The 56,655-nt window shown below is 61.7% G+C and carries 50 protein-coding genes and 4 pseudogenes (2 of these 54 running past the window's edge); 29 read left to right on the forward strand and 25 right to left on the reverse strand.

The window, feature by feature from the left end:
• Positions 1-1,018, forward strand: the 3' end of a protein-coding gene (locus DK870_RS19455) for a non-ribosomal peptide synthase/polyketide synthase (RefSeq protein ID WP_161549434.1). It extends 10,820 nt beyond the left edge of the window; the window shows 1,018 of its 11,838 coding nt (coding positions 10,821-11,838); its start codon lies off the left edge, out of view; it ends in the stop codon at positions 1,016-1,018.
• Between the two features lie 293 nt (positions 1,019-1,311).
• On the opposite strand, the gene DK870_RS19460 is transcribed toward DK870_RS19455, so the two are convergent.
• Positions 1,312-3,753 (reverse strand): TonB-dependent siderophore receptor, encoded by a 2,442-nt coding sequence (locus DK870_RS19460; RefSeq protein WP_090371669.1) that lies wholly within the window; start codon positions 3,751-3,753, stop codon positions 1,312-1,314.
• A 110-nt stretch (positions 3,754-3,863) separates the two neighbouring features.
• Positions 3,864-5,516: a cyclic peptide export ABC transporter gene (locus tag DK870_RS19465; protein ID WP_060755324.1), complete on the reverse strand. Its 1,653-nt coding sequence runs from the start codon at positions 5,514-5,516 to the stop codon at positions 3,864-3,866.
• Positions 5,517-5,715: 199 nt separating this feature from the next.
• Here DK870_RS19465 and DK870_RS19470 point away from each other — a divergent pair, with 199 nt between their 5' ends.
• Complete coding sequence (locus DK870_RS19470) at positions 5,716-6,543, forward strand: N(5)-hydroxyornithine transformylase PvdF (RefSeq protein ID WP_161549435.1); 828 nt, start codon at positions 5,716-5,718, stop codon at positions 6,541-6,543.
• Between the two features lie 185 nt (positions 6,544-6,728).
• Here DK870_RS19470 and DK870_RS19475 read toward each other — a convergent pair whose 3' ends face one another.
• The 3 genes from DK870_RS19475 to pvdM are packed head-to-tail and all read right to left on the reverse strand — an operon-like array spanning position 6,729 to position 10,270.
• A complete protein-coding gene (locus tag DK870_RS19475) occupies positions 6,729-7,601 on the reverse strand; it encodes a formylglycine-generating enzyme family protein (protein WP_161549436.1) in 873 nt (290 codons plus the stop codon).
• Positions 7,602-7,632: 31 nt separating this feature from the next.
• Positions 7,633-8,901 (reverse strand): aminotransferase class V-fold PLP-dependent enzyme, encoded by a 1,269-nt coding sequence (locus DK870_RS19480; RefSeq protein WP_161549437.1) that lies wholly within the window; start codon positions 8,899-8,901, stop codon positions 7,633-7,635.
• A gap of 19 nt (positions 8,902-8,920) precedes the next feature.
• A complete protein-coding gene (pvdM, locus tag DK870_RS19485) occupies positions 8,921-10,270 on the reverse strand; it encodes a pyoverdine-tailoring dipeptidase-like protein PvdM (protein ID WP_161549438.1) in 1,350 nt (449 codons plus the stop codon).
• A gap of 141 nt (positions 10,271-10,411) precedes the next feature.
• On the opposite strand from pvdM, the gene DK870_RS19490 reads away from it, so the two are divergent.
• Both DK870_RS19490 and DK870_RS19495 read left to right on the forward strand, forming a co-directional pair.
• Positions 10,412-12,046, forward strand: coding sequence for a twin-arginine translocation signal domain-containing protein (locus tag DK870_RS19490; protein ID WP_161549439.1), 1,635 nt, complete (start codon positions 10,412-10,414; stop codon positions 12,044-12,046).
• Between the two features lie 56 nt (positions 12,047-12,102).
• The gene (locus tag DK870_RS19495) at positions 12,103-13,455 is read left to right on the forward strand and encodes a Fic family protein (RefSeq protein ID WP_161549440.1); all 1,353 of its coding nucleotides are present in this window, start codon (positions 12,103-12,105) and stop codon (positions 13,453-13,455) included.
• Positions 13,456-13,462: 7 nt separating this feature from the next.
• Here DK870_RS19495 and DK870_RS19500 read toward each other — a convergent pair whose 3' ends face one another.
• On the reverse strand, positions 13,463-14,005 hold the full coding sequence (locus tag DK870_RS19500; protein ID WP_104993401.1) for an acyl-CoA thioesterase: 543 nt from the start codon (positions 14,003-14,005) through the stop codon (positions 13,463-13,465).
• Positions 14,006-14,111: 106 nt separating this feature from the next.
• Between DK870_RS19500 and DK870_RS19505 the strand changes: the two genes are divergently transcribed.
• Positions 14,112-15,071 carry a GlxA family transcriptional regulator gene (locus DK870_RS19505; RefSeq protein WP_161549441.1) on the forward strand — a complete coding sequence of 320 codons (960 nt, stop codon included), beginning with the start codon at positions 14,112-14,114 and terminating at the stop codon, positions 15,069-15,071.
• A 1-nt stretch (position 15,072) separates the two neighbouring features.
• On the opposite strand, the gene DK870_RS19510 is transcribed toward DK870_RS19505, so the two are convergent.
• A complete protein-coding gene (locus tag DK870_RS19510; RefSeq protein WP_161549442.1) occupies positions 15,073-15,936 on the reverse strand; it encodes a LysR family transcriptional regulator in 864 nt (287 codons plus the stop codon).
• A 101-nt stretch (positions 15,937-16,037) separates the two neighbouring features.
• Between DK870_RS19510 and DK870_RS19515 the strand changes: the two are divergent.
• Positions 16,038-17,036, forward strand: a pseudogene (locus tag DK870_RS19515) (quinone oxidoreductase).
• A gap of 61 nt (positions 17,037-17,097) precedes the next feature.
• Here DK870_RS19515 and DK870_RS19520 read toward each other — a convergent pair.
• From DK870_RS19520 to DK870_RS19530, 3 genes are all read right to left on the reverse strand, one after another.
• Entirely contained in the window at positions 17,098-17,523 is a 426-nt protein-coding gene (locus DK870_RS19520; RefSeq protein WP_161549443.1) for a hypothetical protein, read from the reverse strand.
• Between the two features lie 145 nt (positions 17,524-17,668).
• Positions 17,669-18,391 carry a pirin family protein gene (locus DK870_RS19525; RefSeq protein ID WP_161549444.1) on the reverse strand — a complete coding sequence of 241 codons (723 nt, stop codon included), beginning with the start codon at positions 18,389-18,391 and terminating at the stop codon, positions 17,669-17,671.
• Between the two features lie 82 nt (positions 18,392-18,473).
• Entirely contained in the window at positions 18,474-18,905 is a 432-nt protein-coding gene (locus tag DK870_RS19530; RefSeq protein WP_161549445.1) for a helix-turn-helix domain-containing protein, read from the reverse strand.
• 170 nt (positions 18,906-19,075) lie between these two features.
• Between DK870_RS19530 and DK870_RS19535 the strand changes: the two genes are divergently transcribed.
• The 4 genes from DK870_RS19535 to DK870_RS19550 all read left to right on the forward strand — a co-directional run bounded on the left by DK870_RS19535 (position 19,076) and on the right by DK870_RS19550 (position 23,204).
• On the forward strand, positions 19,076-19,666 hold the full coding sequence (locus tag DK870_RS19535) for an antibiotic biosynthesis monooxygenase (RefSeq protein ID WP_060755312.1): 591 nt from the start codon (positions 19,076-19,078) through the stop codon (positions 19,664-19,666).
• Complete coding sequence (locus DK870_RS19540) at positions 19,663-21,501, forward strand: amidohydrolase (RefSeq protein WP_161549446.1); 1,839 nt, start codon at positions 19,663-19,665, stop codon at positions 21,499-21,501. Before DK870_RS19535 ends, DK870_RS19540 begins: the two co-directional genes overlap by 4 nt.
• A gap of 29 nt (positions 21,502-21,530) precedes the next feature.
• Positions 21,531-22,148: an isochorismate family cysteine hydrolase YcaC gene (ycaC, locus tag DK870_RS19545; protein ID WP_060755310.1), complete on the forward strand. Its 618-nt coding sequence runs from the start codon at positions 21,531-21,533 to the stop codon at positions 22,146-22,148.
• Between the two features lie 168 nt (positions 22,149-22,316).
• Positions 22,317-23,204: a LysR family transcriptional regulator gene (locus DK870_RS19550; RefSeq protein ID WP_060755309.1), complete on the forward strand. Its 888-nt coding sequence runs from the start codon at positions 22,317-22,319 to the stop codon at positions 23,202-23,204.
• On the opposite strand, the gene DK870_RS19555 is transcribed toward DK870_RS19550, so the two are convergent.
• The 4 genes and pseudogenes from DK870_RS19555 to DK870_RS19570 form a co-directional block, all read right to left on the reverse strand.
• Positions 23,201-24,142, reverse strand: coding sequence for a D-isomer specific 2-hydroxyacid dehydrogenase family protein (locus tag DK870_RS19555; RefSeq protein WP_161549447.1), 942 nt, complete (start codon positions 24,140-24,142; stop codon positions 23,201-23,203). The genes DK870_RS19550 and DK870_RS19555 overlap by 4 nt on opposite strands.
• The gene (locus tag DK870_RS19560) at positions 24,139-25,308 is read right to left on the reverse strand and encodes an acyl-CoA dehydrogenase family protein (RefSeq protein ID WP_161549448.1); all 1,170 of its coding nucleotides are present in this window, start codon (positions 25,306-25,308) and stop codon (positions 24,139-24,141) included. Before DK870_RS19560 ends, DK870_RS19555 begins: the two co-directional genes overlap by 4 nt.
• A gap of 224 nt (positions 25,309-25,532) precedes the next feature.
• Positions 25,533-26,866 (reverse strand): annotated as a pseudogene (locus DK870_RS19565) (LLM class flavin-dependent oxidoreductase).
• Positions 26,867-26,880: 14 nt separating this feature from the next.
• Complete coding sequence (locus DK870_RS19570; RefSeq protein WP_104993412.1) at positions 26,881-27,855, reverse strand: ABC transporter substrate-binding protein; 975 nt, start codon at positions 27,853-27,855, stop codon at positions 26,881-26,883.
• A gap of 282 nt (positions 27,856-28,137) precedes the next feature.
• On the opposite strand from DK870_RS19570, the gene DK870_RS19575 reads away from it, so the two are divergent.
• Positions 28,138-28,521, forward strand: a complete 384-nt coding sequence (locus DK870_RS19575) for a cytochrome c (protein ID WP_060755304.1) — start codon at positions 28,138-28,140, stop codon at positions 28,519-28,521.
• An 8-nt stretch (positions 28,522-28,529) separates the two neighbouring features.
• Here DK870_RS19575 and DK870_RS19580 read toward each other — a convergent pair whose 3' ends face one another.
• Positions 28,530-30,113 (reverse strand): rhodanese-related sulfurtransferase, encoded by a 1,584-nt coding sequence (locus tag DK870_RS19580; protein ID WP_161549449.1) that lies wholly within the window; start codon positions 30,111-30,113, stop codon positions 28,530-28,532.
• Positions 30,110-30,721, reverse strand: coding sequence for a cysteine dioxygenase (locus DK870_RS19585; RefSeq protein ID WP_060755302.1), 612 nt, complete (start codon positions 30,719-30,721; stop codon positions 30,110-30,112). The genes DK870_RS19580 and DK870_RS19585 overlap by 4 nt, the downstream gene beginning before the upstream one ends.
• A gap of 217 nt (positions 30,722-30,938) precedes the next feature.
• Between DK870_RS19585 and DK870_RS19590 the strand changes: the two genes are divergently transcribed.
• Positions 30,939-31,844 (forward strand): LysR family transcriptional regulator, encoded by a 906-nt coding sequence (locus DK870_RS19590; protein WP_060755301.1) that lies wholly within the window; start codon positions 30,939-30,941, stop codon positions 31,842-31,844.
• Between the two features lie 105 nt (positions 31,845-31,949).
• Positions 31,950-32,744: a class II aldolase/adducin family protein gene (locus tag DK870_RS19595; RefSeq protein ID WP_104993415.1), complete on the forward strand. Its 795-nt coding sequence runs from the start codon at positions 31,950-31,952 to the stop codon at positions 32,742-32,744.
• Positions 32,745-32,864: 120 nt separating this feature from the next.
• Here the strand turns inward: DK870_RS19595 and DK870_RS19600 are convergent.
• Both DK870_RS19600 and DK870_RS19605 read right to left on the reverse strand, forming a co-directional pair.
• Positions 32,865-33,940, reverse strand: a pseudogene (locus DK870_RS19600) (LLM class flavin-dependent oxidoreductase).
• Positions 33,941-34,114: 174 nt separating this feature from the next.
• Positions 34,115-34,970: pseudogene (locus DK870_RS19605) on the reverse strand (helix-turn-helix transcriptional regulator).
• Positions 34,971-35,092: 122 nt separating this feature from the next.
• On the opposite strand from DK870_RS19605, the gene DK870_RS19610 reads away from it, so the two are divergent.
• Complete coding sequence (locus tag DK870_RS19610; RefSeq protein ID WP_104993417.1) at positions 35,093-35,503, forward strand: hypothetical protein; 411 nt, start codon at positions 35,093-35,095, stop codon at positions 35,501-35,503.
• A gap of 110 nt (positions 35,504-35,613) precedes the next feature.
• Positions 35,614-36,522, forward strand: a complete 909-nt coding sequence (gene glsB, locus DK870_RS19615) for a glutaminase B (RefSeq protein ID WP_090371624.1) — start codon at positions 35,614-35,616, stop codon at positions 36,520-36,522.
• Between the two features lie 300 nt (positions 36,523-36,822).
• On the opposite strand, the gene DK870_RS19620 is transcribed toward glsB, so the two are convergent.
• The 3 genes from DK870_RS19620 to DK870_RS19630 all read right to left on the reverse strand — a co-directional run bounded on the left by DK870_RS19620 (position 36,823) and on the right by DK870_RS19630 (position 40,157).
• Positions 36,823-37,323: a signal peptidase II gene (locus DK870_RS19620; RefSeq protein ID WP_104993418.1), complete on the reverse strand. Its 501-nt coding sequence runs from the start codon at positions 37,321-37,323 to the stop codon at positions 36,823-36,825.
• A gap of 463 nt (positions 37,324-37,786) precedes the next feature.
• On the reverse strand, positions 37,787-39,031 hold the full coding sequence (locus tag DK870_RS19625) for a saccharopine dehydrogenase family protein (RefSeq protein ID WP_161549450.1): 1,245 nt from the start codon (positions 39,029-39,031) through the stop codon (positions 37,787-37,789).
• A 28-nt stretch (positions 39,032-39,059) separates the two neighbouring features.
• Positions 39,060-40,157, reverse strand: a complete 1,098-nt coding sequence (locus DK870_RS19630) for a carboxynorspermidine decarboxylase (RefSeq protein ID WP_090371620.1) — start codon at positions 40,155-40,157, stop codon at positions 39,060-39,062.
• A gap of 265 nt (positions 40,158-40,422) precedes the next feature.
• Here DK870_RS19630 and DK870_RS19635 point away from each other — a divergent pair, with 265 nt between their 5' ends.
• The 10 genes from DK870_RS19635 (at position 40,423) to DK870_RS19680 (ending at position 49,895) form a co-directional block, all read left to right on the forward strand.
• On the forward strand, positions 40,423-41,259 hold the full coding sequence (locus tag DK870_RS19635; protein WP_161549451.1) for a LysR family transcriptional regulator: 837 nt from the start codon (positions 40,423-40,425) through the stop codon (positions 41,257-41,259).
• 318 nt (positions 41,260-41,577) lie between these two features.
• Positions 41,578-42,597: a LacI family DNA-binding transcriptional regulator gene (locus DK870_RS19640; protein ID WP_090371616.1), complete on the forward strand. Its 1,020-nt coding sequence runs from the start codon at positions 41,578-41,580 to the stop codon at positions 42,595-42,597.
• Positions 42,581-43,585, forward strand: a complete 1,005-nt coding sequence (locus DK870_RS19645) for an ABC transporter substrate-binding protein (protein WP_161549452.1) — start codon at positions 42,581-42,583, stop codon at positions 43,583-43,585. Before DK870_RS19640 ends, DK870_RS19645 begins: the two co-directional genes overlap by 17 nt.
• A 15-nt stretch (positions 43,586-43,600) precedes the next feature.
• Positions 43,601-44,398: an iron ABC transporter permease gene (locus DK870_RS19650; RefSeq protein WP_161549519.1), complete on the forward strand. Its 798-nt coding sequence runs from the start codon at positions 43,601-43,603 to the stop codon at positions 44,396-44,398.
• On the forward strand, positions 44,395-45,189 hold the full coding sequence (locus DK870_RS19655; RefSeq protein ID WP_161549453.1) for an ABC transporter permease: 795 nt from the start codon (positions 44,395-44,397) through the stop codon (positions 45,187-45,189). The genes DK870_RS19650 and DK870_RS19655 overlap by 4 nt, the downstream gene beginning before the upstream one ends.
• Complete coding sequence (locus DK870_RS19660; RefSeq protein ID WP_161549454.1) at positions 45,186-46,217, forward strand: ABC transporter ATP-binding protein; 1,032 nt, start codon at positions 45,186-45,188, stop codon at positions 46,215-46,217. The genes DK870_RS19655 and DK870_RS19660 overlap by 4 nt, the downstream gene beginning before the upstream one ends.
• A 9-nt stretch (positions 46,218-46,226) precedes the next feature.
• Positions 46,227-47,060 (forward strand): phosphodiesterase, encoded by an 834-nt coding sequence (locus tag DK870_RS19665; protein ID WP_161549520.1) that lies wholly within the window; start codon positions 46,227-46,229, stop codon positions 47,058-47,060.
• A gap of 137 nt (positions 47,061-47,197) precedes the next feature.
• Complete coding sequence (locus DK870_RS19670; protein WP_161549455.1) at positions 47,198-48,517, forward strand: OprD family porin; 1,320 nt, start codon at positions 47,198-47,200, stop codon at positions 48,515-48,517.
• Positions 48,518-48,628: 111 nt separating this feature from the next.
• On the forward strand, positions 48,629-49,237 hold the full coding sequence (locus tag DK870_RS19675) for a LysE family translocator (RefSeq protein ID WP_104993422.1): 609 nt from the start codon (positions 48,629-48,631) through the stop codon (positions 49,235-49,237).
• Between the two features lie 109 nt (positions 49,238-49,346).
• Positions 49,347-49,895 (forward strand): DUF924 family protein, encoded by a 549-nt coding sequence (locus DK870_RS19680; protein ID WP_104993423.1) that lies wholly within the window; start codon positions 49,347-49,349, stop codon positions 49,893-49,895.
• Here the strand turns inward: DK870_RS19680 and DK870_RS19685 are convergent.
• Positions 49,892-51,331, reverse strand: coding sequence for a lipase family protein (locus DK870_RS19685; protein WP_161549456.1), 1,440 nt, complete (start codon positions 51,329-51,331; stop codon positions 49,892-49,894). The two genes, DK870_RS19680 and DK870_RS19685, sit on opposite strands and share 4 nt — an antisense overlap.
• A gap of 173 nt (positions 51,332-51,504) precedes the next feature.
• Between DK870_RS19685 and yfcF the strand changes: the two genes are divergently transcribed.
• Positions 51,505-52,131, forward strand: coding sequence for a glutathione transferase (gene yfcF / locus DK870_RS19690; RefSeq protein ID WP_161549457.1), 627 nt, complete (start codon positions 51,505-51,507; stop codon positions 52,129-52,131).
• Here yfcF and DK870_RS19695 read toward each other — a convergent pair.
• Entirely contained in the window at positions 52,106-52,381 is a 276-nt protein-coding gene (locus tag DK870_RS19695) for a hypothetical protein (protein WP_060757189.1), read from the reverse strand. The genes yfcF and DK870_RS19695 overlap by 26 nt on opposite strands.
• 144 nt (positions 52,382-52,525) lie before the next feature.
• Here DK870_RS19695 and DK870_RS19700 point away from each other — a divergent pair, with 144 nt between their 5' ends.
• Together DK870_RS19700 and DK870_RS19705 are read left to right on the forward strand one after the other, a co-directional pair.
• Positions 52,526-53,170 carry a hypothetical protein gene (locus DK870_RS19700; protein ID WP_060757188.1) on the forward strand — a complete coding sequence of 215 codons (645 nt, stop codon included), beginning with the start codon at positions 52,526-52,528 and terminating at the stop codon, positions 53,168-53,170.
• A 34-nt stretch (positions 53,171-53,204) separates the two neighbouring features.
• Complete coding sequence (locus tag DK870_RS19705; RefSeq protein ID WP_090371598.1) at positions 53,205-53,546, forward strand: hypothetical protein; 342 nt, start codon at positions 53,205-53,207, stop codon at positions 53,544-53,546.
• A 156-nt stretch (positions 53,547-53,702) separates the two neighbouring features.
• Here DK870_RS19705 and DK870_RS19710 read toward each other — a convergent pair whose 3' ends face one another.
• Together DK870_RS19710 and DK870_RS19715 are read right to left on the reverse strand one after the other, a co-directional pair.
• A complete protein-coding gene (locus DK870_RS19710; RefSeq protein WP_060757186.1) occupies positions 53,703-54,449 on the reverse strand; it encodes a creatininase family protein in 747 nt (248 codons plus the stop codon).
• 30 nt (positions 54,450-54,479) lie between these two features.
• Positions 54,480-55,193, reverse strand: coding sequence for a murein L,D-transpeptidase catalytic domain family protein (locus DK870_RS19715; protein ID WP_060757185.1), 714 nt, complete (start codon positions 55,191-55,193; stop codon positions 54,480-54,482).
• Positions 55,194-55,232: 39 nt separating this feature from the next.
• On the opposite strand from DK870_RS19715, the gene DK870_RS19720 reads away from it, so the two are divergent.
• On the forward strand, positions 55,233-56,655 hold the 5' portion of the coding sequence (locus DK870_RS19720; RefSeq protein ID WP_161549458.1) for a murein L,D-transpeptidase. Its footprint extends 164 nt past the window's final position; the window shows 1,423 of its 1,587 coding nt (coding positions 1-1,423); the start codon lies at positions 55,233-55,235; its stop codon lies beyond the right edge, outside the window.

Here is a 56,655-nt window from a genome sequence, read left to right on the forward strand (position 1 = left end):
GGTAGGGCTGAACGACAACTTCTTCGAGCTGGGCGGCCATTCGTTATTGGTGCTGATGCTCAAGGAGCGGATCCGCAAGCTCAGCGAGGTCGATTTGTCCATCAGCCAACTGATGCTCAACCCGACCGTGCGCGGCCAGGTCAACTGCTTGCAGGGCGACACGCGTCGCTCGCTGATCGTCAAGCTCAACAGCCAGACGCAAGGCACACCGCTGTTCATGTTCCACCCAAGCTTCGGCTCGGTGCATTGCTACACCGCGATTGCCCTGGCACTCAGGGAGCAGCGTCCGGTATTTGGGGTGATCTGCCGTGCACTGGCCGAAGGCGGTACGCCGGTGCCGCCGTGGCAGGCGATGGTCGAGGATTACACGGCGCAACTGTTGGCGGCGCAGCCCCAGGGCGCCTTCCGCCTGGCAGGCTGGTCGCTGGGTGGCAACCTGGCGATGGAAGTCGCCTATGGCCTGGAGCAGGCCGGGCGCGAGGTTGAGTTTGTCGGCTGGATCGACTCGGCACCGCCGCAATGGCTCAAGCCGTATTGGGATGCGGTGGTAACCCAGGATGATCGCGAGGTCTCGGCCAACGAGCGACGTGCGGCCTTGCTCGGGGTGATGTTCCCGGCCTTTGCCGAACAGATCCAGGACGCCTGGCAGGCGTGTCAGCGCGAGGCCGAGGACCAGCAGTGGTCGGTGTTCGTCGCCTGGGCCGAACAGACCCTGGGCGAAGCCTTCACGGCGATCAAGGAGGAGTTGCTGCGTGGCAATGAGGCGCAGATCTCCTGGGAGGTTGACCGGGCCTTGAGCGAACGCATGACGGCATCCGACTTCAAGCCGATCAAGGCCCCCGTGAGTTGCTGGTGGGCGTCCATGAGCCGGGCAGGGCGCTTCAAGGACCTGATCGAGCAGAACATGGCGACGGTGATCGGTCAGGGGCGCATCGAGCGTTCGGTGATGATCGATACCGACCATGACGGCATCATCGACAGCGCCGCGTTCATCAGCAGCCTGGTGGCCGCCATGTAGCGAGCGGGCTCGCCCTAATGCCAGTCGGTTAAGGCTTAACGCGGTCACGGTGGGAGGGGGCTTGCTCCCGATGGCGGTGTGTCAGTCACGGTTTCTGAACCTGGCACACCGCCATCGGGAGCAAGCCCCCTCCCACAGGTTGTCCATCGTTCGTTCTATCGCTTAACTGATTGGCAGTAGGGCCAGCCCGCACAAGGTTCGGTCGCAAGGGGGCAGGTATAAAAAAACGCCCGATGAAAGCAGGGCTCTCATCGGGCGTTTGTTCGACCACGCAGGGTGGTCAAGGGCTTACATCAGAAGTCCCAGCGGGTGCTGACCATCACGTTGCGCGGCTCACCGTAGGCGGCCGAGTTATAGAAGCCCACGTTGGTGTAGTAGGACTTGTCGAAGATGTTGTTGAAGTTGACGGTTGCCGACAGGTTCTTGGTGACTTGGTAGCGGGTCATCAGGTCCACCAGCCAGTAGGATTCCTGGGTAATGTCCTGGTTCTGGTTGAGGGGTTGGTTCCAGACCTCTTGCCAGCCCTTGGTCTGCCAGCGCACGCCACCACCGATGGTGAACTTGTCCAGGTCACCCTTGAGCTTGTAGGTGGTGTTCAGGTTGACCTGGTGCTCGGGTTCGAAGGTGGAGATTTTCTTGCCGTCGTCGTCACGCACGATCTTGTGGGTGTAGCCGCCCTGGACTTGCCAGCCCGGGCTCAGCTCACCGGAAATCTCTGCCTCATAACCCTTGGTGACCGCCTTGGAGCTCTTGAACGCGTAGTTGTTCGGGGTTGGCGTCTGGTTGTTGTAGGCGTCGTCCGAGATCGGCCGGTTGGTCTCGTGCACTTCGAAGTAGGCGATGCTGGTGTTCAGGCGGCCGTCGAAGAACTCACCCTTGAGGCCCAGCTCGTAGTTTTGCCCTTCGTCCGGGTCCAGCAGTTTGCTGTCGCGGTCCTTATAGGTGCTTTCCTGGGGCTGGAAAATATCGGTGTAGCTGGCGTACGCGGAGAAGTTGTCGTTGAGGTCGTAGATCACCCCGGCGTAAGGGATGAACCGCCCGGTTTCCTTGTACGAAGGGTTGTTGCCGGTGACATGGTAGTTGGCCACGCGCCCGCCGAGGATCACGTTCAGGTCATCGATCACGTTCAAGCGTGTGGTCACGTAGTAGCCGTTCTGGCGGATAGTGTCGTCGATGTACTGCTGCACCGGCCCGTAGATTGGCCTGCCGAGCTTGCCGTTCCAGTTGTAGAAATCGACTTTGTTGCCCTGCGGCCATTCCGGCGACCAGTAACCTTTGCCTTGCCAGCGCGAAGTACCGATCGAGCCGCCCACCACCAATTCATGTTCACGACCAAAGAGGCTGAACGGCCCGGTGGCATAAAGATCGGCCGAGGTGCTTTTGGTTTCACCCGTGTATTTCTGTCCGTTGATCTCGGCGGTGCCATCGGCGGCCGGCTGGACGAACTGAATCGATGCAAGGTCAGCGTGGTAGCCGTTGATCTTGTGGTCCAGTTGCAGTTTGGTCACCCAGCCGTCACCCAGGTCATGCTCGAGCATGGCGAAGGCGGTACGGGTGTTCTGCTCCCATGAACTCCAGGTGGTGCCGTTGTTGTAGGAGCGCGGCATCTTGTTGATGCTGCCGTTGGAGTTGACCAGCGGGAACGCGCCGGACCAGCTGGAACCTTTCGGAATGTTGTCCTGGTAGTCGAAGCCGACGGTCAGCATGGTGTCCGGGGACAGGTCGAATTCGGTGATGCCGTAGTAGGTTTCGGTCTTGCGCGAGTAGTGGTCCATGAAGGACTTCTTGTCCTGGTACGCCGCCACCGCCCGGCCACGCACGTTGCCGCTCTCGGTCAAGGGGCCGCTGACATCGACTTCACTGCGATAGTTGTCCCACGAGCCTGCACCCACGGTCACATGGCCCTTGAAGTCGGCGGTGGGCTTCTTGCGGATCAGGTTGATGGTCGCACCCAGGGAGCCTGCGCCGTTGAGCAGGCCGGTGGCGCCCTTGAGGATTTCGATACGGTCATAGATCGCCATGTCGCTCAGGGTATTGCCCGCCGAGTAGCCGACGTTGCGCACGCTGGACGGAATGCCGTCGTACTGGAAACTGTTGACCGAGAAACCCCGGGAGTAGTAGTTGGTACGGTCGGTGTCATAGGCCGACACGGTGATGCCCGGGGTGTGGCGCATCACGTCATCGACGTTGTTGAGGCCGAAGTCTTCGATGTGCTGGCGGGTGACCACGGTGATCGACTGTGGAGTCTGGCGTGGTGTGAGGGTCAGGCGCGTCGCGGTGGCGATGGTGCCTGGGGTGTAGGAGCCGGAGCCCTCGGTAATATTGCCTAGCACGTTACCGTTGACCTGGGTGGGGCTCAGCTCCAGGGCGGTGGTGTCGCCGGCAGCAGCAACGGTCAACGCATTGCCGTTGAGGCTGTGGGTGGTCGATGTGCCCGCCAGCAACTGGTCGATGGCTTGCTGCGGCGCCATCTTGCCCTTGACCGCACGGCTGTTTTTGCCCTGCACATCGCTGGGGCTGTACAACACCTGCACGTTGGCCTGGCGCCCGAATTCCTGCAGTGCGCTCCCCAGCGCCTGGGCAGGAATATTCAACTCGATCTCCTGAGCCTGCACATAGCCTGCGATCGGCAACGATACTGCCAGGGCCAAGGCGCTTGGAAGAAGGTTGATGTTCAGGGCCCGGCGCATGGTTAACGCCTTGCTCAGTGGGCTGAGGCCGAGTCGTGCTGGCATGGATGCTTTCTCTTCTAGGTTTTAAGTGGGCAAATTCTAGGTGTTAATTGAGGCTGGTTCTCATTACCACTAGTGAGACGTTCCTACCTCAGAAAACCGGAAAACAAAATTCACGCCGGTTCCAGCGCGTGCACCACCTGGCCGGCACGCAAGCGCACCAACTGGTCGGCGATATCGAAATAACGGTCGTCGTGGCTGATCACAATGATGGTTTTACCCAGGCGCTTGAGGTCCGGCAGCAGCTCGGTGTAGAAGATCCGGCGGAACGCCGGGTCCTGGTCGGCGGCCCATTCGTCGAACACCAGCACCGGGCGCTCCTCCAGCCAGGCGTTGACCAGGGCCAGGCGCTTGCGCTGGCCGGTGGACAGGTCGGTGGTGCTGAACACGCCATCCTTGACGCTGACCTTGTGCGCGATTTCCAGGCGCTCCAGGTATTTGGCGGCACTGTCCAGCGACTGCGTGGCGCTGCCCTGCACCAGGTCATCGAACAGGTAATAGTCGGAGAAGATCGTGGTGAACAGCTGGCGATAATCGTCGCGCTCGGGGTCGGTCACGGTCTCGTCATTGAGGCGGATTTCGCCCGACTGCGGGGTGTACAAACCCAGCAGCAGTTTGATCAGGGTGGTCTTGCCGCTGCCGTTTTCGCCGACGATAAACACGATATCGCCTTGCTTGATGCTCAGGTTGATCGGCCCCAGGTGGAACGGCGCGCTACCCTCGACCGCCGGCGGGCTGTAGCTCACATTGCGCAGTTCCAGGCTGTTGACCATCGGTTTGGGCGCCTCGCTGTCATCCATCAGCAGGTGCGGCTCGGGCGAGGAGAAACGCTCGGACAATTCACTGATACGGCCAAAGGCAATCTTCGCCTTGCCCACCACCGGCAGGTAACCCAGCAGATGTTCCAGGGGGCCTTTCATGTACAGCAGCACCAACACGAAACCGGTGATCACCGTGGGGTCCGGGTTGGGGTTGTATGCCTGCATCGCCAGGGCCAGGCCGATGACCACGAAGAACAGCATCGAGCCGAAGGTCTTGGCCAGGATGTAGATGTTGACTGAGCGCACCTGGATGTCGCTGATGCGGTCGGCGGTTTCCTGGATGCGGTGGGTGTTCATGCGAAAACGCCGTGGGCGGTGCATGCGCAGCTCCTTGGCGCCGGAGGCAATCGCGTTGTAGTAACGCTGCAATTCATCCTCATGGCTGCGCGCCAGGTCGAAACCCTGGATGCCTTTGCCGCCGGCGATGAACTGCACGGCGCTGCCGATGATGATCGCCACCACCATCATCAGGAACATCGGCACCGACAAGTAGGCCAGGTAGCCCAGGCAACCGAGGGTGACCGTGGCGGCGATGGCCAGCGGGGTGAATGCAAAGGAAAAGTCGCTGATGGTGTCGACATCGTGGGTCAGCACTGGGATCAGCCGGTGGGAACGGTAGCGTTCGATCTGCCCGATGGGCGCCGACAGCACCTTCTCACCGAGGTCTTTGCGCAGGGCGGCAATGATGCGCTGCCCGACGTAGTTGGTGCCGATGTCCGAGATGATCGAACTGACCAGCGCCACCACACACAGCGCTGCAAAGGTCAGCACCACGCCCTGGGTCATGCCGTTGGCCGAGTGCAGGGCATTGTTGATGGTGGCCAGCAGCAGGGTAATGGCCAGGCCGCCCGCCATGCCGAGGGCGACGGAGACCGTCACGATCATACGAAAGGGCCTGAGCAGGGCGAGCAGGCCATTGAAGGCGCCGCGTTTGGGGTCGGTCATAAATACATCCCGGAGAGTGAAAAGAGGGGCTGGGCACACAGACCCTTACCCCTGACAAACGAAGCGTCGGCGCAAGGATTTAGCTCGGCGCGCCGGGCGGCGGCCACGCCGGATAAATTGCCGCGACGCTGGTTCGTTCTTGTGCTGTAGGCGCACGTGTATCCACGCGCTGCGCAGTCCCCTCAGCGAGAGCGAAACAATGACGAAAAAGAACCTGGTGTATGTGTGGTCCCTGAGAAATGCCGCCGCCGACAAGGCCGGGCAGCCGGTGGCCTACAAGGATCACGAGCGCTACATGAAGTCTGTGCTGGAATTTCTGGTGGGATCCCTCAATGACACGCCGCTGGGCCAGCGCTACAACCTGGTGGGCGTGGTGTATGACGATGACGAGCAGAACCCACGGGACCAGCAACTGGTCAGCGACTATGGCTTTGCCTACCAGCCTGGCCGCCAGTGGCTGTACCCGGCGGACTTGCGGGTGCAGGGCACGCTGGTCAACGACCTGCTGCTGAGTGTGCCGTCCACCTACCGTCGCTTGCCGCGTGGCAGCGCGGAACATATCGCCGGCAAGCAGGATTTCGAGCGTCGCCTGCACGACACGCTGGTGGAGTTGAAGGCCGATATCGTGGTGCTGGACGGTTTGCTGGTGATCCTCGATGAGCTGGTACGCCCCGGCGCGCCGTTTGCCCGACGCATCATGAATATCCACCCCGGCATTACCCGCCTCGAGTCGCCTTATGAGCGCCGTGGCGCCTATGCCACCTGGAATGCGTTGTACGGCGCGCGTGGCCAGGCGGTGGTGGACTGGGCGACCAAAGAGACCAGGCCTTGCGAACCGCTATACCTGACCGGTGCGTCGTTCCACTACGTGGACAACGGCATCGACTCCGGTGAAGTCTTCCACGACGTGCTCAACACCGAGATATCGCCGCAGGACACCATCCTCGAACTGCGCTGGAACAACTTCAACAACAGCTTGTTCCCGGCGTTGCATGAAGGGCTGGAGCGGTTGGCGCAGCAGGGCTGAACTTGCATGTGATCCAAGTGTGGGAGGGGGCTTGCCCTAATGCCAGTCAGTTAAGCGATAGAGCGGACGATGGATAACTTGTGGGAGGGGGCTTGCTCCCGATGACGGTGTGTCAGGTTCAGAAACCGTGACTGATACACCGCCATCGGGAGCAAGCCCCCTCCCACAGGGGATTAGAGTGTGCGTCAGAGATCACGCACTACGCGAAACCCGATCCAGTCGCCCCGCGTCTGCGGGTAGATGTTGTTGCGGTTGCCCGAGCGCGAGAATACCGGTGCTTCGCCCCAGTCATTGCCGCGGATCTGGTAGGACTCGCAGTTTGGCTCCATCCAGGCGCTGCCGTCGGTCGGGGCGCCGATATAGTTGGGGTGTTCGCAATCGGCGACCCGTTCGTAGACGTTGCCATGCATGTCATACAGACCAAACGCATTCGGCGGGTAGCTGCCCACGGGCGATGAATAGCTGTAGCCGTCCGCCGGGCCATAGGTGTTGGCATGCTGGGCGATGCTGTAGCCCTTGCCTTCATCGAACGGGAAGGGGAATGGCCCGGTGGAACCGGCGCGGGCCGCGTATTCGCGTTGGGCTTCGCTGACCATGTGGTATTGCTGGCCGGTTTTCTTCGACAGCCAGGCCACGTAAGCCTTGATGTCGTCCATGTCCATGCACACCGCCGGCTGGCGCGGCCCCTGGGGGTAGCGCGGTTTGCTGGCGATGCATTCACGACCAGGGCGGTCGTCACCATTGGCGATCTTGACGCCGGTCTGGCGGACGTAGCTGTCCCATTCGCCGGCCGTGACCTGGAAGCGGCTCATGGCGAACGGCTTGGCAAAGGTCACTGCATGCATCGGGCCTTCATCGGGCTCGCGGCCGACTTCGTCTTCCGGTGTGCCCATGGTGAACGTGCCGGCGGGCAGTACCACCATTTCCGGGCAGTCCTTGCAGTCCTTCAACACTTTGCCGGGTTGCGCCTCGGCGGCCTGGGCCAACCCCGGCAGCAAGGTGCTGCACAGGGCGGTCAGCGCCAGCGTGGTCAAGGGTTTGAGTCGCAATGCAATCATGGGGACGCCTCGTTCAAAGGAAGAATGGGAGTCACAACCGCTGGCTCAGCACGGTCATGAAACGGTGTATCTCATCCGAGCTGTTCAGCAGGCCGGGGGAGGTGCGGATCACCGGGCCGACATCACGGTCGACCGCGTCGATGACCACGCGGTTTTTCATCATGTGCGCGGCCACCGTATCGCTGTCCTGGCCCTTGACCCGGAAGAACGTAAACCCCGCCGACAGCTCGGGGCTGCGCGGTGTGACCAGCTCGATCTGTGGGTGAGCCAGCAGCTGGTTCTTCAATTCGCTGTTGAGGGCATGGATGCGCGCCTGCACCGGCGCCTTGCCCAGTTGCAGGTGCAGCTTGAACGCCTCGTCGGCCGCCCAGCGATGCTCGAAGGCGTGATAACCGCCGGGCGTCATGGTGGTGGCGAAGTTGGTGTCTTCGGAGAAGGTCGGCACCATCGGCGTGACGTACTTGTTCTCGGTTTCGCGGGCGCAGACCAGGCCGGTACCGCGCGGGCCAAACATCCATTTGTGCGTGCCGGCGATGAAGAAGTCGCAGTGCATGTCCGGGAAGTCGAGGTTTTCCACGCCGAAGCCGTGTACGCCATCGATCACATACAGAATGCGGTCCTGGTCGTCACGGTTGCGATTGTGTTCCGCCACCAGTTTGCCGATCTCGCCGACCGGCAGTTTCACGCCGCTGCCCGATTGCACCCAGGTCATGCCGAGTACGCGGGTGTTGGGGCGCAGGTTGCGCTGGATATTGCCCAGCACTTCATCTGCGGACACGCGGCTGGGGTCGTCGAACAGCGTGATGCGGCGCACCTGGGTGCCTTGTTTCTGCACGCGAAAATCCAGGCTGCTCTGGGTCGCGTAGTGCTCGTGCACCGTCGTGAGGATTTCCTGATCGGCACGCACCTTGATCCCGCCGTAGATCATCGCCAAGCCTTCGGACGTGCTGCCGGTCAGGGCGATCTGCGCCGGTGTGGCGTTCAGGTAACGCCCGGCCCATTCGCGGACCTGGCCTTCGCGCTTCCAGGTTTCCTGCAGGTCCCAGTCCATCGCCAGCCCGGGGTTGCGGTCGATCTGCATGCGGTAGCGCTCGATGGCGTCGCGCACGGGCTTGGGGTGTGACGCCACCAGGAAGTTGGAAAAGTGCAGGTAATCCGGGTCCTGGTTGAACAGTTGCTTGAGTCCCGTCCATGGGTCGTTCGCCAGCGGTGTGGCTGGCGCTGCCAGTGCCTGTGGCAGCAGCGGCAGGCCGGCGGCGAGTACGCCGGCCTGCTTGAGAAAAGTACGGCGGTTGGTCATGGACTTACTTCGTCGGTGATTAACGGTTGGCCAAAGGCTTGGCGGCTTTTTGTACCTGGTCCCAGACCCGCAGGAAGTTACCGCCCCACAGCTTGGCGATATCGGCTTCGGAGTAGCCGCGCTGGATCAGTTCGGCGGTGACATTGCGCACTTCGCCGACGTTCTCCCAGCCCTGGATGCCGCCGCCGTCGTTGAAGTCCGAAGCGATGCCGACGTGATCGATACCGATCTTGCGTACGGTGTAGTCAATGGCGTCGCCCAGGTCCTTGAGGGTGGCCTTGGGTTCTTCGTCGAGGATGGCGTACAGCGCACTGGCGTATTGGCCGAAGCGTTGTTCGGGCCATGCGGCAATGATTGCGTCGCCGGGCATCAAGGCCACGGCCAGGTTGGGCAGGGGCGGCAGGTCGAAGCGTGCGCGCAGGGCGTTGAGCTTGTCCTGGGTTGGCTGGCTCAGCGGGCGCAGGTAGGCGGAAAAACCTACTATCTGCACCACGCCGCCGCTGTTCTTGATCAATTGCAGTTCTTTGTCGCTGAGGTTGCGCGGGATGTCGACGAACGCGCGCGGTGCCGAGTGGGAGGCCACCAGCGGCGTGCGGCTCGTCTGTGCCACTTGCTCCAGGGCTTTGGTCGACATCTGCGACACATCAATGATCACGCCCAGGTCATTCAGGCGGTGCACGGCTTGCTTGCCGATCTCCGACAGTCCCTCGAGGGCGTCCACCGAATCGTTGAAAAACGGCAGTGGGCGCGAAGAGTCGGACCAGTCGTTGTTGCCCACGTAACTGAAGCCGAACATGCGCATGCCGCGCGCAGTCCACAGGTCCAGCTGGTTCAGGTCGTTGCCCAGCGGGTAGGCGTTGAGCATGCTGATGAAAATCGCGAACTTGCCTTCGCCATGCAGGCGCCGGAAATCATCCGGGGTGTAGGCGATGCCCACCTGGTTGGGAAAGTCGCGCACCATGCCGGAGATGATCTTGTAGCGCACCTCCTGCTCGTGGCGCGCTTCTTCGACAAAGCCCTCGGTGGGTTTGTGAGGCGCGTTGGGGCCGTTCCAGATTTCCGGCCAGCCGAAAATGGTCAGCGCCGCGCCGGACAAGCGACCACGCGCCGCCTTGGCCAGGTCGAACTGGCCGCCGCCATCCTTGTCGGCCTCGTTGCCGGCGGTGCCGAAATCCAGGGGGACGGTGATGTGGCTGTCGAAAGACAACAAGCGGTCCTGCATTTCATTGGCCTGCTTGATCACCTCCAGCGGGTAACCGGCATTGCCCTTGAACCAGTGATCCCAGGCCAGGAAACCGGCCCCGGCACCGATCGCCAGTGCCAGCGGCAGGCCGATGTACAGCGCCTTTTTCGAACGTGGTTTTGTCATTGCCATCTCAGTCAGTTGCGGCCTTTGCTATCAGGGAGGAACGAGCGATGGCGGGGGAAATTTAGAGCCAGCGATGCGCCGGTAAATTTTGCCGGGCTGTAAACGTTCTAGCTCTGATTAAGCCGTTTCCTAAGGTAGACAATGACGATCTCTCGACGTGGGTTCATCGCAGGCCTGGCGCTGACCGGCGCGGCTGTGCCGGCGGCCCTTTATGCCCATCGTGAGTTGACGCGCGAAGAAGCGTTCCCCATCACCCCCGGCGAAGCCACGGTCGACCTGGCCGATACCCAAGGCCAGCACCTGGCCAATACCTTGCGTGGCGTCTGGAATCTGCGCCTGGAAGGGCGCGATGCCGGCCTCAAGGGCTTGCCGTTGCAAGGCCTGGCGCTGCTGCTGGACATCGCACCCCGTGGCCGTGGCCTGCGCGGTTACCTGGACACCGCCGACAACCTGCGCGCCGAAGGCGAGCCGCGTTACCGCGTGCTGGGCGATCTGGTGACGGGTGAGGGCGCCTTGCTCTATTGGCGGCTGATCGACCGCGATTCGCCCGCCGGCGTCCCGGCCTATGAATTCAAGATGACCCTCGATGAAGTCTGGGCCGATTTCGGCAACGCCGGCAGCGGCACCCTGACCGGGCAGATCCTCGACCTCAATCGCCCATTGGCGCTGACCGAACGCGACAACCGTTTTGTCGCGCACAAACAACTGTTCCCCGAAGCCCGCCAGCGTATCGGCCTCAATCCCACGTTGCTGGCCTGGTTGATCTCGCCCGAGCATCGCCTGTTTCACCAGCTGTGGCACGCCACCCGTGACCAATGGCACAAGCTCTCCGAGGAGAAACGCGACGCCCTGCGCGGCATCGGCTGGCAGCCCGGCCCGCGTGGCCAGGAGCGTGATGCGCGAGGCCAGCGCAAGGACCGTAACGGCTCGGGCATCGATTTCTTCTTCATGCACCGGCATATGCTCGGCACGGCGCGCTCCATGCAGGACCTGCCGTCATGGCCGCAATTCCCCGAACCGCAACCGGCGCTGGAACGCGACCGCCTGGGCTTCCTGCGTTACTTCGACAACCACGACGGCTTCGCGCTGCCGCCGGCCTGGTCGGCCCCGGACGATGCCGATTACACCCAGTGGGTCGGTGACATCAAGGCGGCCGAGACTTACCACAGCAACTTCCAGGTGTGGGAGTCGCAGTACCGCGACCCGCGTTACCTGGCCAAGTTGACCCTGGGCCAGTTGGGCTCGGAAATGGAACTGGGCCTGCATGACTGGCTACACATGCGCTGGGCCTCGGTGCCTCGCGACCCGTCCAATGGTGCCCCGGTGCCTTTCGCCCGCGACCCCTCGGACTTTGCCGCCCGCTGGTATGCGCCCGAAAACGACTTCCTCGGCGACCCGTTCTCCTCCCACGTCAACCCGGTGTTCTGGCATTTCCACGGCTGGATCGACGACCGCGTCGAAGACTGGTTCCGTGCCCATGAACGCTTTCACCCGCGCGAAGTGAGCCGCCGCGAAGTCAATGGTGTGGCCTGGTTTGCCCCGGGTCGCTGGGTCGAAGTCGACGACCCGTGGCTGGGCCCCGATACCCACGGCTGCAGCACCACGCCAGGGCTGCAAATGGGCCGCTCAATGGAGATGGACCCGGAAACCATGAAGCTGGCCCTGCGCATCACCTTCGGCACCGATGAAGACCTGCTCAAGGGCTGGTTCAAGCGCGTGCCGCAACGGCCGTGGTATGCGCGGCATTTGAAGGTCAAGCGCGAGGGTCAGGCTTGACACCCGGCAGCCGGCGCGCAAGGATCAACTCAATTTTTGAAAATTGAGTTTCAGTCATGGCGAAAATCCACAAGCCAGCCGACTTTGCGGTGTTGTTAAAGCAATACGGCCTGGAGATTTTTGAGCTGGCACGCCAATACAAGGCGGTTGACGGCAAAGGGCGGTATTTGCACTGGGATGAATTTCGCCGCTATCCGTCACCGGGTGTCGACAAGGACGCCGCATGGGCCGCCATCAAGATGGCTCGGGCCTGTGGGAGCAAGACGCTTGAGCTGCGCAGCGAGTGCGGCAGCCCTTTTTTCTTATACAACACTGATTTTTGTGATGCGGTGATTCACGCTGTTGAGTCGATCACATCCCGGCTGGGAGGCGCGGCGGCGGCATCGCCCCAATATCGGGACAACACCCAGTATCTGGTGGACTCATTGATGATGGAGGAGGCGATTTCCAGTGCTCAACTGGAAGGTGCGGCGACGACCCGTAAAATCGCCAAGGACATGTTGGCTAAGGAGCGTGCGCCACAGAACGACGATGAGCGGATGATCCTTAACAACTATCACCTGATGCGGCATGCCAAATTTAACAAAGACGAACCGCTTTCTGTTGCGTTGATCTGCGAGTTTCACGGCATTGCTACAGCGGGAATAGACGAGGAAGACGTCCATCCGGGGCATATCAGGGTCCATGACGATATTTTTGTCGGCGGGGCGTCTGATGAAGTGGTCCATCAACCCCCCAGGGCGGCGCTGCTGCCGGACAGGCTTGAGGCGCTTTGCCGGTTTGCGAACGAGCGGCATGACGGTCAGGGTGGCACACACTTTATCCATCCAGTCGTGAAGGCCATCATCCTGCATTTCATGATCGGTTATGAGCATCCCTTCAGGGACGGTAATGGGCGAACCGCACGTTCTTTGTTTTACTGGTTCATGCTCAAAAGTGGCTATTGGCCGTTTGAATACATTTCCATCAGTACGCTGCTCAAAGAAGCCCCGATGCAATATGGCCGTTCCTATATCTACACCGAAACCGATGCATTTGATCTGACCTACTTCGTCATCTACCAATTGCGGATCATCGAGCGCGCCATCCATGATTTTATGGATTACTTCGAAGGGAAACGGCAAGAAGCCCTGGAACTGATGGGTTGGGTGGACACGCTGGAGTTGAAGGAGGGACTGAATTATCGCCAGGCTCATTTCTTGAAGAAAGTGCTCCAGCATCCGGGACGTGTATTCACCCCCAAGGAACTCACCCACGACTATGACATCTCGGAAAATACCGCACGTAAGGACCTTGAGAAACTGCTGGGCATGAAAGTGCTGTTCAAGGTCCAGGAAGGTAAATCGTTCCTGTATGTGGCACGAGAGGATGGGCAAGCCAACTTGAAGGCGCTGGCATCTGCGAGTTAGGGGAGGCTCACGCCTGCTCCTCCCCCCGCAATTGCAAGCTCATAGCGTCACAGCTGGCTGCCCAGTCGCTTAACCACTGCGGCATCGCAGGTGAGGTCTCGTCCAGGCCCAGTTCACGCAGGAAATCCGCCGGGGGCAGGGTGCCCTTGGCGTTGCGGAACAGCCCGCGCATCACCACCACGCCAACCACCCGGCCCTGGCTGACGAAGCGGTGCTCCATCAGGCTCCACTTGTGGTCCCAGCCGAGCATGCGGGTGTGCACCTCGAACGCTTCGAACAGTTTCAACTCGCGGCGGAACTTGCCCCAGGTATCGCCCACGATCGGCAAGGCTTTTTGGCGCAGGGCCACGCGAAAGGCGCCGGTGCGCAGTACAAAGTCCATGCGTGCCACGTCCGCCAGGGAAAAATACCGGCCATTGGTGACATGCCGGTTAAGGTCCAGGTCCAGCGGCCACACCCGCATACGCACCACGGTGGTGTCCAGCCCATGCACGGGGTTACGCCAGGGGCGGCGGCACAGCATGCGGAACAAGCGAAACCAGAGATTCATAAAAACGCCAGGCAGTTGATCGGAGCGGGCACTGTAAAGGCGTCGGATCGGCTAAGGTAGGTGCGCAAATGACTTATTACATGCGAAAAGCGCAATAGGCCCCTCAATGCACATCACCTTGCTTCTGGCCGATCAATGCTCCGCCGCCAGTGCCACCCTGGCCCTGGAAATGCTCAGCGCCGCCAACCTGTTCGCCGAGGCGCCGCCCTTTGAGATCACTGTTGCATCCCTCGACGGCGAGCCTGTGGCGGCCTGGGGTGGGCAGCGTTTGCAGGTGGACCGTTCGCTGGCGCAAGTGGCCCAGACCGACCTGGTATTGATCCCGGGATTTCTCTTTACCCTGAAAGACGCCTTGCCGGCGTTTCCAAGCTACGGCCCCTGGCTACGTGAGCAGCATGCGCGTGGCGCGGTGCTGGCCTCGATGTGCACCGGCGCTTTTCTACTGGCCGAAACCGGCTTGCTATGCGACCTGCGCGCCACTACCCACTGGGCGTTTGCCGAGCTATTCCGGCGCCGCTACGCCACGGTGCGCCTGGATGAGGCGCAGATCCTGTGCGAAGAAAACCGCATGATCACCTGTGGCGGCGCCAGTGCGGCAATGGATTTGATGCTGCACCTGATTCGCCGTTTCGGTTCGCCGGAACTGGCCCACACGTGCAGCCGATACCTGCTGATCGATACGGTACGCACCGAACAATCGGTGTATGCCATGTGGTCGCTGCCCAAGAGCCATGGCGACGTTGAAATTCTGCGGGTACAGCATTGGTTGGAGCAGCACTTTGCCCAGCCGCTGGTGATCGACGAGGTGGCGCGGCGCTTTGGGTTTGGCGTGCGCAATTTCAAGCGGCGCTTCAAGGAGGCGACCGCCCATACGCCGATTGCCTACGTGCAGGCCCTGCGCCTGGAGCGGGCCAAGCAGATGCTCGAATCGACGCGCATGACCCTCGAAAGCATCACCTACGCGGTGGGGTATGAAGACAGCAATTCGTTTCGCCGCCTGTTCCAGCAACGGGTGGGGATGTTGCCGGCGGCGTATCGCAAGAAATTTCTCGGCGTTGTGCGGTGATTCAACGGCGCAATTGCGGCTCGTCTTCGATACACGTCACCAGAAACTCCATCACCCCTTTCACCGAGGGTGAGCGGCGCATATCCGGGTACACCGTGAGCCAGATATCGCGCACCGGACCTTCGCTGGCCGTGGGCAGCCTGACCAGTAACGGATCGTGGTCGCCCACCAGGGTCGGCAATACCACGGCGCCGACCCGGGCGCGGGCTGCCATTTGCTGGGTAATCAGCTCGCTGGCGGCAAACACTACCGGGCGTTGGCCGCGCACTTGATGCATCCACGCCTGTTGGGGCAGGTGGTCGCGGCTACTGTCATAGGCGACGAAGCCCCACTGCGGCGCTGGCAATTGTTGGAGCTCGGGCGAGCCATACAGCCCGAAGCGCACCACACCGACCTTGCGCCGCACCAGCGCGTTCTCGTCGGGTCGCACGGTGCGCAGGGCGATATCGGCCTCGCCCTTGTCCAGTGCCGCAACCTGGGTAGACGGCATCAGTACCAGGTTCAACTGGGGGTACTGCGCACGCAAACGGGCAATGTGGGGGGCGATGCAATGGTTCGCGATGGACGGCGGGCAACTGACCCGTACCGTACCGACCATTTCGATGGAGGCGACCCGCGACAGGCGCATGACGTCAGTGGCCATTTCGCCCATGCCGGTCGTCAGTTTCGCCAACGCCAGGCCCTGCGCAGTGAGCGGCCGGCTGCGCGGCAAGCGGTCTACCAGCTTGACGCCCAGGGCTTTCTCCAGCGCGTCGACGCGGCGCCCGACGGTGGCATGTTCCACCTGCAACTCCCGTGCGGCCGCCGACAACGACTGGGTGCGTGCCAATACAGTGAAGTAATACAGATCCTGCCAGTCGAACATCGGGTTATTTCCGCACGAAGGTTGTGAATGAATGGGGAATTTTCAGTCTGATAGCGTCCTTTTACCATGGGCGCTTCCTACTGCAAACGGAGTTGTTCCCCATGAAAGCCATCACCCTGCACACCTACGGCGGCCCTGAAGTGGCCCAACTGCGCCATGACGTACCCAAACCCCAGGTCATCGCTGGGCATGTGTTGGTGCAGGTTGCCTGTGCGGGCATCAATTTCATGGATATCCATACCCGCCAGGGCAAATACGCCAGGTCAGCGACCTACCCGGTGCGCCTGCCTTGCACACTGGGCATGGAAGGCGCGGGTGTGGTGGTAGAAGTGGGGGCCGACGTCAGCCATTTGCACGTGGGTGACCGCGTAGCCTGGTGTATCGCCTGGGGAGCCTATGCCGAGTACGCCTGTGTGCCTGTCGACAAAGTGGCACAGATTCCCACCGCGATCCCTTTCGATCAGGCGGCTGCAGCGATGTTTCAAGGGAGCACCGCCCATTACCTGATCGAGGATGTGGCGCGGCTGAAAGCCGGTGATACCTGCCTGATCCACGCGGCATCCGGCAGCATCGGTCAATGGCTAGTGCAGATGGCGCGTCGACTCGGCGCGACCGTGTTCACGACCGGTAGCACCGCTGAAAAATGTGCGATTGCCCTGGAGCGGGGGGCTCACCACGCCTGGACCTATGACGGATTTGCCGAGCGGGTGCTGGAGGCCACCGATGGGCGCGGGGTGGACGTGGTATTTGATTCGCTGGGTAAAACCACCTTGCGCGACAGTTTCAGGGCATGCCGTACCCGTGGCTTGATCGTGAACTACGGCAATGTTTCGGGCTCGCTGACGGACCTAGATCCGATGGAGCTGGGGGAGGCCGGTTCATTGTTTTTGACACGACCGCGGCTGGCCGACCATATGGCCGATGGTCCTACCGTGCAACGACGGGCAAACGCAGTGTTCGCGGCAATGCTGGAGGGCTCGCTGACGGTGGAGATCGAAGGGCATTAGACGTTGGAAACGGTCAAGCAAGTGCATGAACGCATCGAAGCACGGCAGCAGATCGGCAAGGCGGTGCTGTGGCTGGAGCGCAACCTGCATTAATCGAAGACGAAAAAAAACCGGCTGATCAGGCCGGTTTGGGGTTCCCGCCAACAACGCGGGGTCAGGCATTGTTGCTGTGCAGACGGTCGGCACCACCTTCGGCCAGACCACGTTCCTGCAGACGATCCGCGCCGCCTTCGGCCAGGCCACGTTCCTGCAGACGATCCGCGCCACCTTCGGCCAGGCCACGTTCCTGCAGACGATCCGCGCCACCTTCGGCCAGGCCACGTTCCTGCAGACGATCCGCGCCACCTTCGGCCAGACCACGTTCCTGCAGACGATCCGCGCCGCCTTCAGCCAGACCACGTTGTTGCAGACGGTCAGCACCGCCTTCAGCTACGCGGCGTTCCAGCAGGCGGTCAGCACCGCTTTCGGCTACACGGCTATCCATCAGGCGATCCGCGCCGCCTTCAGCGACAACCGGGTGAGCAAAAGCATTGGCGGCGAGTACCGAGAAAGCGAGGCTAAGCAAGATTTGGCGTTTCATGAGAGTGTGCTCCGAGTGTTGGGTTTGGGTGCTGCTGGGTATGGGTTTGATGTTACGCGTTGGATTTTTTAAGAGAACTTCATTGCGCTGATGGTGACTATCGATGCCAACGATGGCCCGTTCTCACGGGCCATCGCAGGGCCGGTCATGGCATCTGCGGCAGTTCCTGAGGGCGCAGGTCAAACACCAGCACCTCGGCGTCAGTGCCCTGGCTCAGGCGAATCTGGCGTTCATCGCGGATGCGTGCGCCGTCACCTTCCTGCAGGCGCTGCCCATTGATCTCGACGCTGCCACGTGCCACATGGATGTACGCGTAGCGGTCCGGCGCCAGATCGAGGGTTGCGCTTTCGTCACCGTTGAACAGGCCCGCATAGACCCGGGCATCCTGGCGCACGTTGAGCGAACCCTTGGCGCCATCCGGCGAGATGATCAACTGCAAGCGCCCACGTTTCTGCGCCTCGCTGAAGTGCTCTTGCTGATAGCGCGGCTTGGCGCCGACCACATCCGGCACGATCCAGATCTGCAGGAAGTGCACGCCCCGGCTCTGGCTGTGGTTGAACTCGCTGTGGGCTACGCCGCTGCCTGCGCTCATCAGTTGCACGTCACCCGGGCGGATCACCGAACCGGTGCCCAGGGTGTCCTTGTGTTCCAGGGCGCCTTCGAGCACATAGGAGAAAATCTCCATGTCGCGGTGCGGGTGCTGGCCGAAGCCTTTGCCGGCGGCGACGCGGTCATCGTTGATCACCAGCAGGTCGGAAAAACCCTGCTCCTGGGGGTTCCAGTAATTGGCGAATGAGAAGGTGTGGAACGACTTCAACCAACCGTGATTGGCGGCGCCGCGTTCCGAGGCTTTGCGAAGGGTCAGCATGGGATGTTCTCCTCAAAAGAAGCGGTCTGCACGATGCAGGGCTTCGGTGTGAGGAGAAGGTTACTGGTTAACGATAGGTTGATTAAGAAGCTGAATTTTGAATGACTGTCCCGCTACAGTTGACGATTGCCCGCTGAGCCGCCCTGAGGTAGTCGCGATAGCGCAGTTGAAGTTTGCGCCAGGTCATCGGGTTCACCCCTTCGATACGGCTGAACAGGTGGCAGAAGTGCGCCTGGTCGAAGAACCCGCATTCCTGGCTGATTTGCGTCAGGCTCAGGCCGGAGACGGCGATCAGCCGCTTGGCTTGCTTGACGCGTTGCTGGCGGATCCATTCCTGGGGGGCTACACCTGTAGTGCGCTTGAAGGCCCGGGAGAAATGGCTGCGCGACAGTTCACAGGCGCGGGCCAGTTCCGTCACGTCCAGCGTCCCGGACAGATTGGCGAGGATCAACTGTTTGACCCTCTGTTCGCGCTGTGGGCACAGCATTCCGGTGGTGGCAACGGGTTGAGCCATGATCGATCTCCATGGTCGATGGGCGCGGGTTCCTGCCTACCTTACCGGTGAATGCAGCCCCCGTGTAGAGCGCTGCAAGCATCTCTTGCGCAGAGCACATACGTGCAATTTTTGCGGATCGGCGCACTGCACACTACTGCAAATATTCAAGTACCCAGAGGAAAAACACGATGGACTCAACAGCGCAAGGCGGGCCGGATGAGGTCGTGACCCTGGTGGTCAAACACCGCGTGAAAAAGGGGCTTGAAGCCGATTACGAAGCCTGGCTTCGACGCATTGTGCGCATTGCCGGTGAGCGTCCGGGCCACCTCGGCGTTGATGTGGTGCGCAGCAAGCAGGACGCCCTGGCGCTGTTCACCTGCGTGTTGCGCTATCGCTCGGCCGATGACCTCAAGCACTGGCTGGACTCCCCCGAGCGTCAGGAGCTGATCAACCAGGCCGCACCGATGCTCGCCGACGGCGACCGCACTGAAGTCGGCTCGGCCAACGAGTTCTGGTTCTCCCCCCTGGCCGACACCGCCGCCAAGCCTCCGCGCTGGAAGCAGGCGGTCGTCACCCTGTGCGTGATCCTGCCGCTGACCCTGCTGGTGCCGATCATCTGGGGCCCGGTACTGCGCTTGCATCCGCTGCTCTCCAACTACGTCGTCGCCACATTCCTGATCACCCTGACCATCGTTCTGCTGGTGGTCTACCTGCTGATGCCGGCGGCCACCCGCCTGTTCGCTCCCTGGCTTGAAGCCTCTGTAAAGGAAACCCTATGAACGCCGATCTGATTTTGTTCAATGGCCAGTTCCACACCGTGGATCGTGAAAACCCGCGTGCCACCGCCGTTGCCATCAGCCAGGGGCGCTTCGTCGCCGTGGGCACCGATGGTGAAGCCATGGCCCTGCGTGGCAGCGGCACCCAGGTCATCGACCTCAAGGGCCGCACAGTCATTCCGGGGCTTAACGACTCGCACCTGCACTTGATTCGTGGCGGGCTCAATTACAACCTCGAGTTGCGCTGGGAAGGTGTGCCGTCCCTGGCCGATGCCTTGCGCATGCTCAAGGACCAGGCCGACCGTACGCCCACGCCGCAATGGGTGCGCGTGGTCGGTGGCTGGAACGAATTCCAGTTCGCCGAAAAGCGCATGCCGACCCTGGACGAACTCAACCAGGCCGCGCCGGACACCCCGGTGTTCGTGCTGCACCTGTACGACCGCGCCTTGCTCAACCGTGCCGCATTGCGCGTGGCCGGGTACACCAAGGACACGCCCAACCCACCGGGTGGCGAGATTGTGCGCGACAGCCACGGCAACCCTACCGGGATGCTGGTGGCCCGGCCCAATGCGATGATTCTGTATGCGACCCTGGCCAAGGGGCCGAAACTGCCGTTGGAATATCAGGTCAACTCCACCCGCCAGTTCATGCGTGAACTCAATCGCCTGGGCCTGACCAGCGCCATTGACGCGGGCGGCGGTTTCCAGAACTACCCCGATGACTACGCGGTGATCGAGCAACTGGCCAAAGACGAACAGTTGACAGTGCGCATCGCCTACAACCTGTTCACCCAGAAGCCCAAGGAAGAACTCAGCGACTTCAAGAACTGGACCGGCAGCGTCAAGTTGCACCAGGGCGATGATTACCTGCGCCACAACGGGGCCGGCGAGATGCTGGTGTTCTCGGCCGCCGACTTCGAAGACTTCCTCGAACCGCGTCCCGACCTGCCGCAGACCATGGAACAGGAGCTGGAACCGGTGGTGCGCCACTTGGTCGAGCAGCGCTGGCCGTTCCGCCTGCACGCGACCTATAACGAATCCATCTCGCGCATGCTCGACGTCTTCGAGAAGGTCAACCGCGATATTCCGTTCAATGGCCTGCCGTGGTTCTTCGACCATGCCGAAACCATCACGCCGCAGAACATCGAACGTGTACGTGCCTTGGGTGGCGGTATCGCCATCCAGGACCGCATGGCGTTCCAGGGCGAATATTTTGTCGAGCGCTACGGCGCCAAGGCCGCCGAAGCCACGCCGCCGATCCAGCGCATGCTCGCCGAAGGCGTACCGGTAGGCGCGGGCACCGACGCCACGCGGGTGTCGAGCTACAACCCGTGGACCTCGCTGTACTGGATGGTCAGCGGCCGCACCGTCGGTGGCCTGGCGCTGCATGCCGAGGGCCTGCCGCGTCTGACCGCGTTGGAACTGTTCACCCATGGCAGCGCCTGGTTCTCGTCCGAGCAAGGCAAGAAGGGGCAGATCAAGGTCGGCCAATTGGCGGACGTCGCGGCGTTGTCCGCCGACTTTTTCAGCGTCGATGAAGAAGCCATCAAGTGGATCGAATCGGTGCTCACCGTCGTCGGCGGCAAGGTGGTGTACGGCGCCGGTGACTTCGAAGATTACGCACCGCCGCGCGTGCCGGTGCTGCCGGACTGGTCGCCGGTGGTCAAGGTGCCGGGCCACTGGCGCCCGAGTTCACCGTTGCAGGCCCAGGTCCACCAATGCAGCGGCCCCTGCGGCGTGCATTCCCACAGCCACGAAAAAGCGCGCCTTTCCAGCGTGCCGGTCAGCGACTTCCAGGGTTTCTGGGGTGCGTTCGGCTGCTCGTGCTTTGCATTCTGATTACCCAAACCCCCGTAAGGAGTTGAACCATGGCTAGCCCTCGTTTGAACAAAGATGACGCCGTTGTACTGTTGGTCGATCACCAGACCGGCCTGATCTCCCTGGTGCAGGATTTCTCGCCCAACGAATTCAAGAACAACGTACTGGCCCTGGCCGATGTGGCGAAGTTCTTCAAGTTGCCGACCATCCTCACCACCAGCTTCGAAAGCGGCCCCAACGGCCCGCTGGTTCCAGAGTTGAAAGAACTGTTCCCGGACGCGCCGTACATCGCCCGTCCTGGCCAGATCAACGCCTGGGACAACGAAGACTTCGTCAAGGCAGTGAAGGCGACCGGCCGCAAGCAGATCATCATTGCCGGTGTGGTGACGGACGTGTGCGTAGCGTTCCCGACCCTGTGCGCGCTGGAAGAAGGCTTTGAGGTATTCGTGGTCACCGATGCCTCCGGCACCTTCAACGAAACCGTGCAACAAGCGGCTTGGGCACGTATGACCGCCGCCGGTGCCCAACTGGTCAACTGGTTCGCCGTGGCCTGCGAGCTTCAGCGCGACTGGCGCAACGACATGGAAGGCCTGGCCAACCTGCTGTCGCCACGCATCCCCAACTACCGCAACCTGATGAACAGCTACTCGGCCTTCACCGCCAAGTAACCCATCCCCATCGTTCCCACGCTCCGCGTGGGAATGCCTCCCGTGACGCTCCGCGTCACGACCTGCATTGCGGACGCGCAGCATCCAAGGGCTGCATTCCCACGCAGCGCGTGGGAATGATCAGTCAGGGCGTGTTATAAACCCGGAAATGTCCACCGAGAAGCGACAATGAACCCCTTCGAAGACATGCGCCTGTTCTGCCAGGTCATGGAGTCCGGCAGCTTTACCGCCGCCGCCGAGCAATTGGGCCTGTCCAAACAATTTGTCAGCCGCCGCCTGATCCAGCTCGAAGACCGCCTCGGCGTGCGTCTGCTCAACCGCTCCACCCGCCGCCTCGACGTCACGCCACTGGGCCAGAGTTACTACGAATCCGCCTTGCGCCTGCTCAGTGAAGTCGAGCAGGTGGAGCAGGGCATCGCCGGCCAGAACAGCGAACCACGCGGCACCATTCGCCTCAGTGCGCCCTTGTCATTTGCCATGGCGCACCTGGGTTGCCTGCTGCCGCTGTTCCTGCAACGTCACCCGCACGTCTCGGTGGAAGTCGACCTGAGCGACCGCCCCGTCGACCTGATCGGCGAGGGTTATGACCTCGTGTTGCGCATCGGCACCCTGGAGGATTCCACCCTGATCGCTCGGCGCATCGCCAGCGTGCAGCGTGTGTACTGCGCCAGCCCCGACTACCTGGCCGTGCGCGGTACGCCGCAAAAGCCCGAAGACCTGGCCGGCCACGATTGCCTGCCCTACGGCCACGGCCGCCAGGTGCAGTGGCGCTTCCAGGCCAAGGGCAAGTTGCAGTCGCTGAATGTCAGCGGGCGTATGCGCGTCAATAATGGCGAGCTGCTGCGCGACACAGCCATCGCCGGAATGGGCGTCACCTACCTGCCGACCTTTATCGTCGCCGATGCTTTGAAGGACGGGCGCCTGGTGACGCTGCTGGATGAGTACGCCCCCGACCCCCTGACCCTGTCGGCGGTGTACCCGCAGCACCGGCAAAGTTCGCGGCCGGTGCAGGCGCTGGTGGAGTTTCTACGCGAGCGCCTCGCCGGCGGTTGTTAATTGGCCCGGTTGTGGAGTGCTTGCTGAGCCAGGTAACGCTCCAGATTGGCCAGGAATGCGTCGGCGATCTCATGCTGGCTGCGCGTGGAAATCGCCGAGGTGTGCGGCGATAAGCGCACGCGCGGATGACTGTACAGCGGATGACCCTCCGGCAACGGCTCCGGCTCTGTCACATCCAGTGATGCCAGCCCGATCTGACCGTTATCCAGCGCTTCGAGCAGCGCCTCCTGATCCAGCAAACCACCCCGCGCGATGTTGATCAGGTGCAATCCCGGCTTGGCGCTCCCCAGGACCTCACGGTTGATGATATGCCGCGTGGCCTCGGTCAGCGGTGCGGCTACCACCAGGTGATCGGCGCGGGCGAACAGGTCATGGATATCCTTGGCAGTTTCCACGCCCGAACTGAACGGTGCCTGGCTTTGACGTAGCGCCACGACGTTGATCCCCAGGGCCAGGGCCTTTTGCGCCAGGCGCTCGCCAATCGCACCAAACCCCAGGATCCCCAACGTGGTGCCCTTGAGAGGACGCAGTGCGGTGAACTGCCACTGGGCGTCCTTTACCCAGATATCCGGCAAGTGTTTGGCCGCTGCAAAGATCGCCGCCAGGGCGAACTCGGCGAGGTTATCGGCGGCGCTGCCGCGTGAGGTGGTCACCGGCGGGCCGTTGAACAGCCACTGGGGGTAGAAGTCGATACCCGAGGACACCAGGTGCACCCACTGAACGCCGTAAGGCCAGCCGGGCGGCGGGATGTCGGGGGCGGTGTAGCCACGCACGTTGATCGGGCGCAGCAGCAGGACATTGGCCTGGGGCGGCAGGTCGCTGGGCACGCCGACCGGTACACCGATGACCTGGGCTTGCGGGTGCAGCGTGACCAGGCGCTGGCGGATCACGGCGTTGAAGTCTTCGTCCAGCTGGCTGGCGATAATCACCTGACTCATGTGCGTTCCTTCTGACGTTGTGCGAACACGGCTTTGCCGACGCCTTGCAGCACGGCGTCGTTCTGCGGGGTGTGGACGCGGCTGCACAGCACGTCGCGATAGTGCCGTTGCAGCGGGCTATGACGTGAAAGGCCGGGGTTGCCCGAGGCTTCGATGGCCAGCTCCACCGCACGGATCGCGTTGTGGGTCACCAGGTACTTCAACTGCGCCGCGTGAGTGGCCGGGGTGTGCCCTTCGGCCGCAGCGTCCAACAGGCTGCGGTTGGCGAACAGCAACGTGTCGATATGCCCGACGGTTTCCTGGAACCGTGGCAGGGTGGCCAGCGCCGCCCCAAGGTTGGATGGCTTGCGTTCTTCCAGCCAGGTAACCAGCCAATCCCGTGCGGCCTGGGCCACGGCGTCGTACACCGACGACAACAACACCGCCATCCACCGGAACCCTTCGCCATCCAGCTCGGGTTGCGGCGCGCTCCAGGGGCTGACGCTGACCGCGTGGTCCAACGGCACCAGCACGTTGTCGAACACCACTTCATGGCTGCAGGTGGCGCGCATGCCCAGGTGGTCCCAGGTATCGATGATGCTCACGCCGGGGCTGTTTTTTGGCACCAGCCAGGCGCCCACCAACGGGTCGGTATCGTCACTGCGCGCCCACACGCTGAACCAGCTCAGGCCATGGCTGCCGGTGGAGTAAATCTTGCGCCCGCTGATGCGCCAACCTTCAGCGGTGCGCACTGCGGTAGTTGCCGGCAAACCGCCACGGGCCGGGGTGCCCAGGTCGGGTTCTACACGCAACGCATTGATCAGCGCGCCGTTGCGCACCGCCTCTTCTGCTACTTGGACACGGAGGTGCGGGGGCCAGGTTTTGCTGTCTTGCAGGCGTGTGTGTTGCAGGTATTGCATCACCAGAATCAATGCGGTGGAGGGCTCGCCCTTGGCTATCGCACTGATGGCCTTGCGCGCCTGGGGCAGGCTGGCGCCGCCACCACCCAGGGATTTGGGCACGGTGAGGGCGACCAGGCCGTGCTCGTGCAACAGCTTGAAGTTGGCGTGGGGGAAGGCGCCGCTTTCATCAAACCGATGCGCAGTGCTGGCCAGCTCGGCGCTGAGACGCTCGAGCAGAGCATCGAAATGGGCGACTTCCACGGAACGCAAGGACGCTTGAGTCATGAGTCTGTACTCGCTTGAAATGGTTGTAGTGAGCGGGCAAGCCCTAATGCCAGTCAGTTAAGGATTAACGCGGTCACTGTGGGAGGGGGCTTGCTCCCGATGGACTGCGTAGCAGGCCAATTTTTGAGGCCGCTGCGCGGCCTATCGGGAGCAAGCCCCCTCCCACAATTTATTCATCGCCCGCTTTATCGCTTAACTGACTGGCATTAGGGCAAGCCCGCTCACTACGAGGCTTCGGTGTAGCGGTTGGTTGGTACTTGCAGGCCCAGGTTGTCGCGCAACGTATGGCCGCTGTACTCGGTGCGGAACAACCCGCGCTGTTGCAGCACCGGCACCACCCATTCGGTGAAGGATTGCAAGCCGTCCGGCAGGAGCGAATTGATGATGAAACCGTCGCTGGCACCGGCCTCGAACCAGGTCTGGATCGCATCGGCAACTTGCTCCGGAGTGCCGACGAAATCACGCTTGGGCCGTGAGAAGCGCAGCGCCACTTCGCGCAGGGTCAGGCCCTCGTCCCTGGCCCATTGCTTGATGCGGTCGGAGCCGCCTTTCTGGCTGTTGGAACCCAGGTCGCCGAGTTCCGGGAAGGCGGCGTCCAGCGGGTATTGGCTGAAATCGTGGTCGTTGAACGGGCGGCCGAGGGCGACGATGGCGTCTTCTACGGAGACCAGATCGACAGCCTGCTGATAGCGGCTTTCCACCTCGGCGGCATCGCGCCCGATGATCGGGCGGATGCCCGGCAGAATCGCCAGGCTGTCGGCATCGCGGCCAAAGCCTTCGGCGCGCCGCTTCAGATCCTGGGTATAGGCCAGGCCATCCTCGAGGCTCTCCACATGCACAAAAATCGCATCGGCATGCTGTGCGGCGAAGTTACGCCCGTCTTCCGAGGTGCCCGCCTGGAAAATCACCGGCTGGCCCTGGTTCGAGCGGGCGATGTTCAGCGGGCCTTTGACCGAGAAAAACTCGCCTTTATGGTTCAGCGCATGCAGCTTGCCTGGGGTGAAAAACTCGCCGCTGTGCTTGTCATAGACAAAGGCGTCATCTTCCCAGGAGTCCCACAGGCCCTTGACCACGTTGAGGTGTTCCTTGGCGATGCGGTAGCGCACGGCATGCGGCGGATGCTCGGCTTTGCCGAAGTTGTCGGCGGTGCCGCTGAGCCACGAGGTGACGACGTTCCAGCCGGCACGGCCGCCGCTGATATGGTCCAGGGAGGCAAACTGGCGCGCCACCTGGAAGGGCTCGGTGTAGCTGACGGTCACCGTCGCCACCAAACCGATATGGGTGGTCTGTGCCGCCAGTGCCGAGAGGAGGGTCAGCGGCTCGAAACGGTTGAGGTAATGCGGGCTGGATTTGCATGAATGTGCAGGCTGTCGGCGATAAATACAAAGTCGAACCTGGCACGTTCGGCCAGCGCGGTCTGCTGCTGGTAGAAGCCGAAATTCGTACTCGCATTGGGTTGCGCCTGCGGGTGGCGCCATTCGCCCCAGCCGTGGCCGACACCATGGACCATGGCGCCCAGTTTCAAATGGCGTGGCTTGAATTGACGTGGCTTGCTCATGTGCGGCTCCTGGCTCATCGCGAGGCTTGGGAAGTGGGGAAACGGGTGGCGTTGAAGCTCCTGTCGAACCCCTGGGATACGTCGATGCGTCGGGGGAGCAGGCCCTCTTTCTGATAGGTATCGGCCGTGGCTTGCAGGCCACTGATCACCGAGTCGTCGATGGCGACCGGGCTCAGGTGCGTGTCTTTGGCCACTTCCACATGCACGGCCAACGGCAGGCCGGTGATTTTGGCCTGGGCGGCGGCGTATGCATCAGGGTGTGCGTTGGCCCAGGCATAGGCGCGGTCGACGCGAGCGACAAAGTCGTCCAACTGCACACGCTTGTCGGCGATCGCCTGGCTGGTCGCCGCGAAGTACAGGTGATTGCTCAGCAACCGATTGCCGCTGACCAGCACGCGGGCCTGGCTTTGCGAGGTGACCACGGTGGTGTAGGGATCCCAGGTGGCCCAGGCGTCGACCGTACCGTTATCCAGCACCAGGCGGGACTCACTGGGCAGCAGGAAAATGAACTGCACATCCTGGGTGGTCAGGCCGGCACCGGCCAGGGCCTTGATCGCCAGGTAATGGCCGATGGAGCCGCGCCCGGTGACGATCTTCTTGCCCTTGAGGTCGGCCACCGTCTTGATCGGCGAGTCTTTGGGCACCAGCAGGGCGGTGGTGTTACGCCCTTCGGCGTGGATGATGCTGACCACCTTGAGCGACGCACCGGCCCCCAGGGCGAACACATACGGCGCATCGCCGAGCGCACCGACATCCACGGCACCGGCATTCAGCGCTTCACCCAAAGGCGAGGCGGAGGGGAACTCCGACCATTGGATGGCGTAGGGCACATTGCGAGTTTCGCCGGAGGCTTCCAGGAGCGCCTTGATCGTGGATTTCTGGTTGGCAACACGCAGGGGTTGCAGGTCGGCGGCGGCGACTATGCCAGCCAGCCCCAGGGTCAAGGCGGTGCCCAGCAGCAGGCGTTTGAAGACGAGGGTCAAGACCATGGGATGCAGGCTCCAGGCAGATCAGAATAAGGGTTCGGCTACCTCCGCCTGGAGAAGGGGTCGGTGAGGAGTTAACGTTATTCCCATAAAAACCTGCTGTGAAGTTCTTTTTGGTTATATGTTAATTATTAAAAAAAGTGATTATTTTAGTTTGTAAATATTCTTAAAGTGCATTTATTGTCGGCACGCTTGGCGTGTGATGGAGGGAGGTGAGCCTTGCATGCGAGGATGCTCCGAAGCAGAATCCGCAGCTTTCCAAGGACTCGCACAACAAGGATATCCATGCCGTTGAACACGCTATTCATCGCTTCGCTGGGGCTTTTAGCGCTGGCGCAAACATCACTCGCCTGCGCGGAGAACGCCAATGGCAAGAACCTCTATTTCCAGAGGTGCGCCATGTGCCATGGCGCCGATATCAAGGGAACGGGGCCGCTGGCCAATAAAAGCACGCCGCCCACGCCCGATCTCACCACCCGCGCTTTCAAGAAGCGCCTCAGTGATTACCCGGGCGTTATCGTCGCGTCGGTCATCCTTCGCCCCAATGGCGACCTGATTCCCAGGACTTTGCGAGAGAACGGCGTCAAGATTGCGCCGTTCGCTTGGGGGGTTAAGGACTTTCGCGACTTGAATCAGTACATGACGGATGTGATTTCGAAAGCCCAGTGAGGGTGGGCTCAGATCACATAGAACCCATGGGTGCCGTCACGCGCCAATTGCGCCACCAGGCCGAACTCCCAATCCAGGTACGCCTGCATGGCTTCCTTGGGGTTGTCGGTGCCCTCATACGGTCGGCGATAGCGGTCGATACGCGGTGAGGCCAGGTGGGTTTCGCCTTCTTCCAGCGGCAGTTGCGCATTGATCCAGCCAGCGGTGCCGTCTTGCAGCAGGAACACTTGCTTGCCGGTGATGGCCTCGACTTCAGCCACTGCCAGGCGCGCCAATTGGCTGCTGCCACAGGTCAATACGTAGCGTTGGGCACTGGGCACCTTGGCCAGGGCCTGGGGCAATTGTGCGCGCAGCACCCACCAGGCTCCCGGAATATGGCGTTTGACGTAGTTGGCGCTGGCGGTGAAATCCAGTACCACGGTATCGCCCTGGTCCAACCAGTCGGCGAGGGTGTGAGGGCTGATCAATTCGGCCTGGGGCGGCGCAGGTACGGGGGCGACCCACGCACCTTGTTCGCTGAGGTTCGCAGCTTGCACATCATCCAGTACATGCACCTCCCAGCCCATTTGAGCGAGCCAGGATGCAGACATATTGGCGCGCACGCCATCGTCATCCACCAGTACCAAACGCGCCCCGCGGACGCTGGCGACATGGTCGGTTTCCTGCACCAACTGGCCACCCGGCGTGGAGCGTGCGCCCGGTAGATGGCCGGCTTCGAATTCTTCCGGGGTACGTACATCGAACAGGTAAGTGGTGCGCGCGGGTTGCTGCTGCCAGCGGTGCAGGTCTGCCAAGGTGGCGCGGCCGACGCGAGCCTTGTCGGCGACGCGGCGTGCCGCCTGGGCGGCTGCCTGGCGATGCTCTTCGCTGGTCGGCGCAAAGCGGCGTGACTGCCCATGGGCAAGCTTCTGCCCGGCCAGGGTCCAGCCGATGGTGCCATTACGCAGGGCCGAGACCGGGTTGGCCACGCCGGCATTGATCAGCGACTGGGTGCCGATAATGCTGCGGGTGCGCCCGGCACAGTTGACGATGATGCGGGTGGCGGGATCGGGGGCCAACTCGCGGGCGCGCAGTACCAGTTCGGCACCCGGTACGCTGATACCGGTGGGGATGCTCATGGTCTGGTATTCATCGAAGCGGCGTGCGTCGAGCACCACCACATCGGCCTGGCTGTCGAGCAGGGCCTGCACGTCTTCGGCGGCTAGCGACGGCGTATGGCGTTCGCTTTCCACCAGTTCTCCAAAGGCTTTGCTGGGCACGTTCACGTCGATAAACAACTCGCCACCGGCCCGGCGCCAACCGTCGAGGCCGCCGTCGAGCAGGCTGACCTGGGTGTAGCCCAGCGCAACCAGGCGCTCGGCGGCGCGGGCGGCCAGGCCTTCGCCATTGTCATAGACGGTGACCGGGGTATCGCGCCGTGGAATACGCGAATACACCTCCAGCTCCAGTTTGGACAACGGGATATTCGCGGCGAACAACGGGTGGGCTTGGGCAAACGGCGCTTCTTCACGCACGTCGATCAGGGCGACTTCTTCACGGTCCGATAGGGCCTGGCGAATCCGGGCGAAGCTTGCAGTCGATACGGTGCTCATAGGGCAGGGCTCTTTTCTTTGGACAAATCCCAGATGTTCGGGAGGAAGGCGTTGGAGTAACCGGAGATAAACAGTTTCTCGCTGCCGTCGGGCTGGTACACCGCGCGGCGCACGGCACCGATGTTGGCGCCGTACACGTGAATGCTGATCGACACCTGGTCGCGGTAGGCGTTGCTGACCTGATGAATATCGCCGACCTTGGGCGACACCGCCTCGACCTGGCCTGGCACCAATTGAATCGGCTTGCCTGCGGGCTTCAGGCTGCCATCGGCGGCGCGTTCGAACCCCTGGGAATACTCAGCGCCGCGCAACATACCGATCAACCCCCACACCCGATGGTCATGAATCGGTGTACTTTGCCCCGGCCCCCATACAAAGCTGACGATGCTGAAGCGCTGGCGCGAATCGGCATGCAGCAAAAACTGCTGATAGCGCTCGGGGTCGGGTTGCGCGAAGTCATCGGGGAGCCAGTCATCATGGCTGACCAGTGATGCCAGAAGTTTGCCACCCCGGTGCAGCAAGTCGCCTTCGCGAGGGTGGCCGTCGATCAATTCCGCCAGGGCGCCTATGAAGGCTCTGAGTCTCTCGGGGTGCTTGGCCTGGGTCATGACAACTCCATCCTGTGGTCGCTGGTGATGTTTTTATATAAGCATAATATCTGAGCTTAATATGCTATTTATTAATGATTAGCTTATAGCTGAAGGTAATTTAGAACTGGTCTGAATAGCGTTAGACGTTATTGATTACAGCCTGGGCTATCCAGGCAACGCGCCTACAACTATGCTTTCCAAACATCTTAATGACGCTTCTCTATGTGCGGCCCAAATGAAAATTGACGATATCGATGCCTTTGTCGAAGTGATTCGTTGCCAGTCCATCAGCCACGCCGCCGAGTCGTTGCAACTGACCCAGCCGGCCATCACCCGCCGCGTGCAGAACTTTGAGCAGGCGCTGGGCGTGGAGCTGTTCGACCGCAACACCAAGCCACTCAAGCCTACGCTGATCGGCACCCGGGTTTATGAACAATGCCGGTTGATCCTGCGCGAGATGGATGCCCTGCGCGAACTGGTGGCCACCGACGCACCGCCCACCGGCGTATTGCGCCTGGGCGTGCCGCAGACCCTTGGCGACGTGGTGTTGCTGGACGCGCTCAAGCAGTTGCGCAGCGACTACCCCGACCTGCGGGCCCAGGTCGCCACCGGCTGGGGTAGCCAGTTGGTCGGTAAGATCGAGCGCGGCGAACTGGATGCCGCGGCCGCGTTGTTTCCGGCGGGCAAGATCTTCCCTGACAACATCGTCGGCGAGTCCATCGGCAAGATGGAGTTGGTGGTGGTGTGCGCCAAGGCCCAACTGCCGAAAAAGCCGGGCAAGTTGGCGGATGTGTACCAGAGCGGCTGGATTCTCAACCCTGATGGCTGTGGTTTTCGCGCCGGTTTGCAGCGCACCTTGTCCGACCAGGGCCTGGCGTTGCGGGTGAACCTGGAAACCTTCGGCACCGAGCTGCAACTGGGCCTGGTGGCGGATGGCCTGGGCTTGGGCCTGGTGCCGCGTCCCTTGTTGGAGCGCAGCGCTCACCGCGAGCAATTGGCGGTGATGCCACTCAAGGATTTCAAGCCGGTGATGGATCTGTGGCTGATCTATCCGCACTTCCTGGGCAACTTGCAGGGGCCGGTGGATGCGTTCGGCAAGTGGGTGGCGGCCTCGCTGCAGAAAATTCGAGCAGCGGCCTGATATGAAAAATAATAATAATTAGCTTAGATTAAAATGTGCTTTTTATTATTTTTCGGCATCCCCTAGGCTGCCTGGACGTCCTTAAGGCCATCCAGGAAGTTTGCCATGAGCAGCGTCACCTCTATCTCCAGCGTGTCCAACACGGTTCGTCAACGCGTGACTCCAGAAGAGTGGGAGGTACGCGTCAAGTTGGCTGCGGCCTATCGACTGGCGGCGCTGTACAAGTGGACCGACCACATCTACACGCATTTCTCCGCCCGCGTGCCGGGGCCGGATGAGCATTTCCTGATCAATGCCTTCGGTTTGCTGTTCGATGAAATCAGCGCGTCCAACCTGGTCAAGGTCGACCTCGACGGCACCCTTGTCGACGACCCGACGGGGCTGGGCATCAACTACGCCGGCTACGTGATCCATAGCGCGATCCACGGCGCACGGCCGGATTTGCAGGCGGTGTTGCACACTCACACCCGCGACGGCATTGCGGTGTCGGCGCAAAAGAATGGCTTGCTGCCGATTTCCCAGCATTCCATCGCGTTCTCCGGGCGCGTGGCGTACCACGGATATGAAGGCGTGGCGCTGGACCTGGACGAGCGCGAGCGGCTGGTGGCGGACCTGGGCGACAAGAGTGTGATGATCTTGCGTAATCACGGGCTGCTGACGGCTGGCGTGAGTGTCGAGCATGCGTTCCAGCAACTGCAAAGCTTGGAGCGTGCGTGCAATATCCAGATCGCGGCGCAGGCGGCGGGGAATGAGGAACTGATATTTCCGCCCGCAGAGGTGGTGGCCAAGGTGGAGGAACAGGCCAAGGTGTTCAGCAACGGTGAAGGCCCGGGCGTGGCGAGGCATTGGAACGCGTTGATCCGGCAGTTGGAACGCAGCGATACCGACTACAAGAACTAATCTTTAAGCTAAGTGATAACAAAATGTGGGAGGGGGCTTGCTCCCGATGGTGGTGTATCAGTCATACATCGGCTGACTGATACAGCACCATCGGGAGCCAGCCCCTCCGGGCTTTATGTCTTACGCGACTTGCTGCGTTCGTTGCGCGACCAACTGACGGGTGAGGGGGATCAAGCGCTTGCCGTAGTCAATCGCGTCATTGAGCGGATCAAACCCACGGATCAGGAACGTGGTAATGCCCAGATCGTAGTAATCCAGCAAGGCTTCGGCGACCTGTTCAGGCGTGCCCACCAACGCTGTCGAGTTGCCCTGCGCGCCGAGCAAGCCGGCGATCCCGGTCCACAAGCGCTTGTCCAGTCGTGCCCCTTGTGCGGCCGCCGCCAGCAACCGACGGGAGCCTTCATTCGGGGGGCGCGGCGTACAAAGCCAGTCTGCTCGGCCAGCGCCGTGGCCTGCTGCAAGATGCTTTCGGCACGTGCCCAGGCGGCCTCTTCGGTTTCGGCGAGGATCGGCCGCAGCGACAGACTGAAGCGAATCGTGCGGCCGTGCCTGGCCGCTTCCGCACGCACCTGGGCCACGGTTTCGCGCACCTGCTCGTAGGTTTCACCCCAGAGCGCATACACGTCGGCATGTTTGCCCGCCACCGCGATCGCCGCCGCAGAGGAGCCGCCAAAGTACAACGGAATATGCGGCTGCTGCGGCGACTTCACCGAGGAGTGTGCGCCTTCGACCTGATAGTAGGTGCCGGCGAAATCGAAGGGTGTTTCGCTCGTCCATTCCTGGCGCACCACACTCAGGTATTCGTCGGTGCGCGCGTAGCGCTCATCTTTGCCGATATGGCTGCCGTCGGCACGCAGTTCGCGGTCGTCGCCGCCGGTGATGATATGCACGGCGGTGCGTCCGCCGTTGAATACATCCAGGGTGGCGAACTGGCGAGCGGCCAGTGTGGGTTGGGCAAAGCCCGGGCGATGGGCGATGAGGAACTGCAGCTTTCGAGTGACGCCGGCGGCATGTGAGGCAATCAGCGTGCTGTCCGGGCTGTTGGAATGGAAGGCCACCAGGGCGCGGTCGAAACCTGCCTCCTCGTGGGCGCGGGCCACGGTTTCGACATACTCGGGTTGCAGCACCGGGCCGCTGCGCGGGTGGATTTCTGAGGCGTGATGGCCGCCGATATAGCCGATGAATTCGATGCTCATGGTCACTCCTTGTTGGGTTGGGGTTCAACACCTCCACCGGGCAAGGGGTCGGTTATCCGGGTCAAAAGTAGGGCGGGGAGCGCGCCTTGTAAAATGCCGATTGGTTCTAACCTAATCATTAAAAAGTAGAATTACTCTTTATTGTATTTATCAGTAATTTGCATTTTATCGGTGTCAGGCAGGCGCATCCGCCAGCGCAATGCTCGGCTGGTCGGCATTGCCGCTGGCCCCCATGCGGTCGGCCAGGTAACGCGCCGGCGGTTTGCCCACGGCCTTGCGGAACATGGTGATAAAGCCACTGGCGTTTTCATAACCCAGGTCTAGCGCCACCGTTTGCACGCTGTCGCCCTTGGCCAGGCGTTGCAGGGACAGAATCACGTGCAACTGCCGGCGCCAGCGACCAAAACTCAAACCCAGTTCCTCCAGCAACAACCGCGTCATGCTGCGCTCGCATCATGCCGATGCGGATGGCCCATTGGCCGAGGCTGGATTTGTCGGCGGGATCAGCCAGCAGGCTGTCGGCCAGGCGGCGCAGCCTCACGTCCTGGGGCATGGGCAGGTGCAGGTCTTCGATGGGCGCTTCGGCCAGTTCGTCGAGCAATGTATTGATCAGGCGCCCCTGGGCACCGTCGACGTCGTACAGCGGCGGGAAACTCACCGCCTTGCTGATCAGCTCGTGCAACAGCCGCGACACCGCCAGGGTGCAGCACTGCTCAGGCAAGGCATGGGCGGCGTCGGGGTCGATCAACAGGCAATAGATCTGCGCTTCACCCGACCCGCGTGCCGCATGGAAGGTGCCGCCGGGAATCCACAGGGCGCACTGCGGCGGCACGATCCAGATACCCGCTTCGATCTCGCAGTGGATGACCCCGCGCAAGGTGTACATCAACTGGCCTTTGCGGTGGGCATGCTGCTGATGTTCCCAGGTGACCGAGGTGCTGCTGGCGCCCACTCCCACCACGGCGCGAGGGAAAATGTCGGCGTCCCTGGACATCGAAGGGTCGTGCATATCAAGGCGGTGGTGTCTCATGGCGGGCTTGGCACATTGGCTGAATTGCGAAATAGTTTGGCTATTCTGTGCAATGCCGTCCAGTGCCTGGCGCTCTATGATGAGAGTCACTCTCATTAAGGTGAGTTTTAAGGAGCAATGCCATGCGACTCGACAGTTCAACATTTCCCATCGTCAAAATCGTTTTCGATGCCCCCAACGATGGCGGGCCGGAGGATGCCTTCCTGGTTTTCGAAGGCCTGCTCGCCCGCCGGCAACCGTTCCTGCTGCTGCACGAAAAAGCCGTGGACGAGAACAACTATGCGCACTCCCACGAAGAGCGCAAGCTTGCGTCCCTCTGGATGAAGAAGAACAAGCCGGCGCTGCAGGCGTTCGTCAGAGGCATGATCCAGGTGGAACCCAGCGCGGCCAAGCGCCTGGCGCTCAAGCCGTTTACCGTGACATTCGGCAAGGCCTGGGGTTACCCGTTGCTGGTGGTGGAATCCAGGGACCGGGCCTGGGCGCTGGCGCGGGATGTGCTGGATGAAGAGGTGTCGGATGTGGCGCATTTTTGAGGGCATGCCGGCTGGCCTGTGGCGTGGGGGTAGCTCCCTTGCCACAGGCATTTCAGGTATTCTCCGCGCCCCGCTTATCACCGATTCCAAGAAAGATGACAGGACAAGACATGCAGGCGCTGCTGGAGTCGATTCTCGACGAAGTACGCCCCCTGATCGGCCTCGGCAAAGTCGCCGACTACATTCCCGCGTTGGCCGACGTGCCCGCCAACCAACTCGGCATTGCGGTATACGGCAACGACGGCTCGGCCTACTGCGCCGGTGATGCCCACACCCTGTTCTCGGTACAGAGCATTTCCAAGGTCTTCAGCCTGGTACAAGCCATCGATCACGGCGGTGAAACCATCTGGGAACGCCTGGGCCATGAGCCTTCCGGGCAACCGTTCAACTCGCTGGTACAGCTGGAATTCGAACGCGGCCGCCCACGCAACCCCTTTATCAATGCGGGTGCGCTGGTGATCTGCGACATCAACCAATCGCGGTTTGCCGTGCCGATTCTGTCGATGCGGGACTTTGTACGACGCCTGTCGGGCAACCCGCAGATCCTGGTCAACAGCATCGTCGCCGACTCCGAAGCCCAACACGGCGCCCGCAACGCGGCTATGGCCTACCTGATGAAATCCTTCGGCAACTTCCACAACGACGTGGACGCCGTGCTGCACAGTTACTTCAACTATTGCGCGCTGCAGATGAGCTGCCTGGATTTGGCCAAGGCATTCAGCTTCCTGGCCAACGAAGGTACCAGTGCCCACAGCGGCGAGCAGATCCTGACCGCACGCCAGACCAAGCAGGTCAACTCGATCATGGCCACCAGCGGGCTGTATGACGAGGCGGGTAACTTTGCTTATCGCGTGGGTTTGCCGGGCAAGAGCGGGGTGGGTGGCGGGATCGTCGCCGTCGTGCCGGGGCAGTTTACGGTGTGCGTATGGTCGCCGGAGTTGAATGCAGCGGGGAATTCGCTGGCGGGGATGAAGGCGCTGGAGTTGTTGAGTGAGCGGATTGGATGGTCGGTGTTTTGAGTCGCTGAGCTCGTTCCCACGCTCCGCGTGGGAACGCATCCCGTGACGCTCCGCGTCACCATTGCGCGTGATTCGAACCTCGCACTAACCGACGGGACGCGGAGCGTCCCAGGCGGCATTCCCACGCAGAGCGTGGGAACGATCATGTCGGTGTCGAGCTCGTTCCCACGCTCCGCGTGGGAACGCATCCCGTGACGCTCCGCGTCACCATTGCGCGTGATTCAAGCCTCGTACTAACCGACGGGACGCGGAGCGTCCCAGGCGGCATTCCCACGCAGAGCGTGGGAACGAGCTGTTACCTCAGGCCTTACGTTTTACAAACAGATCCACCATCAAGAACAGCGCCCCGGCGGTAATCGCAATATCTGCGATATTGAACACCCCGGTATGCGTCGGCCCCACGTTCAACACCATGTAGTCAACGACATGACCGTCGCGAAAGACACGGTCGATCAAGTTGGCGATACCACCGAGGGCAATGGCATAAAGCGGCAAGACTTTACGCAGGGGTTGATTCCAGTTGGACAGCGACCACCCCATCGCCCAGGCCACCACGACGGCAACCCCCACGATAAAAACCAGTTGTTTGACCTGAGGGGGGAGGGCAGCGCCCAGGCTCAGGAATGCGCCGGGATTCAGGCTCAGCTCCAACGCAAGGTTGAACGGGGTGGAGCCGATTTTGAAACTGTTGGCTTGTAGTGAAACCAAAGCCAGAAGTTTCACCAACTGGTCCACGGCAATAAAGGTGACGCCGGCGAGGAGGGCGAAGGTGCGGCCTCGCAGTAGGGACGATGTGCTCAAGCGGTAACTTCCTGTTCCGGGTCTGTCGGGAGGGCGCCCGAAGATAGCTCAGGCGCCTGGTGCCGTCCACGCTCACGCCGCTAGGTGAGTGAGATCGTCCCCACGCTCCGCGTGGGAACGCATCCCGTGACGCTCTGCGTCACCACTGCGCGTGATTCGAACCTCGTACTAAGCGACGGGACGCAGAGCGTCCCAGGCGGCATTCCCACGCGGAGCGTGGGAACGATCATGGTAGGTGTTTTGAGTTGTTGAGCTCGTTCCCACGCTCTGCGTGGGAATGCATCCCGTGACGCTCCGCGTCACCACTGCGCGTGATTCAACCTCGCACTAACTGATGGGACGCGGAGCGTCCCAGGCGGCATTCCCACGCAGAGCGTGGGAACGATCATCTCAGCGTGATGGGGGCTCCACCCAAAAAAATGCGCCCCTGAGGGCGCATTTTTTGTTCAGTCAGCAATCGCTATCAAGCAATCGCATCCCACGCACGATCACCGTGCTCATCCTTGATTCGGGTCGGCAACCCCATCACGTCCAGCGCCTTCAGGAACGGCTCAGCCGGCAGTTCCTCGACGTTGACCATGTGCTTCACATCCCACTCGCCACGGGCAACCAGCAGCGCGGCGGCTACCGGTGGCACGCCTGCGGTGTAGGAGATGCCCTGGCTGTCCGTCTCGGCAAAGGCTTCTTCATGGCACGCCACGTTGTAGATGAACATCTCGTGGGGCTGGCCATCCTTGGTGCCTTTGACCAGGTCACCGATGCAGGTCTTGCCGGTGTAGCCCGGAGCGAGCGACGACGGGTCGGGCAGCACGGCCTTGACCACTTTCAATGGCACCACTTCCACGCCTTCGGCGGTGGTGACCGGCTTTTCCGAAAGCAGGCCGAGGTTTTTCAGTACGGTGAACACGTTGATGTAGTGCTCGCCGAAGCTCATCCAGAAACGCACATTGGGCACGTCGAGGTTTTTCGACAGCGAGTGCACTTCATCGTGGCCGGTCAGGTACAGGTTCTGCGAGCCGACGATGGGCAGGTCGTCAGTGCGCTTGACTTCGAACATGGTGTTGCTGGTCCACTGGCTGTTCTGCCAGCTCCACACCTGTCCGGTGAACTCACGGAAGTTGATTTCCGGGTCGAAATTGGTGGCGAAGTATTTGCCATGGGAGCCGGCATTGACGTCGAGAATGTCGATCGAATCAATGCGGTCAAAATGCTGTTGCTGCGCCAGCGCGGCATACGCGTTGACGACACCCGGGTCGAAGCCCACGCCAAGGATGGCCGTGATGTTCTTCTGTTTGCACTCTTCCAGGTGGTTCCATTCGTAGTTGCCGTACCACGGCGGGGTCTCGCAGACCTTGCCCGGCTCTTCGTGGATGGCGGTGTCGAGGTAGGCAACGCCCGTATCGATGCAAGCGCGCAGCACCGACATGTTGAGGAACGCGGAACCTACGTTGATGACGATCTGCGATTGGGTCTCGCGGATCAGGGCCTTGGTCGCTTCCACGTCCAGGGCGTTCAGCGCGAAGGCCTGGATGTCGGCGGGAACCTTGAGGCTACCCTTGGCCTTGACGCTGTCGATGATGGCCTGGCATTTGGAGATGTTGCGCGACGCGATAGCAATACGACCGAGTTCGTCGTTGTGCTGCGCGCACTTGTGGGCCACCACCTTGGCGACACCTCCTGCACCAATGATAAGAACGTTCTTTTTCAATTGCTTTATCTCTCCTTTATCCGCCAGCTTACGAAAGGCTGGACAGGTAGTCGTCGTAACCAAATTCACGAACCACTTCGACGGTACCGTCGAGTTGTTTCACTACGATGGACGGCATTTTCAGGCCGTTGAACCAGTTTTTCTTGACCATGGTGTAGCCTGCGGTGTCGATGAACGACAGCCGATCGCCGATGGCCAGCGGACGATCAAATTGATACTCGCCGAAGATGTCACCGGCCAGGCAGGATTTGCCGCACACCATGTAGGTATGGTCACCCTCGCTCGGCGCCAGCTTGGCGTTGAGGCGGTAGATCAGCAGGTCCAGCAGGTGGGCTTCGATGGAGCTGTCTACCACGGCGAGGTGCTTGCCGTTGTAGAGGGTGTCGAGCACGGTCACTTCCAGGGAGGCGCTGTTGGTGATCGCCGCTTCGCCGGGTTCCAGGTACACCTGCACGCCGTATTTTTCGGAGAAGGCTTTCAAGCGCGCGCAGAATGCGTCCAGCGCATAGCCTTCACCGGTAAAGTGGATGCCGCCGCCGAGGCTGACCCACTGGACCTTGTGCAGCAGCTCACCGAAGCGTTCTTCGATGGTGCCCAGCATCTTGTCGAACAGGCTGAAGTCGCCGTTCTCGCAGTTGTTGTGGAACATGAAGCCGCTGATCTGCTCGATCACGCCTTCGATCTTCACCGGGTCCCACTCGCCGAGGCGGCTGAACGGACGCGCCGGGTCGGCCAGCAGGTAGTCGGAGCTGCTCACTTGCGGGTTGACGCGCAGGCCGCGGGTCTTGCCTTCGCTGCGCTCGGCAAAACGCTGCAGTTGGCTGATGGAGTTGAAGATGATCTTGTCGCAGTTATCCAGCATCTCTTCGATTTCATCGTCGGCCCAGGCCACGCTGTAGGCGTGCGCCTCGCCTTCGAACTTCTGGCGACCGAGCTTCAACTCATACAGCGACGACGAGGTGGTGCCGTCCATGTATTGCTGCATCAGGTCGAATACCGACCAGGTGGCGAAGCACTTGAGGGCCAGCAACGCCTTGGCGCCGGACTGCTCGCGCACGTAAGCAATCTTCTGCATGTTGACCAGAAGTTTCTGTTTATCGATGAGGTAGTACGGCGTTTTGATCATTTTTGAGAGCCTGCGGCGGTGCCTGCCAAAAAAGGACACGCATTGTGCCCGCACTTGAATCAGATCGAAAGGTTAGCGAGCGGAATTCACCGCGCGTGTTTGCAAGTTACGCAGCTTGTGTGACTTTCTATCGCTATGATGGTCCGCCTGGGCACGTGGTCCTGGAGTTGTCGACGGGAGGTCAAAACCGAAGGGCTCAACCCAAGCTCCCCGGCGTGCTAACGTCTGCTCCTCTGAATCAGCCTGCGCCCACGTCTTTATGAAAATGCCCGACATAGAAGCTATCCAGGCGTTTGTCCTGGTTGCCGAACTCCAGAGCTTTACCCGTGCCGCCGATGTGATTGGCGGCACCCAGGCGGCCATCAGCCTGAAGATCAAGCGCCTGGAAGAAACCCTCGGCCATAAGTTGCTGGAGCGCACGCCGCGCAAGGTTACGTTGTCTGCCCATGGCCAGATGTTTGTGGCCAATGCCCGGCAATTGCTCGATCACTACCAGAACACATTGAAGTGCTTTGGGCGGCAGAAGCGCACCTTGCGCGTGGGGGTCAGCCATCACATCGTGGGCGCCGACCTCAATGTCTGGTTGCGCCGCCTGGCCAGCGTCGATCCTGAGGTGGTGGTTGCATTCAGCCTGGGCACCTCGCGTGACATGCTGGTGAACTATGAGCAGGGCAAATTGGATGTGGCAATGATCCTGCGCCATGACAATCGGCGCCAGGACGGAGAAGTGGTGGGGGTCGAGCATTTCGGTTGGATGGCCGCCGAAGGCTTCACGCTGCGCCGGGGTGATGCGTTGCCATTGGCTATCCAGCCCGAGCCCTGCGGGATGCGCAGTATGGCCCTGAGCGCGCTGCAACTGTGCAACCGCGCCTGGGAGGAGGCATTCGTCGGCAGCGGAATTCTTGCCATCGGTGCTGCGGTAGTCGCTGGCATCGGGGTAGGGGTGATGGTGGAGCGCATGGCGCCGAAGGGATGCGTGGATGCGCAGCAGCGGTTTGATCTGCCACCGCTGCCCGCACGTGAGGTGGTGCTGTATACCGCACAGCGCGATGCTCAGGCGCAGGCGCTGATCCAGGCGTTGAGTGCCGACATTCCGGCTTAAAGCCACAGGCGCCCGAGCGAGGCGATCAGCCAGGTAAGGCTGCCGATGCCAAGCAGGGTGGCAGCGAGTGCGGCGAAGTGGGCCAGTAGCATGCTCATCGGTGACATCACGTATTTCCTTACGGGGGAGGAAGTACGAGTATGAAAATCGCCGAGTAGCTGAAACAGCCGCGTCGCGCTATTTCAATGATAAGTAAAACGATGGGTTGCAGGGCGCGCTGCACCCCCATCGCCATAAAAGCTTCATCTTCCTGGCACCGTCCTGCCACATTGCGCCGCTACTGTCCTCGCCAATGAGATCGATCTCAAGCGAGCGACAATGACTGACCTGAAAGACGTAGCAAGGCTGGCTGGCGTATCACGCGCCACCGCCGCGCGCACTTTTGCTTCCCCCGACCAGGTGCGACCAGCCACCCGTGAACAGGTGTTCGCCGCGGCCCGTGAGCTGGGGTTCCGTCCCAATCTGCTGGGCCGCCAACTGCGCCTGCAAACCACCCGGTTGATCGGCGTGGTGGTGCCCAACTTGCTCAACCCGGTGTTCGCCGAACAGTTCCAGGCCATGGAGCGTGCGGCACGGCTGCGCGGTTACAGCCTGCTGTTGGCGACCACCGACTACAGCAGCGAGCGCGAAAGCAGTGTGGTGGAAGAGCTGCTGCGCCAACGGGTCGACGGCTTGGTGCTGACCGTCACCGATGCCGAAAGCAATGCGGTGCTCAGTAGCCTGAATACCGAGAAAACCCCGTTTGTGCTGGCGTATCACCAACCGGGCAATCCCGATTACAGCGCTGTGTCGGTGGACAACCGCGCGGGCATGGCGCTGGCCACCCGCTATTTACTCGAGGCGGGCCACCGACGCATCAGCATGGTCGCCGGTCCCGCGTTGCAGTCTGACCGTGCGCGCTTGCGTTACGCCGGTTATTGCGACGCGATGCAGGAATACGGCCTGCGCATCCGTCCGGTCATCGAAATGCCCGCCCACACCCAGGCCGAATACGCGGTGATCGCGCCATTTCTGCAAGGCGCGCAGGCGCCCAGCGCACTGGTGTGTTCCAACGACTTCCTGGCCATCAGCCTGATCGCCGAGCTGCGCCGCAACGCCTGGAACGTGCCCGAACAGTTGTCGGTGATGGGCTTTGACGGGATTGCCCTCGGTACCCAGATGCACCCGACCCTGTGCAGCGTGGTGCAGCCCATTGCGCTGTTGGCCAGCACCGTGATTGACCAATTGTTGGCGCAGATCGCAGGTCTTGCCCCGACGTCCCATTGCCTGCCTTGCCATATCCGGCCGGGCGAAAGTACTCAACCCCATCAGGAGACTCCTAATGCGCACACTGCGTAAAACCCTGGCCGCCGTGCTGCTGTTCGGCACCGCCAGCCTGGCCCAGGCCGCCGAGACCGCGATTTGCTACAACTGCCCGCCGGACTGGGCCGATTGGGGCACGCAGCTGCAGGCCATCGCCAACAGCACGGGTGTGCACGTGCCGCTGGACAACAAAAATTCCGGGCAGTCGCTGGCGCAACTGGTGGCTGAAAAAGCCGCACCGGTAGCGGACGTCGTCTACTACGGCGTGACGTTCGGCCTGCAGGCGCAAAAAGCTGCAGTGGTCGACGCCTACAAACCCAAGGCCTGGGAACAAATCCCGGCCGGTCTGAAGGACCCGGCCGGTCACTGGTTCGCGATCCACTCCGGCACCTTGGGCATCATGGTCAATGTTGATGCACTCGGTGGCCTGCCGGTCCCGCAAAGCTGGGCCGACCTGCTCAAGCCGCAATACAAAGGCATGGTCGGTTACCTTGACCCGTCCAGCGCTTTCGTCGGCTACGTGTCGGCGGTCGCGATCAACCGCGCCATGGGCGGCGACCTGGACAACTTCGCCCCGGCCATCGACTACTTCCAGAAACTGGCGAAAAACGCCCCCATCGTGCCCAAGCAAACTGCGTACGCACGGGTGCTATCCGGCGAGCTACCGATCCTGGTGGACTACGACTTCAACGCCTACCGCGCGCGCTACAAGGACAAGGCCAATGTCGCCTTCGTGATCCCCCAGGAAGGCAGCATCAGCGTGCCGTATGTCATGAGCCTGGTCGCCAACGCGCCGCACCGTGCCAATGCCGAGAAGGTCCTCGATTTCGTGCTGTCGGACCAAGGCCAGGCACTCTGGGCCAAGGCTTACCTGCGCCCGGTACGCGCGATGAAAATGCCCGCCGATGTTGCCGCGCAGTTCCTGCCCGACAGCGACTACGCCCGTGCCGGGGTGGTGGACTACGCAAAAATGGCCGCCGTGCAGGAAGCTTTTGCCGCCCGTTATTTGAACGAGGTCAAGTAAGTGGCAGCAAAACGCATGATCTGGCCGCTCGCGCCGGCCCTCGCGCTACTGCTCGCGTTCTGGTTATTACCGCTGGCGCACCTGATGCTGCTCGGCGCCGAGAGCCGTGACGGCCAGGGCAGTGGTTACTGGCAGGTGCTCAGCAGCGCGCAGTATCTGGGCAGCCTCGGGCAAACCCTGGTCCTGGCCGTGGTGGTGACAGCGGTCGCGCTGGTGATCGGTGGCATCAGCGGCGTATTCCTCGCTCGCCAGCAATTCTTCGGGCGTTCGGCGCTGGTCGCGTTGCTCACCTTTCCGTTGGCGTTTCCCGGCGTGGTCGTGGGGTTCCTGGTGATCCTGTTGGCCGGGCGCCAAGGACTGTTCGCCGCACTGGGCCTGCAACTGGCCGGTGAGCGTTGGATCTTTGCCTACTCGCTGGCGGGGCTGTTCGTGGGTTACCTGTACTTCTCGATCCCACGGGTGATCCTCACGGTGATGGCGGCGTGCGAGAGCCTCGACCGCAGCCTGGAAGAAGCGGCCCACTCGCTGGGCGCCGGGCACTGGCGCGTGGTGTGCGATGTGATCGTGCCGGGCCTGGCGCCCGCGTTGGCGTCCTGCGGGGCGATCTGTTTTGCCACGTCCATGGGGGCCTTCGGTACGGCCTTTACCTTGGGCACACGACTGAATGTCACCCCGGTGGCGATCTACAACGTATTCACCAACTACGCCAACTTTGCCGTCGCCGCTGCGCTGTCGGTGGTGCTCGGCGCGGTGACCTGGGCGGTGTTGTTGCTCACGCGACGCCTGGTGAAGAACTCGGGGACTGTGCTGTGAAGCGTTCATCTCTGTTTGTCATTCAATTGCTGTTCACCCTGCTGGTATGCGCCTTCATGTTGGTGCCGGTGCTGATGTCGTTGCTGGCTGGGCTGACGCGCAACTTCTTCGTGGGTTTGTCCAGCGGCTTGACCTTCGATTGGTTGCTCCAGGTGTGGCAGGCCTATTCGCCCACGGTGTGGTTATCGCTGCAACTGGCCCTGGCCTGCGCGGTCGTTGTCTGCGTGATTGGCGTACCTGCGGCCTATGCCTTGGTACGCATGAACAACCGCTTCAGCCGCGCCTTCGAAGAGTTGATGGTGCTGCCGGTGGCGATGCCGGGGTTGGCCAGTGCGTTGGCGTTGCTGCTGACCTACGGCCAGTTCGGCAGCTTTCGCAGCAGTTGGTTGTTCATCCTGGTCGGCCACGTGCTGTTCACCTTGCCGTTCCTGGTCCGCCCGGTGATGGCGGTGATGCAGCGCCAGCAACTGCCGGTGCTGGAGGAAGCCGCCGCAAGCCTTGGCGCGGGGCCGCTCAAGCGTTTCTTCAGCGTGGTGGTGCCCAATTGCCGGGCAGGGATCCTCGCGGGTGTGCTGATGGTGGTCACCCTGTCCCTGGGTGAGTTCAACCTGACCTGGATGCTCCACACACCGATGACCAAGACCTTGCCCGTTGGCCTGGCCGACAGCTACGCCTCGGCGCGTCTGGAAATAGCCAGTGCCTACACCCTTATCTTTTTGCTGATGATCGTGCCGCTGTTGATTGCGTTGCAGGCCATCAGTGCTCGTTTGTCCCGTGGAGAGCGTCGATGACCGCTATCACCCTTGATCTGAAAGGCTGTCGCAAGGCGTTCGCCGACGGCACCGTGGCCGTGCATGACTTGAACCTGACCGTCGAAGGCGGTGAAACCCTGGCGATTCTCGGGCCTTCCGGATGCGGCAAAACCACCACGCTGCGCCTGATCGCGGGGCTTGAGCGCCCGGATGTGGGCCAGGTGTTTTTCGGCGATCAGGATGTTACCCGCCTGCCCATCGAGCGGCGCGACGTGGGTATGGTGTTCCAGAACTATGCGTTGTTTCCCAACCTGGATGTGGCCGGGAACATTGTCTATGGCCTGAAGATTCGCGGCCTGTCGGCGCCCGAGCGCAATAAGCGCTGTGAAGAGTTGCTGGAACTGGTGGGCTTGCAGCACCACGGCAAACGCAGCATCCATGAACTCTCCGGCGGCCAGCGTCAGCGGGTGGCACTGGCTCGTGCCTTGGCGCCACGCCCGAAGGTGTTGCTGCTGGATGAGCCGTTGGCAGCCCTTGACGCGCAATTGCGTGAACGCCTGCGCAGTGAGCTGAATGAACTGCTGCGTGGCCTCGGTATCACCAGCGTGTTTGTCACCCACGACCAGGGCGAAGCCATGGCCCTGGGCGACCGCATCCTGGTGATGGAACACGGCCGTGTCGCCCAGCTGGCCAGCCCCCGCGACATCTACCAGAAGCCGGCCAACGCCTTCGTCGCCGGGTTTGTCGGCAACCTCAATGCCTTCTCGGTGCTCGGGCAAACGCCGCACGGCCTGAAAGTGTGTGGCGGTGAACTGCCGTGGCAGGCGCCCGACCAGCCCGGCACGGTGTATTGCCGCCCCGAACACTTGCGGGTGATGGAAGGCGAAGGGCACTTGCACGGCCACTTGGTGGCGCAGTTTTTCCAGGGTGCGCAAAGCCGCCTGATCGTCGAAGTGGGCGGCCCGCAACCGCTGCTGGTCGACAGCCAGGATAACCAGTTGCATGCCGTTGGCGCGCCGATTGCCCTGGCGATCGCGCCGCACATGTTGTTCACCCTGAATGCTTGAGAATTTATGTTGAATCGTCCGTTTCTAGTCGCGCAGATCAGTGACCTGCACCTCAAAGCCGGTCAGCGCCTCACCTATGGCGTAGTCGATACCCTGGGCGCGCTGCGCCGTGCCGTCGACCATTTGAACGCCAGCCACCCACGGCCCGACATCGTGGTGGTCAGCGGCGACCTGGTGGACTTTGGTCGCGCCGATGAATACGCCGTGTTGCGCCCCGAACTCGCACGCCTGCTCATGCCGTGCTACCTGGTGCCCGGCAATCATGACAGTCGTGGGCCGCTGTTGGACGCGTTCCCCGAGCATGCCTACTTGCCGGCGTCGGCGCAGGGGCCGTTGGATTGGGTGGTGGATGAGCATCCGCTGCGTTTGATCGGCCTTGACTCCACGATTCCTGGTGGCCATGGCGGCCAGTTACTGGGTAGCCAGTTGCAATGGCTCGACGAGCAATTGTCGTTACGCCCGCACGCGCCGACTTTGCTGATCTTGCACCACCCGCCGTTTATCAGCGGCATCGGCCATATGGACCGTGAACCCTTCATCAATGCGGCTGCCCTGGAGCAACTCGTCTCGCGCCATCCGCAAGTCGAGCGCCTGTTGTGCGGGCATTTGCACCGTCCCATGCAACGGCGTTTCGGTGGCAGCCTCAGTTGTGTATGCCCCGGCACGTCCCATCAGATCGTGCTGGATTTGCAAGACGCCGCGCCCGCGCATTTCAACCTCGAGCCGGCGGGTTATCTGTTGCATCGCTGGGATGCGCAACACGGCTTGATCAGCCACAACGGCGTGTTCGGGGAATACCCGGGACCGTATCCGTTTTATGACGCCCATGGATTGATTGACTGAGGTCTTACGGAGGTTCACTCGCTCAACTAAGTCTCTGACCGTTCGTTAGCGCACCGGCCCATTCAAGTGCGGTCGCGTGCATCCTGCTGCTTATTTTTTGCGCCCGGAACCTGGATTCCGCGCCGGAGTTCGTCCTGATGAAAGCTACTTTGAATGTATTAAGCGTATTGACCGGCGGCCTCGGCCTGGCCCTGAGCCCCTTGGCCTCGGCTGATTTCCTGGGGGACAGCAAAGCCAACCTGGGCCTGCGCAACTTCTACTTCAACAACGATAACCGTGACGGCGCCGCCGCACCGTCGAAGACCGAAGAGTGGGGCCAGGCGTTTATCCTCAACTATCAATCGGGCTTTACCGACGGCACCGTCGGCTTTGGCCTGGATGCGGTCGGCATGCTCGGTGTGACCCTCGACAGTGGCGCCGGGCGCCACGTCGGCAGCTCGATGATCCCCAGCGATGACGGCAAGGCCACCGACAACTGGGCGCGTGGCGGTGCGACGGCCAAGGCGCGTTTTGCCAAGACCGAAGCGCGTTACGGCTACCTGCGCCCAAACCTGCCGATCCTGGTCAGTAACGATGGCCGCCTGTTGCCGCAGTCCTTCGAGGGCGGGCAAATCACCAGCAAGGACATCGACAACCTGACCCTCATCGGCGGCCAACTGCAACACACCACCGGCCGTGGCTCCAGCGACAGCAGCGGCCTGGCGGCGGCGGGCGGTACCCGGGAAAGCAATAAATTCAACTACGCCGGTGCCGACTACCAAGTGAACAAGGACCTGATGGTCCAGTATTACTACGCCAACCTCGAAGACTATTACCAACAGCACTTCGCGGGCTTGATCCATGTGTTGCCGCTGGGTGACTACGGCTCGCTGAAGACGGATCTGCGCTATTTCAAGACCACCTCCGACGGCAAGAACAGCAGCGCCGCCGGCCGTGCCGAGGGCTACAAGTTCGGCGGCTATACCAAAAACGGCAGCGGTGAAATCGACAACAACACCTGGAGTGCGGCGTTCATCTATTCTCTGGGCCCACACGCGATTACTGCCGGTTACCAGCAGGTGTCAGACGACAGCAACTTCGCCCAACTCAACCAGGGTGGCCTGGTGAACAAAGGCGAGGGCGGTTCCAGTCTGTACCTCTACACCGACCGCACCGTGCAGACCTTCATCCAGGCGGGCGAGCGCACCGCGTTTGCGCAATACGCCTATGACTTTGCCGCCTTGGGTGTACCGGGCTTGAAGGCTTCGGTGATGTACTTGAAGGGTGACCATATCCAGACCGCCAGCGGCCAGGATGCCAGCGAATGGGAACGTGATATTTCCCTGGATTATGTGGTGCAGAGCGGCACCTTCAAGAACGTCGGGTTCGGCTGGCGTAACGGTATGTCACGCAGTGAAGTGGCCAGGGACCAGGATCAGAATCGCTTGTTCGTGAGCTATTCGATTCCCCTGCTGTAAACCCATTGTAGTGAGCGGGCTTGCCCGCTCACTACAACGACCACAAACGTACAAGAGTGTTGCCAATCGCCCTCAGTAGACTCAAGGCATTCTTTTTACTGCAGGTTCCCCATGGATATCTTCCTCTACGCCTTCAGCGTCATGTACAGCCCTGGCCCGGTGAATTTCATGGGCCTCAACGCCGGGCTCACCGGTCAGTTTCGTCGCTCTACCGGGTTCTTCGCCGGCGTGGGGTGCGCGATGTTGGTGTTGTTCGTGCTGTTTGGCTATACCGGCGAAGCGATCATTTCCCACGCGGCATTGCCGTACATTTCCCTGGTGGGCGGGGTGTACACCTTGTACCTCGCCTATCAGGTGTTCACCGCCCGTACGGTAGTGGAAGAAGACACTTCAACGGCACCGGCCAAAACCCTCACGTTCTGGAATGGCCTGGTGATCCAGCTGCTCAACCCCAAGGGCATCATGGCGGTGTTGCCGATCACCAGCGTGATGTTGCCGGCGGCGCATATCACCGGGCTGGCCATTGCCAGTGTTTCTGCCGCGTTGGCCTTCGCAGCGTTCGGCGCGCCGTGGATGTATGCGTTGCTCGGGGCTTTGTTGGGGCGGCGGATCAATGGCGCGTCGGCGTTCACGTTGTTCAATCGCTGCATGGGTGTGGCCCTGGCGGTCTGTGCCTATTTTATGTTTCTCGCGTTTTACAGGCATCTGAGTGCAACGTGAGGAGAACTTGTGTTTGTCTCAAATAGTATGAGTTTGTCTCACTATCGCGCCGCTCCTTTGCTGTTAGGGTCAAGCGATGAAATCCGTGGTTTGACCCAGGGGGAGAGTGATGAGCTTACCTGCACAACCGGCCGAGGCGGTCGTTGAATTTTGGAAACGGGCCGGACCCAAGCGTTGGTTCGCCAAGGACGCTGCGTTTGACGCGGCCTTTCGCGACACCTTCTACGAAACCCATATGCAGGCCGCCCGTCGCGAACTGGAAGACTGGCTGGCGTCGGCAGAGGGCGCGTTGGCCTTGCTGATTCTGCTGGATCAATACCCACGCAATGCCTTTCGCGGCACCGCGCATATGTTCGCCACCGACCCCCTGGCGCGGCTGTATGCCCGGCGCATGGTGGACGCGGGGCTGGATACCCTGATCGAACCTGAGCTACGTGCGTTCTGTTATTTGCCGTTCGAGCATTCCGAAGACCCGGCGGATCAGCAGCGCTCGCTGGCGTTGAATCAGCAACTGGATGCTCGCACCTTTCATTGGGCCAAGGAGCACGCGAACATCATCGAACGGTTCGGGCGTTTTCCCCATCGCAACGCGCTACTGGCAAGGGCTACCACCGAACCAGAGCAGGCGTTCCTCAAGGCGGGTGGTTTTGCGGGTTAGGCCTCGGTAGGTGTCGCTGTGTTCTTGGGCTCGGTCGAGCGAAATCGCCGCAGACCCTTGAGGTCGATCGCCCAGCGCAGGGCCTCGGTGGCCGAAGGACGGGGGCCTTGGCTGATCGCGTGTTCATCCTGGGTCAATGCGCCGAGGTAGCCCTGGGCGCCGCTGCGCTCGCTCCAATAGTGGGTGTGGCTGAGCCAGGAGCGTGCGAGCCAGCCTTTGCAGCGACCCACAGTGACCGGCAAATCCAGCACGCCATTGCCCATCACCGGCTTGACCGGGCCGCCGACGATGTCGCCAAACAGGCCGTAAGGTGCGGGGAAGTAGAGGTTGGTCCAGCGCGTCACCGCAAATGCGGCGGCATGGTGCAGGTAGAGCGGGGTGAAAGCCTGCCCACCGAGCATGACCGGTTGGCGGGCGCTGTAGCCGTAGCCTTGGTCATCCTTGGTGGGCGGGCAGGCTGGGGCTTCACGACGCTCCATGCGTTGCTGGAAGTCGCTGACGCTGCGGCCCAGCAACAGGCTGGCATGCGCCATCGGGCTGCCCACGGTGACCAGGTCGGTGATACGCCAGGGGTTGCCCAGGTTGCGTTGTTCGATAAAGGCCGCGGCCTGTTGTTCGCGAAATCTCAGGGTGCTGCCCAGGCCGCCATCAAGGGCCGCGCCGGCGTCGGGCAGCGCTTGCTTGAGCACCGGTTGCAGCGGTTCGTGGTTGGCGTAGCGTCTGGCCAATTCGTGATTGCTGGGGATGACCTTGTTCAGCTGATCGTGATATTCGTGCCACAGGTAACCGACGATGTCGTAGGCAATCACGCTGCCCAGGCTGTGGCCGACCACGATGATCCGGTCGTAGTCACCCTGGTTATGCAGGGCGCGCAACAGCGCTACGCCATCGGCGCGGATCTGTTCGCGCACCACGACATTCTGCGGGTTGGGGCTCAGGTATCGCGCCGCATCACCCAGGTAGGACAGGGCGGAATAGCGTAATCCGAGGCCGATGGCGCCCAGTAGCAACGGCACCAGCGCGAAGGGGTTGTCGGTGTGATCGAAGCGGCCCCAGGTCGTGGCCAGGGTGCCGCTGGCGATCAGCAGCAAAAGTACTAGTAGTGTCCAGCGCGTGGTGCGCCAGATCGGCACGATCGCGTCGGGAATATCCCGGCGCGGGCGCTTGAAGAGGTCCCACAACCAGCTCAGCAGGTGGCCAAGCTTGGTGCCCTGCATCTTGTGGGCCCAATAATATTCGTAGAAGTCGGTGGACGTGCGGCCTGGCGACTTCAATACGCGCAGGTCGAAATTGCGCGACAACCGATCCGGCTTGCTCCAGTAGAAGGGTTTTGCGTCGGGCGTGTTCGCCGGGATCATGGCGTCCACAAAGCCATGCAGGGTGTCCATCGGGCGCTGTTCGCCGATGCCGTGGATGACCACAACCGCTTGTTTCATGTGCTATTCATTCCTTGAAGGCCACGAAGGGGGAGCAATGTCGAGAAATCGCGAATAGCCATAATATTGCCACTACCCGTGCTATTCCTGCCAGGAATGCCCCCATAAAAAACCTGCATTTTCTTTACCAACGCATATCTCGTAGCGTGGCATTTCACCCAAGGAGACTCGCCATGCAGCCGTTACGCCTCTACGTTGACGCTCAATTCACCAGCCCCTATGCGATGTCGGTATTCGTCAGCCTGCACGAGAAGGGGTTGGCGTTCGACACCCGTACCCTGGACCTGGACGCCGCACAACAGCAGGCGAAGGACTACACCGAGCTGTCGGTGACGCAGCGCGTGCCGACGTTGCTGGACGGTGACTTTGCTCTGTCGGAGTCCTCGGCGATCACTGAATACCTCGAACAGGTCTACCCCGGGACGCCGGTGTACCCGGCTGACCCCAGGCAGCGGGCGAGGGCGCGGCAAGTCCAGGCGTGGTTGCGCAGTGACTTGCTGCCGATTCGTCAGGAACGCTCGACGCTGGTGGTGTTTTACGGCGCGAAAATGCCGCCCCTGTCGCCCGTGGCGCAAGCCGCTGCGCACAAGTTGCTCAGTGCGGCGCAGACGTTGTTGGCGGGCAACGCGGCGTATTTGTCCGGCGAGTGGTCGATTGCCGATGTGGACCTGGCGGTGATGCTCAACCGGCTGATCCTCAATGGTGACGAGGTGCCGGCCGAGCTGGTGGCGTATGCCGAGCGTCAGTGGCAGCGCCCGTCAGTGCAGGCCTGGGTCAACCTGCAACGCCCGGCGCTGTAAGCGGCGACAGCCATTCGTGGGCGACACGCCGGTCGAGGTCTTCCCAATCAGCCATGCCCAGCACGCGGGTGGTGTTCAAGCCACGCAGGTAACCGCGCAGTTGCTGGGCGCTGGCGTAGCGCTCGTCGGCGTCGGCCGTTTCGTCCTGCAGCACGGCTTCATAATCGACCAGGTAATCGGCGACCCGCTCGCGAAACTCCGGCAGTACGGCTTCGCGAATGCGGTCGAAGGTTTTCTGGTGCGGCTTCATGGCGTGGTCCTTATAAGTTTTATTGAAAGCGGGCGGTGTAACACTATCGGTTCAAATGATAGTCACCATCAAGGATCGCAAGTTCTGTTTTTGCTGGAAAAGGGGAGAATTGCACCATCGAGACGCTGCTCAAGGAAATGCGCGATGAGGACGATAATCCAACTGGGTTTGATGATGTTGATGCTGGGTTCGGTGGTCATGACCACCCCGGTTAGTGCCGATGAACTGCGTACGGGCCATTTGCTGCCACTCGTGGGTAGCGTAGACTCCCTGGCGCACGCGCAGTCGGTGGGGGTGTTGTACAGCGAAAACACCCGCGACAACCTCCGCTACCTTGAGCGCTACCACGCCATGGCCATGAACGGCGCCAAGGATGCCCTTGACGGACGTATCCGCGAGGCATTCGTCAACAGCTCCGATCCGGAGTTGGCCATCGATTGGCTATTGGGTTCGCTGCAGGGCACTTTTTTGTCCGTCACGGTCTATAGCAGCCTGGATGAGCTGGTGCAGGCGCACCCGGACGTAGTGGTGATGCTCGATACCCATAACCAACTGCTGACCCCGCGCAACGACTGGGTGGAAGCAAGCTTTACCGCACGGTTCTATGACGCGGACTTGCAATACATCGCCAAGGCCGAAGGTTCGGTGCACAAGCAGGTGTCATCGGTGTGGGTGCATGACAAGGCGGCGCCCGAGATCGCCGCGCAGATCGAGCAGCAGCGCGATGTGCAGCAAGATGCCTTGAGGCAGTTTGATGTGTCGCTCAAGGCGTTGGTCCGAGCGGGTTGATGTGAACTTTTTTCAGTTATTTTCAGGAATTTCTATGCGCTCTTTTTTCGCCCCGGCCCTGGCCTTTGCTTCTTTGGGACTGACCGGTTGTGTTTCCGCACCCAATGCTCCGACCTTGACCCTGCAAACCAGCAAGACGCCTGAAGGTTATGTGCAGTGCGTATTGCCCACGCTTGAAAAGCACGGCATCACCTCCACCGTGACGCAGAACTCGCGCCACGCCAAGGTGCTGCTGACCAGCAAGTTCGCTGCTGATGATGTGCTGGAAGCCTACAAGTCCCAGGACGGCACCAAAGTGTTCCTGTATGAGCGCAAGCCGCTGGCATCGGCGATCACGCCCTCCCGGCTGGAACAGGCAGCCAAAGACTGCCAGTAACCTGTAGTGAGCGGGCTTGCCCCGCGCTGGGTGGCGAAGCCGCCCTAAACCCTGCCGCTGCGGTGTTTCAGAAAGACCGAGGCGCCTGGTTTTGGGGCTGCTACGCAACCCAGCGCGGGACAAGCCCGCTCACTACAAGGGTCGCAGGGGGAGGGCTCAGGGTTTCGCTTCGCTGCTGAAACTGTCGACCGCCCTGACCAGGCCCTTGGCCGCTAGCGCCACCAACTCACCGCCTTTTTCCACGGTCGCCAGGGCCGGGTCCGAGCCCATGCGTCCGTCGGGGAAGCGTGCGCGGAAGTCCAGCGCCTCGCGGATTGGACCGGTGTTGGCAATCTGCGGCGAATAATCGGCTGACTTGATCGACTCCGGATACGCCCACTGCGTGACCGCGATCTCCGACGGCGTGGCATGGCTGCCATGGCCCACCGGGAATTGGCGGTGCGCCAGATCGCCGACACCTTCAAGGTCCCACCAGTTCACCAGCTTCAGCGCAAACCCGGCTTCGCGACGGGCGTAGCTGGCCTCGGCATACAGTTCGGAAAACGCGGCCTCGATGGTGGCGATATTGCCGCCATGGCCGTTCAGAAACAGGATCTTCTCGAAACCGTGCCCGGCCAGTGAGCGCACCCAATCGCCAATCGCGGCGATAAAGGTGGAAGGGCGCAGCGAGATGGTGCCGGGAAAGCCCAGGTGATGCTGGGCCATGCCGATATTGAAGGTGGGGCCGATCAGGATGTCGGCGTTCTTCTGTGCCTCATGGGCGATGATCTCCGGGCACATCCAGTCGGTGCCCAGGAGGCCGGTCGGGCCATGTTGTTCATTGGAACCAATGGGGATCACGACCGTGCGGCTGCGCTCCAGAAACTGCCCGATTTCGATCCAGGTGGACTTGTGTAGAAGCATGCGGCGCTCTCTTTTATCGGTGGGGACAGGCTATCCACCACGGATTGTACGACTACTGGCCACTTGTTGGGGTTTGCAATTGAGGTAGGTCGAGGACTTCAGCCAATGCCGGTCCGGGTACCAGGAAAACATGAATTGCCCATCCTTGAGCTTGTCCACCACCTGACGCGCCACTTGCGGGCGTACGGCCGGGCAACCCTGGCTGCGACCGATGCGGCCTTCGCGTTTGCTCCAGGCCGGGTTGACGTAGTCGGCGGCGTGAATCACCAGCGCACGGTCGCGGGCCTGGTCATTGAAACCGGGCTCCAGGCCGTCCATGCGCAATGAATAACCGTGGGTGCCCAGGTAACTTTCCTGGGTGCGAAACAGCCCCAGGCTGGACTGGTGGCTGCCCTCGCGGTTGGAAAACTGCGTGGCGAAGTTTTCCCCGGATTTTGCGCCATGGGCCACCAGGTCACGCAGCACCAGGGTTTTCTTGCGCAAATCGAAGATCCACAGGCGACGAGCGGTCGAGGGTTGCGAGTAGTCGATAACCGCCAGGCGATCGGAGCGTTCTTCACCATTATTGACCGCACACTGCACGGCGCTCAGGGCGCTTTTCAATACGGTGGGATTGAGTTCTGGAGCCGAGCGCGCCAGGCTGTTATACAGGGAGGGAGGATTGCCATTGGCGGCGATCGCAGCCTGGCTCAGTACGGCCAGGCTCATGGCAGCCAGGCCGAGGCGACGGATAAAAGTCAGCATCTACAGTACATCCCCCCACTGTGGATTGGAGCAAAGTCATTGTTCAAAAAACACGCATGTTACTTGAGCATTTGCTTGCTCGTTGCACCACTGGTCGCGACAGCCGAACTGTTGCCGACAGACGCAGTCCCCGTTGCACCATCCAGCCCGATCCAGCTGGCCCTGGCGCAATTGCCCAGCGTATGTCCCGACCTGGCGCCACGCATCGACGCTGCCGCCCTGCTGCGGTTGCAGGCGTTCTACCAGCAGCAGGGCGACGCTCCGTTGTGGGCAAGCGGTGAACGCCGTTCAGCGTTGCAGGCCCAACTGCAGTTGCTGGCCGACGATGGCCTGGACCCCACCCACTATAGCCTGCCTGCCGTAGACGCCACGGCCAACGTGCTGTGCAGCGATATCGACAGCAGCCGCCAGTACCTGCAAGCCCTGCAGGACCTGCATTACGGTCGCCTGCAGCAATCGCGGTTCGAGCCGCTATGGCATGCGCTGCCGCCTGCCCGTGACCCGGACACCGTGGTGCTGGCGTTTGCCGCTACGGGGTTGCAAGACATGGCGCAAGCGTTCGATCAGGCCCGCCCCAGCGCCGACTTGTATCGCAGCCTGCGCAATGCCTACGCGACCGTGCGCCTGCAACCCTTGCCGCATTGGGACCCGGTCGCCAACGGCCCCTTGCTGCGCCCCGGCATGGAAGACCCGCGTGTGCCGGAACTGGCGCGCCGCTTGTTCAGCGGCGGCTACCTGGCCAAGGCGAGCCCCGGAAACGGCAAGCAGTACCGGGACGAGTTGGTCAAGGCGGTGAAGGCGTTCCAGGCCAGCCACTCATTGCAAGCGGATGGCGTGATCGGCGCGGGGACCGTCGCCGAACTCAATATCAGCCCGGCCATGCGTCGCGAACAACTGCGCATCAACCTCGAGCGTTTCCGCTGGCTGGCCCAGGACCTGGAACCCGAAGGGGTGGTGGTGAACGTCGCGGCGGCGCAACTGAGCGTCTACCAAAGCGGTATCCCGGTGTGGCAGACGCGCCTGCAGGTGGGCCGCGCCGAACGCCAGACGCCGCTGCTCAAGTCGCGCATCACCCGGTTGACCCTCAACCCCACCTGGACCATCCCGCCGACCATCATGCGCGAGGACAAACTCCCGGCCATTCGTTTGAACCCCGAATATTTGCGCCAGCAAAACTTGCAGGTGCTCGATGCCCAAGGTCATCCGTTGACGGCAGACCAGGTGGACTGGTCGCGCCCGGGCAACATTCTTCTGCGCCAGGACGCCGGCCCGCGTAACCCGTTGGGCCGGATCGTGATGCGCTTTCCCAACCCGTATTCGGTGTACCTGCACGACACGCCCAGCCAGCCGTTGTTTACCAAAGGGCCGCGAGCGTTCAGTTCAGGCTGTGTGCGGGTGGAGCAACCGTTGCTGTTGCGCGACCTGCTGGTGAGCCCGGCCGAACGGACGCGCACCGACGAAT

The sequence above is a fragment of the Pseudomonas sp. Q1 genome (genome assembly GCF_009935975.1).
GTDB lineage: Bacteria > Pseudomonadota > Gammaproteobacteria > Pseudomonadales > Pseudomonadaceae > Aquipseudomonas > Aquipseudomonas palleroniana.

Coding starts and splice junctions, on each gene's coding strand:
- DK870_RS19550 (WP_060755309.1), top strand. CDS start 22,317: ATGAACCCCTTCGAAGACATGCGCCTGTTCTGCCAGGTCATGGAGTCC.
- DK870_RS19650 (WP_161549519.1), top strand. CDS start 43,601: ATGATCTGGCCGCTCGCGCCGGCCCTCGCGCTACTGCTCGCGTTCTGG.
- DK870_RS19680 (WP_104993423.1), top strand. CDS start 49,347: ATGAGCTTACCTGCACAACCGGCCGAGGCGGTCGTTGAATTTTGGAAA.
- DK870_RS19585 (WP_060755302.1), bottom strand. CDS start 30,721: ATGACCCAGGCCAAGCACCCCGAGAGACTCAGAGCCTTCATAGGCGCC.
- DK870_RS19490 (WP_161549439.1), top strand. CDS start 10,412: ATGACGATCTCTCGACGTGGGTTCATCGCAGGCCTGGCGCTGACCGGC.
- DK870_RS19675 (WP_104993422.1), top strand. CDS start 48,629: ATGGATATCTTCCTCTACGCCTTCAGCGTCATGTACAGCCCTGGCCCG.
- DK870_RS19705 (WP_090371598.1), top strand. CDS start 53,205: ATGCGCTCTTTTTTCGCCCCGGCCCTGGCCTTTGCTTCTTTGGGACTG.
- DK870_RS19470 (WP_161549435.1), top strand. CDS start 5,716: ATGACGAAAAAGAACCTGGTGTATGTGTGGTCCCTGAGAAATGCCGCC.
- DK870_RS19495 (WP_161549440.1), top strand. CDS start 12,103: ATGGCGAAAATCCACAAGCCAGCCGACTTTGCGGTGTTGTTAAAGCAA.
- DK870_RS19610 (WP_104993417.1), top strand. CDS start 35,093: ATGCGACTCGACAGTTCAACATTTCCCATCGTCAAAATCGTTTTCGAT.
- DK870_RS19475 (WP_161549436.1), bottom strand. CDS start 7,601: ATGATTGCATTGCGACTCAAACCCTTGACCACGCTGGCGCTGACCGCC.
- DK870_RS19700 (WP_060757188.1), top strand. CDS start 52,526: ATGAGGACGATAATCCAACTGGGTTTGATGATGTTGATGCTGGGTTCG.
- ycaC (WP_060755310.1), top strand. CDS start 21,531: ATGGCTAGCCCTCGTTTGAACAAAGATGACGCCGTTGTACTGTTGGTC.
- DK870_RS19645 (WP_161549452.1), top strand. CDS start 42,581: ATGCGCACACTGCGTAAAACCCTGGCCGCCGTGCTGCTGTTCGGCACC.
- DK870_RS19635 (WP_161549451.1), top strand. CDS start 40,423: ATGCCCGACATAGAAGCTATCCAGGCGTTTGTCCTGGTTGCCGAACTC.
- DK870_RS19460 (WP_090371669.1), bottom strand. CDS start 3,753: ATGCCAGCACGACTCGGCCTCAGCCCACTGAGCAAGGCGTTAACCATG.
- DK870_RS19630 (WP_090371620.1), bottom strand. CDS start 40,157: ATGATCAAAACGCCGTACTACCTCATCGATAAACAGAAACTTCTGGTC.
- DK870_RS19590 (WP_060755301.1), top strand. CDS start 30,939: ATGAAAATTGACGATATCGATGCCTTTGTCGAAGTGATTCGTTGCCAG.
- DK870_RS19575 (WP_060755304.1), top strand. CDS start 28,138: ATGCCGTTGAACACGCTATTCATCGCTTCGCTGGGGCTTTTAGCGCTG.
- DK870_RS19525 (WP_161549444.1), bottom strand. CDS start 18,391: ATGCTGACCCTTCGCAAAGCCTCGGAACGCGGCGCCGCCAATCACGGT.
- glsB (WP_090371624.1), top strand. CDS start 35,614: ATGCAGGCGCTGCTGGAGTCGATTCTCGACGAAGTACGCCCCCTGATC.
- DK870_RS19465 (WP_060755324.1), bottom strand. CDS start 5,516: ATGACCGACCCCAAACGCGGCGCCTTCAATGGCCTGCTCGCCCTGCTC.
- DK870_RS19560 (WP_161549448.1), bottom strand. CDS start 25,308: ATGACTCAAGCGTCCTTGCGTTCCGTGGAAGTCGCCCATTTCGATGCT.
- DK870_RS19505 (WP_161549441.1), top strand. CDS start 14,112: ATGCACATCACCTTGCTTCTGGCCGATCAATGCTCCGCCGCCAGTGCC.
- DK870_RS19535 (WP_060755312.1), top strand. CDS start 19,076: ATGGACTCAACAGCGCAAGGCGGGCCGGATGAGGTCGTGACCCTGGTG.
- yfcF (WP_161549457.1), top strand. CDS start 51,505: ATGCAGCCGTTACGCCTCTACGTTGACGCTCAATTCACCAGCCCCTAT.
- DK870_RS19660 (WP_161549454.1), top strand. CDS start 45,186: ATGACCGCTATCACCCTTGATCTGAAAGGCTGTCGCAAGGCGTTCGCC.
- pvdM (WP_161549438.1), bottom strand. CDS start 10,270: ATGACAAAACCACGTTCGAAAAAGGCGCTGTACATCGGCCTGCCGCTG.
- DK870_RS19530 (WP_161549445.1), bottom strand. CDS start 18,905: ATGGCTCAACCCGTTGCCACCACCGGAATGCTGTGCCCACAGCGCGAA.
- DK870_RS19710 (WP_060757186.1), bottom strand. CDS start 54,449: ATGCTTCTACACAAGTCCACCTGGATCGAAATCGGGCAGTTTCTGGAG.
- DK870_RS19670 (WP_161549455.1), top strand. CDS start 47,198: ATGAAAGCTACTTTGAATGTATTAAGCGTATTGACCGGCGGCCTCGGC.
- DK870_RS19640 (WP_090371616.1), top strand. CDS start 41,578: ATGACTGACCTGAAAGACGTAGCAAGGCTGGCTGGCGTATCACGCGCC.
- DK870_RS19595 (WP_104993415.1), top strand. CDS start 31,950: ATGAGCAGCGTCACCTCTATCTCCAGCGTGTCCAACACGGTTCGTCAA.
- DK870_RS19570 (WP_104993412.1), bottom strand. CDS start 27,855: ATGGTCTTGACCCTCGTCTTCAAACGCCTGCTGCTGGGCACCGCCTTG.
- DK870_RS19555 (WP_161549447.1), bottom strand. CDS start 24,142: ATGAGTCAGGTGATTATCGCCAGCCAGCTGGACGAAGACTTCAACGCC.
- DK870_RS19715 (WP_060757185.1), bottom strand. CDS start 55,193: ATGCTGACTTTTATCCGTCGCCTCGGCCTGGCTGCCATGAGCCTGGCC.
- DK870_RS19685 (WP_161549456.1), bottom strand. CDS start 51,331: ATGAAACAAGCGGTTGTGGTCATCCACGGCATCGGCGAACAGCGCCCG.
- DK870_RS19520 (WP_161549443.1), bottom strand. CDS start 17,523: ATGAAACGCCAAATCTTGCTTAGCCTCGCTTTCTCGGTACTCGCCGCC.
- DK870_RS19510 (WP_161549442.1), bottom strand. CDS start 15,936: ATGTTCGACTGGCAGGATCTGTATTACTTCACTGTATTGGCACGCACC.
- DK870_RS19540 (WP_161549446.1), top strand. CDS start 19,663: ATGAACGCCGATCTGATTTTGTTCAATGGCCAGTTCCACACCGTGGAT.
- DK870_RS19580 (WP_161549449.1), bottom strand. CDS start 30,113: ATGAGCACCGTATCGACTGCAAGCTTCGCCCGGATTCGCCAGGCCCTA.
- DK870_RS19500 (WP_104993401.1), bottom strand. CDS start 14,005: ATGAATCTCTGGTTTCGCTTGTTCCGCATGCTGTGCCGCCGCCCCTGG.
- DK870_RS19480 (WP_161549437.1), bottom strand. CDS start 8,901: ATGACCAACCGCCGTACTTTTCTCAAGCAGGCCGGCGTACTCGCCGCC.
- DK870_RS19695 (WP_060757189.1), bottom strand. CDS start 52,381: ATGAAGCCGCACCAGAAAACCTTCGACCGCATTCGCGAAGCCGTACTG.